This is a genomic window from Enterobacter sp. JBIWA005 (genome assembly GCF_019968805.1).
Classification (GTDB): Bacteria; Pseudomonadota; Gammaproteobacteria; order Enterobacterales; family Enterobacteriaceae; genus Enterobacter; species Enterobacter vonholyi.
In genome coordinates this window covers 2,359,571-2,415,985 of sequence record NZ_CP074159.1, presented here as the reverse complement: position 1 = coordinate 2,415,985, position 56,415 = coordinate 2,359,571, and the positions used below count along the sequence as shown (strand labels likewise).

Genomic DNA, 56,415 nt, shown 5'->3' with positions numbered 1-56,415 from the left:
GGTCGCCGTCTCGATGCTGAACTCCCCGCCGCTGGCGCTGCTGGCCAGCGATAACCGCACGCGGATTGGCAGCGACCCGGATATCGCCCGCCTGCTGGCGGGCAGCCTGGGGCTGAAGCTAAAGCTGGTGCCGACGGCGTGGGAAGACTGGCCGCTGGGGATCGCTTCCGGGCGCTACGACGTGGCGCTGGTGAACATTGCGGTGACCGAACAGCGTAAAGAGAAGTTTGATTTTGCGACCTATCGCGTCGATTCGCTGGCGTTTTCAGTGAAATCCACCAGCGATATTCAGTCAATCAAAAGCGCGGCAGATCTGGCCGGGAAAAGGGTGATTGTTGGCTCTGGCACCAATCAGGAGCGCATCCTGCTGGGCTGGAACGAAGAGAACAAAAAGGCGGGGCGGGCGCCCGCGCTGCCGGTCTATCTCCACGACGATGCCTCGGGCAATCTCTATATCCAGTCCGGCAGGGCAGATGTGTTCTTTGGCCCTCAGTCGGTTTCATCCTGGAAAGCCGCGCTCACCGGCAAAACCCGCGTCGTGGGGTTAGGGCCGAAGAAGGCGTTTGTTGCCACGACCACTAAAAAGGGCAATGAGCTGGTTTACGCGCTGCAGGCCGCGCTGGACGGCGCGATTAAGCGCGGAGAGTACCAGAAGGTGCTGGCGCGCTGGGGCGAGCAGGGCGAAGCGGTGGCGCAATCGGAGGTCAACCCGCCTGGGATAACCTACTAAGGGTACTCTACACTTAGGGTTTTCATTCCCGAGGGGGCAACATGATTAAACTCTATGGCGTACCCGGCTGGGGCTCGGCGATCGGTGAAGTGATGCTGACCCTGGCTGATATCCCTTATCAATTTATCAACGTTGACGGGTTTGACCAGCCCGGTCCGCAGCGTGAATTACTGCAAAAGCTCAACCCGCTGTGTCAGGTACGTACGCTGGAGCTGGAAAATGGCGCCATCATGACCGAAACGGCGGCGATTGCCCTGATGGTGCTCGACAGATGTCCCGATCTCGCGCCGCCCGTGGGGCAGGCCGAACGCCAGCAGTTTCAGCGTTTGCTCATCTGGTTTGTGGCCAACGTCTACCCCACGTTTACGTATGCGGACTATCCCGAACGCTGGGTGCCGGATGCGCCCGAACAGCTGCAGAAAAACTGCATCGAATACCGGAAGTCCCTCTATTTGTGGTTCGAAAGCCAGCTCAAGGCTGCCCCGTTCGCGCTGGGGGAAAGGCTGACGCTGCTGGATGTTTATATTGCGGTGGCGCGCACCTGGGGGCCTCGTCACGCCTGGTTTGCCGAGAACACCCCTAAATTCACGGCGATTGCGGACACCGTATGTCAGCTGCCGGAACTGCACAAGGTGTTAAAGGCAAATAATATTATCTGATAACGTAGAACCCACATTCACAACCGGAAGCCTGCACATGCCACACGTAGATATCAAATGTTTTCCCCGTGATTTGAACGACGAACAAAAAGCTGCCCTGGCCGAGGATATTGCTGAGGTCATTATTCGCCATTTCAACAGCAAAGACAGTTCCGTGTCCGTTGCGTTGAATCAGGTGAACCAGGAGGACTGGAAGGCGCAGGTCTGGGATACCGAAATAGGACCGAAGCTGGACGAACTAATCAAAAAGCCAGGCTATTCAATGTAAGCGCAACTGCCGGGGGGAAACTCTCTCCCCGGTTTTTCCCCTCTCATCTTCCCGCTTTTTCGCAAAAATCGATAAAAATGCGTTTTGTCTTATCCGTTACACTTTACGTTTCTGGCTGACATTTCATACATCCTTAGGAAAGATCTCCAACAGAATCAATTAAGGACAGACACGTTAAAGGATAATTTTCTGATGACAAAATTACCCCGTTTTTCACTCGCCTTTCTTCATCCCCGTTACTGGCTAAGCTGGGCCGGCATTGCGGCACTGTGGCTCATCATGCTGCTCCCTTATCCGCTTCTGTTCAGAATCGGTAATGGCCTGGGTAGACTGGCGATGCGCCTGCTTCCGCGCCGCGTCGAGATTGCACGCCGCAACCTGGAGCTCTGTTTCCCGGAGATGAAAAAGGCGGAGAGAGAGTCATTGCTGCAGCGTAATTTTGAATCGGTAGGAATGGGGGTAATCGAAACCGGGATGGCGTGGTTCTGGCCTGCATGGCGAGTGCGGAAATGCTTTACCGTGACGGGTTATGAGCATATGGAGAAAGCCAGAGCGCAAGGAAAGGGCGTGGTGCTGGTGGGAATGCATTTTCTGACGCTTGAGCTGGGCGCGCGGATATTCGGCATGCTTAACCCCGGTATCGGGGTTTATCGTCCTAATAATAATGCCCTGCTGGACTGGCTTCAGACGCGCGGGCGCCTGCGCTCCAACAAAACCATGCTCGATCGCCATGATTTAAAGGGAATGATCCGTTCGCTGAAGCAGAATGAAATTTTGTGGTACGCCCCGGACCACGACTATGGCAAAACCAACAGCGTGTTTGTGCCGTTCTTCGCGGTGCCGGATGCCGCGACGACGGCGGGCAGCTATATGCTGGTCAAAAGCGCTAACCCTGCCGTCATACCCTTTGTGCCGCGGCGCAGGGCGGATGGCACCGGTTACGAGCTGATCATTCTGGAAGATATCAGTGAGGCGTTGCAGGGCGGCGATAAAGAAGCCGTGGCGACGCAGATGAACAAGGCAATTGAGCAGGCCGTACGCATGGCGCCTGAACAATATATGTGGCTGCACCGTCGCTTCAAAACGCGACCTGAAGGTGTACCTGACCGTTATGCTCGCCAGAAACAGGCGGCAACACGGGGTGATATTCTCTCCGCCAGCGAATTTTCTGACCGCTCAGGCGTACAGCACTAAACCCTCAGCAATGCCCTCACCCTGCGGTGAGGGCATGACCGTCGCTACAGCGCAGACCTGCGATACGGCGCATAGTCCGCCTGCCACCAGGTTTTTTCGATGCGCGCCATCAGGGTTTCATCATCTAAAGACGGCGCCACGCCTTGTTCAATGGCGGCCCGGGCAACGGCGACGGCAATCTGGCGTGAAACCGTTTCAATCTGATCTACCGGCGGCAGCAGTCCGCCTCTTTCCGTGGTCACCAGCGGAGACTGTGCGGCCAGGCTGCGGCTTGCTGCCATCAGCATCTCTTCCGTCACCCGGCGCGCGTTGCAGGCCAGCACGCCAAGCCCCAGACCAGGGAAAATATAGGCGTTGTTACACTGGGCGATCTCGTAGTGCGCATTCTCCCAGAACACCGGAGCGAACGGGCTGCCGGTGGCCACCAGCGCGGCACCCTGTGTCCAGGCGATAAGATCCTGCGGCTGGGCTTCCGCCCGCGAGGTCGGGTTCGAGAGCGGCATGATGATGGGGCGCGGACAATGGCGATGCATCTCTTTGACGATCTCTTCGCTGAACAGCCCAGGCTGGCCTGAAACGCCGATCATCACCGTGGGATGCGCGTTCTTCACCACGTCCAGAAGGGAAATATTCTTCGCGTCCACCTGCCAGCTGCAAACGGCATCGCGCGCGGTAAGCAGGTTTTTCTGGAAATCGAGCAGGTTTGTCATGTCGTCGGTCAGCAGGCCGAAGCGATCGACCATAAAGATCCGGCTGCGGGCTTCGGACTCGGTCAGGCCGTCGTCCACCATCAGCGCCACAATTTTTTCAGCGATCCCGCACCCGGCAGAGCCGCTGCCCAAAAAGACCACGCGCTGATCGCGAATGCGCGTACCCGCGGCATGGGCCGCAGCCATCAGCGTACCGGCGGTGACGGCTGCCGTGCCCTGGATGTCATCATTGAAACAGCACAGCTGGTCGCGGTAGCGCTGGAGAAGTCGCGTGGCGTTTTTCTGCGCAAAGTCTTCAAACTGCAGGAGAACGTTGGGCCAGCGCGCTTTAACGGTGCTGACAAACATATCCATAAACTCAGCGTACTGGTCGTCGCTGATGCGCGGGTGGCGCCAGCCCATGTACATCGGGTCGTCGAGGTGTTGCTGATTATTGGTGCCGACATCCAGCATAATCGGGAGGGTGGAGGCCGGGTGGATCCCTCCGCAGGCGGTATAAAGCGACAGCTTGCCAATTGGAATGCCCATCCCGCCGATACCCTGATCGCCAAGCCCTAAAATACGTTCCCCGTCCGTCACCACAATCACGCGAACGTCGTTGCGCGAAAAGCTTTGCAGCATCTCATCAATACGATGGCGGTTAGGCCATGAAATAAACAGGCCGCGCGCGCGTCGATAAATCGTGGAGAAATGCTCGCAGGCTTCACCGACCGTCGGGGTATAGATAATCGGTAACGTCTCTTTCAGATGCGAACGCAAGAGGTTATAAAAGAGAGTTTCATTGGTGTCCTGAATATTTCGCAGGTAAACATGACGCGAAATATCGCTTTTAAAATGGCAGAACTGCACCCAGGCGCGCTCGGTTTGCTCTTCAATGGTTTCAACGTTATGCGGCAATAACCCATGCAGATTAAAATTATCACGCTCTTCTTTAATAAATGCGAGCCCTTTATTTAGTAGCGGGTTTTCCAGCAATACGGCACCGTTATAGGGGGTGTACAGAACTTCTTTCCGGGACATGGTTAACTCCTGAATTTTTTTAATAAAACAGATTAAGAGATTAAATAAATCATGATGCCTTCGGTCACGACCCCGATGGCAGTGCCAATTAATATGGAAGAGGATGCGGTATCAATATAGGTATCGCTGCGCAACGCAAACATCCCCGCCGCAATCGCGGAAGGTGTTGCGCCAATAATTACTACCTGCTGTAGTAAGGTATGGCTCAGGCCAAAGGCGAGTCCGGCGGCGGCCATCATTGCTGGCTGAATTAAGTTTTTAATACTGATATTGGTAAATGTCTGCACATTCAGTTTTGGACGTTCGCCGTAAAACAGCAGGCCGAGGGCAAACAGGGACAGTCCGCCTGAAACCTTACCAACCATCTCAATAGGCATGCTGAGAATGGCAGGGATTTGCACGCCGGCCAGGCTGAGCAATACGCCGGAAACCGGGATCCAGACGATAGGGTTGCGTGCCGCTTTGATGAGGTTTTGCACGATCATCGCGCCCGGATGCAGCGCCTCCAGGCCAGCATGACCGCTTTTATCACCCATACGAATCAGGACGATAGTCAGGGGGATCATGATAACGCTGGTAATAATATTGCCGATCAGCACGCCGATAAATCCTTCCGGCCCAATCAATACCGCCAGAACCGGTGCGCCAAAGTAGGCCATATCAGGAAAGGCGCAAACCAGAGACTGAATGGCGCTGGTTTTGATATCGTGGCGAAAAACGTAGCGTGAAATAAATAAGGTCAGCAAATACGACCCCATTAAACCGACCACCAAAACGGCCATAAAGGTCAGGTTCTTAATTTTATTGGGATCGGTATGCAATGCACCAATAAAAAGATGAAAAGGAAGGGCGAAACGAATCACCACGGTTGCCATGACGTTTGCATCTTCACGCCGGGAATATCCCAACTTTCCACTTAGCCATCCAAGTAACATAATAAAGACGAGTGGAAACAGTGACTGTAAAAGTAATGAAGGCATAGTATTTCCTGTAGGGTATTTTATGTGTTTTATTGCAGCGCTAATCTATCGCTTAGATAGCAGCACAGGAGTGACATGGGTCACACTCTTTCTGGTTTTATTAATTTCAAAAAGGTTGCATTAGTTGAATAACTAATACTTTCGTCAAATATTGATAAGGCGCAATAAAGCGATGCTGGTCACCATAAATAACTTTAGTTACTTAATAATGAATTAAGTTATTTAAAGTCAAAGGGCCGTATTGTTCACATTTCTCCTGGCAGACTCGTGATAATTTCATATTGAGCCTGGTTTAAGAAAAGGCCATCTAAGTCTTTATTTATATTTAAGAACTTTTATTCGTATCAGGAATAGCTCCAGTTTATTCCTTTCTCTGTATATCCGAACACAATTTTCAGGTGATTATATGAAAGATAATCCTGTACCGACTTCTGAGCTGTCTACCTCGCGTTTTGCCTTTGGGCTCAACAATACCGAGGTGGGCACGGTCCCGTTGATGCTGTTCGTCGGGATTGCTGCCATTGTGGCGACGTCCGCCTGGGCAGGGCTGTTGCCGAAAAATATGATCGGTGGCCTCGCGGTCATCATGACCCTCGGTTTCGCGTTTGCCAAAGTGGGGCGTCAAATCCCGGTACTGAAAGATATCGGCGGCCCGGCGATCCTGTGCCTGATGGTCCCCTCCGTGCTGGTCTATTTTGGCGTATTCGGGAAACATACCCTTGATACCGTGCATCTGCTGATGAAAGAGGCGAATCTGCTCTATTTCGTCATCGCCTGCCTGGTAGTCGGCAGCATTCTGGGGATGAATCGGGTGCTGCTGATCCAGGGGATGATGCGCATGTTTGTTCCGCTGGTGGCGGGAACATGCATGGCCGTGCTGAGCGGCCTCATTGTGGGCTCACTGTTTGGTTATACGCCTTACCACACCTTCTTCTTCATCATTGTGCCCATCATTGGCGGCGGGATCGGCGAGGGGATTTTGCCGCTGTCCCTGGCCTATTCGGCAATACTGGGGCAGACGCCGGACGTCTTCGTTGCGCAGCTTGCACCCGCTGCGGTCGTTGGGAATATCTTCGCCATTATTTGTGCGGGCTCGCTGGCGCGACTCGGCGCGAAACGTCCTGCGCTTTCGGGAAATGGCATGCTCACGCGGAGTAAAGACGACGCCAGCCTGTTTGCCGGGGCGCAAAGCACGCAGCAGACGGATTTTCATCTGATGGGCGGCGGGTTACTGATGGTGTGCGCGTTTTTCATCGTCGGCGGACTGTTTGAAAAACTGGTGCACATTCCCGGCCCGGTGCTGATGATCCTGGTTGCCGTTCTGTGTAAATACTTCAGGGTGATCCCGGCCTCAATGGAGCAGGGCGCGCATAGCTGCTATAAATTCGTCTCGGCTGCGCTGGTCTGGCCGCTGATGATCGGCCTCGGGATGTTATACGTGCCGCTTGAGAGCGTGGTGTCGGTATTCTCGGTGGGATACGTTGTGGTATGCGGTTCAGTTGTGATTGCGATGGCGCTGAGCGGCTACGTTATTGCGTCGCGTCTGAATATGTATCCTGTGGAAGCGGCCATTGTGACCTGCTGCCACAGCGGGCTGGGCGGAACGGGGGACGTGGCCATTTTGTCCGCGTCTAACCGGATGTCGCTCATGCCGTTCGCGCAGATCGCCACCCGCATCGGCGGCGCGTCGACGGTGATTTTCGCCACGCTTCTGATGGGCTGGATTATGGCGCACTGATCAGAAAGCTCAGGATACTGAATCGCAACGATATTTTCTGGATGTCGCTGCGGTTCAGTCCTTTATAAATATCCCCGCGCTGTATAGAATTACCGCATCCACAGCGACGGGATATCACACCATGACCGGAAGAGTTGATTATCAGATTGAAAAATACCTCCTTACCGAAGCCGCCGAACCGGAGCGCCTGACGCGCCAGTGGGCGGAGGTGCTGGAGGAGTGTCGTGAGCAACAGTCCGGTGCAGAGGATCGTCTGCGTCTCGCGCTGCTTAATGTGGATTATGTCACCAGCTTCGAGCTGCCGTTCAGGCTGCTCCTCACCCGCGCGCCCCAGCTGATTGACGCTGTCAGAAAAGAGCTTCAGCTCAGTCAGAAAAATGTTCTGTTTAACGGCAAGCGCTTTGGCTGCGTCTATAGCCTTAAAAGGGATCTGGACGGCATACCTGACGAGTTTACCTATCAGCTGAAAACGCGTATCCATCGCAGTGACGCAACAGGATGTAACGAACTGCCTTACCGGCAAATTGCCCAGCAGGTTAAAGCCCCAAAGGAACGCCTCAAGCTGGCGCTGGAAAACGGGCTGTCTGTAACCGCGCTCGACGGGCTTTTCTGGTTTGGCATTCAGCGCATCGCGGCCGATGTGCAGAGGTTAAGGAAAATGGGCGTGAGAATTGTGACTTCGGAGACTGAGGTCTTTGATACGCTTACGAAGACCAGCCGGCGAATCCCGGCTTATAGTCTTGCTCGCCCGGAATGAGTTTCAGTCTCTGACCAGTCGACAGCATCAAACATGACGAAAAATGGCGGCCAGTTTTTTTACAGCGTCTTCTATTTCACTTTCCGTGTATGCAGCAAATCCCATCAAAAAACCGGTCGAAGCGGGGGGGCCTGCATACAAATCCGTAAGCCCAAGTATATCAACACCCGCGCGTCTGGCGGCGGAGGCCATCTCTTTCTCGGATATTCCATGCTTCAGGTGACAAGGCATTTGCATACCCCCCGCTGGCGTTTCATAGGTAACATACCCGGAAAGATAGGCGTCCATCATGCTTGCCAGCGCGTCTCGACGAGCAACGTAAATACTCCGCATCTTGCGAACATAGGCCCCAAAATGGCCCCCCTCCAGAAATTTACCCAGCGTCAGTTGGGTTATTGAGGCGGTGTGGCCATCCATTAATGTCCTCGCCATGGTGAAGGGCTGTGTCAATTCTGCGGGGACGATCATGTAGGCAATACGCAGCCCGGGGAACAGAGATTTGGTGAACGTGCCGATATAAATTGTCCGGTTGTAACTATCAAGCCCCTGAAGACTGGCCATAGGCTTGCCTTCGTAGTGAAACTCGCTGTCATAGTCATCCTCAACGATCCAGGCCGAGTGACGATTTGCCCAGTCAATGACGGCCAGTCGTCGGTCAAGAGAGAGCGTCACCCCGGTAGGATATTGATGAGAAGGCGTAAGGGAGATAGCCCTGACAGGCTCGGTCAGAGCATTCAGGGCGTCAACCGAGATGCCTTTTTCATCAAGAGGAACCGGAATACAGTGCAGTCCTGCAGCGTTGAACGCTTTCTGTGCCCCTTGATAGCAGGGATCTTCAATGACAATGCCATCCCCGGCGTCCATCAGCACGTGGGAACAAAGCGCAAGCGCCTGTTGAGAACTTGTCAGAACGATGACCTGTTCTGCCCTCGCACGCGTCCCGCGTTCAAGGTTGACATATTCCGCAATTGCCCGCCGCAAGCGCTCTATACCCTGGGGGGGACTTTGCTCTAGCGCCTGGTGTTGAAATTCCTTCAGTACCTGTCGCTGAAGTCGCTCCCAGGTTGAAATGGGAAACATGCGGGTTTCAGGAATTCCGGGTGCCAGCGGGCGGGGTGAGGAAAACTCGCGGATTCCTCCGCTTTCATAGATGACTTTTCCACGGGCGCTGAGTTTTGCTTTTCGTATCTCAGCGGTTGGCTGATGGTGTCGGGGGCGGGGTTTTAAAAAACGCGCGCTGGAGGAGACGAAGCTTCCTCTGCCAGTTTGTCTCTCAATAAAACCTTCAGCATGCAGGCTGGAGTAGGCCGCTTCAATGGTATCCCGGGAAACGCTGAGAGACGCCGCAAGAGCACGTGAAGCCGGAAGGGCCTTGCCATGAGAAAGTATCCCTTCCAGTATCAGCGTCCGTATAGCTCTCTGGATCCTTTCATGAAGCGGTAGGGATCCATGAGCGGGGTCGATAATCCATGCCTTGACCGTTTCAAGCTGCGCGTGCTTAAACATTACGTTGTCCACTTTTCCTCTGCGTCTCTTGATTCTAAAGCAATAGTGCCTGTAGCAGGATGAAAAATTGGTCTGCCTTCATGATGAAAATTGGCGGGGCAAAACATGCCATTCAGCGAATACACTCTTACTGAAACGAATAACGGATAAGCAAAGAGGCACTATGAACGCTATGAGCGTAACAATTGAGGCAGTAAAAGAACGTGATTTTGCAAGCTGGATGCCGCTATGGGGAAAATATCAGGCGTTTTACAATGTCGATCTGTCTGGGGCAATTACTGAACGAACCTGGCAACGATTTTTCAGCCCCGTTGAGCCGCTATTCTGCGTGGTGGCACGATGTAATGGAGACGTCGTGGGCTTTGCGCATTATCTTTTTCATCGCTCGACCTGGGCTGAGAACGATTACTGCTACCTCGAAGACTTATATGTCTGCGATGCTGCCAGGGGCAAACACATCGGTAAACAGTTAATAGAATATGTTCAGAGAGAGGCCAGAAAACATCACGCCAGCCATCTTTACTGGCATACGCATGAAGCTAATTATCGCGCGCAACGATTATACGACTGGATTGCGAAAAAAAGCGGGATGATTGAATATCGTATGCACGTCAGATAATTCCCTTTGCTGACGCTATGCCCCTTAAAATGTTACGGGGCATTATTCAGGGGAAAACAGGCATGTCTTTATGATTTAGCCTGTAAAAGTATCTCCATCAGCCCCGGAAAGCGGGCATCCAGATCCTCTCTTCGCAATGAAATCATGTTCTCCCGCCCCTGAGGACGCTGCCAGATCACGCCGCTGTCGCGCAGAACGCGCCAGTGGTGTGTCATTGTCGATTTCACTACTTCCTCAGGGCGCAGCGCGTTGCAGCTGAGTTCGCTGCCATCGGCCAGCCGGCGAATTATCGCAAGCCGGAGCGGGTTGCCGAGGGCAAACAGCACATTTTCCAGCAGTATTTGTTCAGTTTCAGGGTGGTTAGGGATCATCGTTTTCCTGCGTATGGCGTCAGATTGAGCTATATCAACAATAGGTCAACCATTAAAAAATAGTTCGATAATACTCGTACAATAGGACTATTATAGCAAACGAACGAATGCACGACCATCCTGGTCGTCACAGACAAGTCATAAGACTTAAGGAAATATCATGCCCCGACCCATCCCTCTCGAACGTTATCGCAACATCGGTATCTCCGCGCATATCGATGCCGGTAAAACCACCACCACCGAGCGCATCCTCTTTTATACCGGGATGAGCCACAAGCTGGGTGAAGTACACGATGGCGCGGCAACCACAGACTGGATGGCGCAGGAGCAAGAGCGCGGGATCACGATTACCTCGGCGGCCGTCAGCTGCTTCTGGCCGGGTATGGACAGAGGATATGAACCGCACCGGATCAACATCATCGACACCCCGGGGCACGTGGATTTCACCATTGAGGTGGAACGTTCCATGCGCGTGCTTGACGGCGCCGTGATGGTGTATGACTCCGTGGGCGGCGTGCAGCCGCAGTCGGAAACCGTCTGGCGTCAGGCCAATAAATATCACGTTCCGCGTCTGGCCTTCGTTAACAAAATGGACCGTCCGGGTGCCGATTTCTTCCGCGTCGTGCGGATGATGCAGGAACGCCTGAAGGCCAATCCGGTGCCGATTGTCATCCCGGTAGGTGCAGAAGATCGTTTCACCGGCGTGGTGGATCTCATCAAGATGCGCACTATTCTGTGGGACGATGCGACTCAGGGCATGGTGTTTACCTATGCGCCCGTGCCGGATGATTTAGTCAGCACCGCCCAGGAGTGGCGTGAAAAAATGGTCTCTGCGGCTGCGGAAGCCAGCGATGAACTGATGGACAAATACCTGGAAACGGGCGATCTGTCGGAAGCGGAAATCATCAAAGGGTTGCGTATTCGCACTATCTCGGGCGAAATCCAGCCGATGCTGTGCGGCAGCGCGTTCAAAAACAAAGGCGTGCAGCGCATGCTCGATGCGGTGATTGAGCTTATGCCGTCGCCGCTGGACGTGCCTGCTATTGATGGCGTGGATGAAAAAGGGCAGCACGCGGAGCGTCATCCGAGCGATGATGAGCCGTTCTCGGCCCTGGCATTCAAGCTGATGAGCGACCCGTACGTTGGTCAACTGACCTTTATCCGCGTGTACTCTGGCGTGCTGCGTAAAGGCGACGCGGTGTATAACCCGGTGAAAGGGAAGAAAGAGCGTATCGGGCGTATCGTGCTGATGCATGCCAACGATCGTCACGAGGTGGACGAACTGCGCGCCGGGGATATCGCGGCCTGCGTGGGGCTGAAAGACGTGACCACCGGTGACACACTCACCGATCCGAACGCCGTCATTACGCTTGAGCGCATGGAGTTCCCGGATCCGGTGATTTCGCTGGCGATTGAGCCGAAAACCAAAGGCGATCAGGAGAAAATGGGGATCGCGCTGCAGCGTCTGGCGGCGGAAGATCCATCTTTCCGCCTGCATACTGACGAAGAGTCCGGCCAGACCATTATCTCCGGGATGGGTGAGCTACATCTTGAGATCATCGTCGACCGCATGAAGCGTGAGTTTGGCGTCGAGGCGAACATTGGCCGCCCACAGGTAACCTACCGTGAAACCCTGCGTAAAACGGTGAAGGATATCGAAGGCAAATTTGTCCGTCAGTCCGGCGGCAAAGGGCAGTACGGCCATGTGGTGCTGAGCCTGGAGCCGCTGGAGCCTGGAAGTGGTTTTAAATTTGAAGATGCCACTAAGGGCGGCGTAGTTCCGCGCGAGTTTATTCCGTCCGTTGAGAAAGGGCTGCGGGAAGCGATGAACAGCGGCGTGCTGGCCGGCTATCCGGTTGTAGACGTCAAAGCGACGCTGACGTTTGGCTCGTATCATGACGTTGACTCCTCGGAGATGGCGTTCCGCATGGCGGCGATCCTCGGCTTTAAAGAGGGCGCCCGCAGGGCGGACCCGGTGATCCTTGAGCCGATCATGCATGTGGAGGTGGAAACACCGGAAGAGTACGCCGGCAACATCATGGGCGATCTCTCTTCCCGTCGCGGTATGGTGCAGGGGATGGCGGAGCAGTACGGAAGCCAGATTATTCGCGCTGACGTGCCGCTGGCAGAGATGTTTGGCTATGCCACGACATTGCGCTCGATGTCCCAGGGACGCGCGACGTATACGATGGAGTTCCATCATTTTGCGGAAGCCCCGCGGAATGTTGCGGATGAAATTATTGCGCGTCGTGCGAAGTAATACGGTCACCCTCTCCCAATTGGGGGAGGGTTTTCTCAATCCAGCGCCTTCACCATTTTCCCGCTCGCCACAAACGTCCCGGCCCCAAGATGATGCAGGGTATTCAGCTTATCCCCGTCAAACTGCCAGCGTCCGGTGACAAACGCGCGTTCATCGGCTGCCGCTGAAACCACTTCACCAAACAGCGTATCGTATTTTTCTGCCGCGGAGGTGACGGGTAGTAACCGACACTCCATCCACGCCAGACATTTTTCTTCAATCACCGGCAGGCCGAGCGCAGGGCCGTTCACCACCGGGATCCCATAGCAGTTGAATTTGTCCTCGTCGCGCCCGCTGACGCTACCGACCGCGTATGTCCAGTTTGCCGCCGCCACGCCGGGGATGACGATGCCAAACTTCCCGCTGCGCTCGATCAGCTCGCGTGACCAGGTACTTTTATCCACGACGATCGCGATGCGCGGCGGTTCAAACTCAACGGGCATTGACCATGCGGCGGCCATAACGTTACGTCTGTCGAGGCTTTCATCCCGACTGGTGATAAGCACAGTAGGGCCGTGGTTCAGCAGACGGCTGGCATGACGTAATTCAACAGGGCGAAAGTGGCTCATAGGATCTCCTCATCTACACCGATGATTATGGCGAAAAAGCACGTAAATCAAAGTGAGTGCATAAAATTAGTTTATAAACAGAACATCACAATCAAAGGAAACTGATGCATGTCCCCATTCCTGACCGCCTATTTCGCCCGCATCGGCTGGACGCAGCCGACACGGGTGGATATCGATACCCTGCGCGCGCTGCATTTACTTCACAACTGTGCGATCCCTTTTGAGAATATCGATGTCGTTCTGCCGCGCGAAATCCAGCTTGACGATCGGTGCCTCGTTGACAAGCTGGTCACCGCACGTCGCGGAGGCTACTGCTTTGAGCAAAACGGCCTGTTCGAGCGCGTATTGCGTGAGGTCGGATTTACGGTGCGCAGCGTGCTGGGACGCGTGGTATTAGCGAGTCCGCCGCAAATGCCGCCGCGCACGCATCGCCTGCTGCTGGTTGAGCTTAACGGTGAGCGCTGGATAGCCGATGTCGGGTTTGGCGGCCAGACGCTGACGGCGCCGATTCGCCTGCTCGCTAATGAAGAACAGGAGACGCCGCACGGCCTATACCGTCTGCTGAGCGAGGGCAACGACTGGGTGCTGCAGTTCCGTCACCACGAGCACTGGCAGTCGATGTACCAGTTTGACCTGACTACGCAGTATTTCAGCGATTACGTGATGGGGAATTTCTGGTCGGCGCACTGGCCGCAGTCGCATTTCCGTCATCATCTGTTGATGTGTCGCCATTTGCCGGACGGCGGCAAGATGACGCTGACCAACTTCAACTTTACCCACTGGCAGAACGGCCATGTGGAGGAGCAGATCCATTTGCCGGATGCCGAGGCGCTTTACCAGCTGATGCAGGAACGCTTTGGACTGGGCTTTGACGATGCAAAACACGGATTTTCCCTGGCGGAGCTAACGGCGGTAATGGCGGGCTTTGATACACATCCTCAGGCCGGGAAATAATGCGCAAAGAGGGGGCTGTTGGCCCCCGACAACTTCACTTCTGAGACGGGGGAGTAAATAACTCGAGGGTGATTAATTTATCCAGATGATTGTTAAACGCGGTTTCATCCATTTCGGGCATGTTTAAGATATACATCCCGTCAAGACCGCATACCAGGCCAATCAAGCGCCAGGCGATATTTTCCGCCCGATCGCCAGGACGAAATACTCCGGCCTCTGTTCCCGCACAGATCAGCGCCACCGTTTCCTGATGCCACATCTCCATGGTCATTACATAGGCGCCTTTGATATCGGCATCGCGGCTGGCCAGGATCTGCGCTTCGCGCCACAGGCGAATATAGGGCTCGAACCTGCCGTCATCGCTGCCGAGCATGGCATGAAGCTGCTCCCGCCATCCGGCCTGTTTACCCGCGACATCCGCATCTAACAGCTCGCGAATTAACCGTACGAAGGCCAGCGATTTTAGCTCTCCGCCGGAGGTAAAATGGTGGTGAACCTGTCCGGTCGCAACCCCGGCTTCAGCCGCAACGCGGCGTACCGTCATTGCCGCCAGTCCTTCGGCCAGCGCCACGCGCATGGCGGCCTGTAAGATGGCTTCGCGCCGTTCATCCTTGCTCAGATATCGCATCGTTACTCACTCTCAATGGGAACGAAACGAGTGTAACAAAAAGCTGGACATGCGTTCAACTTTACGTAGGATCGCAATCTGGACATGTGTCCAGGTTTAAAATGAAAAGGAAATTTATGTTTCGTCAGTGGTTAGCGTTAGTGATTATCGTGCTGGTGTATATCCCGGTCGCGATTGACGCGACGGTGCTGCACGTGGCTGCGCCAACATTGAGCATGACGCTGGGCGCCAGCGGTAACGAATTATTGTGGATCATCGATATCTACTCGCTGGTGATGGCGGGTATGGTGCTGCCGATGGGCGCCCTGGGTGACCGGATTGGTTTTAAACGACTGCTCATGATTGGCAGCACGCTGTTTGGCCTGTCGTCGCTGGCGGCAGCGTTTGCCCCTTCAGCAGGATGGCTGATCGCGGCGCGCGCCTCGCTGGCGATCGGTGCTGCAATGATCATTCCTGCCACCCTGGCGGGGATCCGCACGCTGTTTACCGACGCGAAAGATCGCAACATCGCGCTCGGCGTCTGGGCGGCGGTCGGTTCCGGCGGGGCGGCGTTTGGCCCGCTGATCGGCGGTATGCTGCTGGAGCATTTTTACTGGGGATCGGTGTTTTTAATCAACGTGCCGATTGTGCTGGTGGTGGTTTCGCTGGCCGCGCGTTTTGTCCCTCCTCAGCAGGGACGACCGGAGCAGCCGCTGAATATCAGCCATGCCATCATGCTGATCGTGGCGATTTTGCTGCTGGTCTACAGCGCCAAAACCGCGCTAAAAGGCGCGCTGTCGCCGTGGCTGGTGGCTTCCGCGCTGGTGAGCGGCTCGGTGCTGCTGTTTATCTTCGTGCGTATTCAGCTTCGCGCCCGCGTACCGATGATCGACATGCGCCTGTTCTGTCACCGCATCATTCTGAGCGGCGTGGTGATGGCGATGACCGCCATGATTGCCCTGGTCGGGTTTGAGCTGCTGATGGCCCAGGAGCTGCAGTTTGTTCACGGCTTTACGCCGTTTGAAGCGGGCATGTTTATGCTGCCGGTGATGGTCGCCAGCGGGTTCAGCGGGCCGATCGCGGGCGTGCTGGTTGGGCGTTTGGGGCTACGCATCGTCGCGGCCGGCGGCATGGGGCTCAGCGCCGTCAGCTTTATCGGCCTGTCGACGCTCGACTTCAGCACGCAGCAGTGGCAGGCGTGGGGGCTGATGGTGCTGCTCGGCTTCAGTGCCGCCAACGCGCTGCTGGCCTCGACCTCGGCAATTATGGCTGCCGCGCCGAAGGAGAAAGCCGCCGCAGCGGGGGCGATTGAAACCATGTCCTATGAGCTGGGGGCCGGGCTGGGGATCGCCATTTTTGGTCTGCTGTTGACCCGCAGCTTCTCGGCGTCGATTGAGCTGCCGCAGGGGCTGAACGCCTCGCTCGTCGACAAAGCCTCGTCATCGATTGGTGAAGCGATGAAGGTGGCGCAGAACCTGACGCCGCATCTGGCTGAGCCGGTGATTGAGGCGGCGAAAAGCGCGTTTATTACGTCCCACAGCGTGGCGCTGGGCAGCGCGGGCGGAATGCTGCTGTTGCTGGCAGTGGGGATCTGGTTTAGCCTGGCGAAGGTCAATCCGCAGTAAACAGCGCAGTAAAACAGGGCGAGCGGTTGGCGCGGGCGGGGCTGATGGGCTATGTTTTTTACAGGATTATCTGACTCTTGCTGGAAAATATGAGCTCTCGCCACAGCAGTGATGCGTCCCAACCGCTTTCCCGGTTAACCCTGCTTGCGGGGGGCGCGCTGGGCGTCGTTTTTGGTGATATCGGCACCAGCCCGCTCTATACCTTCCGGACGGTGCTTTCGCTCTCAGAGCATGACCCTACGCCAGGCGTCATCCTGGGCCTGCTCTCTCTTATTACCTGGACGCTTATCCTGGTGACCTCCATCAAGTATGCCGCCTTCGCCATGCGAATTGATAATCATGGTGAGGGAGGCATTATGGCCCTGATGTCGCTTCTGGTGGAAAAAGGCAAAGGCGGTCGCTGGGTTATTTTTGCTGCCCTCATCGGCGCCGCGTTAATTTACGGAGATGGCGCGATAACCCCAGCCATCTCCGTGCTTTCCGCTCTGGAAGGGCTGGAGATGGTCATTCCGGAGTCCCAGCCGTACATATTACCCCTGACGGTGGCGGTGTTGCTGGCGCTGTTCCTGATCCAGCCTTTTGGTACCGCCCGCATAGGGAAGATATTTGGCCCGGTGATGGCACTGTGGTTTCTGGCGATTGCGGTCCTGGGCGTGCGGGGGATCGTTCAGCACCCCTCGGTATTGCTGGCCCTCAATCCTGCGTACGGCATCGCGTTTTTGTTTTCGAACGGGTACACCAGTTTCCTGGTCCTGGGCGGCGTATTTCTCTGCGTGACGGGTGCCGAGGCGCTGTATGCAGACATGGGGCATTTTGGTAAAAAGCCCATCTGGCTTGCCTGGTACGGCGTCGTCTTTCCTTCGCTGCTGCTCAACTATGCTGGTCAGTCAGCGCTGATTCTGGCCGGTGCCGACAGCAAACAAAATCTATTCTACACGCTCTGTCCGCCAGCCCTGCAGGTACCGCTCATCATTCTTGCCGCGCTGGCGACGATCATCGCCAGTCAGGCGATTATTACCGGCGCTTTTTCCATGACGCGTCAGGCGATTCAGCTCGGCTGGCTACCACGATTACGCATCAAGCAGACGGCGGCAGAAAGCTACGGTCAGATTTATATCGGGATAATCAACTGGCTGCTGATGGTAGTAACCATCGGGCTGGTGGTGTTCTTTAAATCCTCAGATAAGCTTGCAGCGGCGTACGGCATTGCCGTGTCATTAACCATGCTGATGACTACGGGGCTGTTGTTTGTGGCGATGCGGGAAGTGTGGCGCTGGAGCCTGGCCAGCAGCGCGGTTATTGCCCTCTGTTTTCTGGTAATTGATGCCACATTCTTATTTGCCAATCTGATAAAGGTCCTGGAAGGCGGCTATATACCGCTGCTGATGGCCGCAGCGATTTGTACGGTGATGCTGATTTGGCACCGCGGCGTTAAGGCGGTATCCGCATCGGTGGGCGAGAAGGGCGTCAGCGTGGATGCGTTCTTTGCCCAGCTACAGCAAAAGACGGTGCCCAGAGTGGCGGGATCTGCCGTCTTTTTGACCCGCACGCAGAACAATATCCCGCCGGTAATGCGCTGGCACGTCGCGCGAAACCGGGCGCTACAGCAGGACGTGTTGTCGCTGACCATTGATATTCTCAACGTGCCCTACGTCGGGGAAGAGCAGCGCATCAGGGTAGAGCAGCGCGCGCCGGGCTACTGGCACGGCGTGGCGCAGTATGGCTTTATGGAACACCCGGACATCCCGCGTTTGTTGCAGGGCGTCAGCGAGATTAACGCGCTTTTCGCCACCGATGACGCCACCTGGTATGTCGGGCATGAAACCATTGTGGCAGGCGAAGGCGGGTCCGGTATGGCGGCCTGGCAACGGCACATATTTGCCTTCATGAAGCGCAACTGCACGCACGTCATCAACCACTACCATCTTCCCAGCGATCGGGTGGTTGAAATTAGCCGACGCGTTGCCGTCTAGTGTCGCTCGCGCCGTTCTAGCTCTCCTGGGCCGCGGACAGGACGCTGTGCAACAGCACGTTCGCCCCTTTCTCGGACCACTCAGGGAGGATCCTCTCCGCTTCGTTATGGCTGACGCCTTTCACGCAGGGGATAAAGATCATGCTGGCGGGCGCAATTTTGCTGACATAGCAGGTGTCGTGTCCCGCACCCGAGACCATCGGTTCCGACGAATAGCCCAGTTCCGCCACGGCCTTCTCCGAACGCGCCAGGCATTCGGCATCAAACGCGATGGGCGCGTAGTCAAAAATGCGTTCAACGAGAGCCGACACGCCGCGCAGGCTCAGGCTCAGGCTTTCAGCCACCTTATACAGCGCCGCCTCCATGGCTTCCAGCGCCGCCTGCGCCGGATGGCGAAACTCCACGCTGCATACCACGCGAGACGGCACGACGTTGCGCGAGTTTGGCGTAACCTGCGCCATACCGATCGTCGCACGTCCGTCCGGCGCATGCCGATAGCCGATATCTTCCACCTTCAACGCCAGCTCCGCGAAGGCGGTCAGCGCGTCGCGGCGGCTGTGCATCGGCGTCGTTCCTGCATGGGCGGCAAATCCGTCCAGCGTCAGAGTAAACCAGCGCTGGCCCATGGCCGCGCGGACGAGCCCGATATCCAGACCTTCGTCTTCCAGAATCGGGCCCTGTTCGATGTGCAGCTCGTAGCAGGCGTGAACCGGAAACGCGCGGGCAGGGGCTTCACCCCGGTAGCCGATGTTATCCAGGGCTTCACCTACGGTGATACCGTCGATATCCGCGCGGGCATGGGCGTAGGCTTCGCTAAATTGCCCCGTCCAGACCCCTGATGAGAGCATGGCTGGCGCAAAGCGCGCGCCTTCTTCGTTAGTCCAGTTCACCAGCACAACGTCACGCTCGGTCTCAACGTTATTATCGTTAAGGGTTCGCAGCAGCTCCAGCCCGGCCAGCACGCCGTAAACACCGTCGTAGTTCCCTCCCAGCGGCTGGGTATCCACGTGCGAACCGGTCATGACTGGGGCAAGCTGCGGTTTTTTCCCGGCGCGGCGGATAAACATATTGCCCATGCTGTCGACGTCACAGGTAAAACCGGCATCCAGCGCCCAGTCGCGCAGCAGGTTGCGCGCAATACGATCTTCCTCGCTCAATGCCAGACGGGTGACGCCACCGGCGGGCGTGCCGCCGATCTGCGCCATCATCTCAAGCGTTGACCACAGCCTTTCGGCGTTGACGCGGATCATGTCTTGTCCTTAGTGCTGCGGTAGCGGAAATCACAGCACGCGCCGCCCTGCATAATGGTGGTGGTGCGGGTTAGCTCTACGTCGGGCGCATAGCCAACGATAAATTTTTCATCGCGCGCGCAGGAGAGCAGGTGACCAATCTCGCCCAGCCCCATCTCGTGATACATCTCCGCGTAGCGACAGCGGGTGACGTTGTAGTTGTACTGCTGGTCGTCGGCGTCGATCACCTTGACCTCCAGGGCATTATCTTTCTCCCACAGATACTGCAGGGCGATAAAGCTTTTTACGTCCGCGCCGTTGGGTTCTTTGCTGGCAAACGCTTTGCCTGCGTCAATTGCGGCCTGCTCGATAGCCTCGCCAATCACCGCCTGGGCGCGGGCTTTCCCTATATCGCGCACCAGGATTTCATAAATTGGTTTAATAATTTCGGCTTCAATTTTGCGGCGGGCGAGAATGCCCAGCTCGTTATTATCACTCATCACATTGCCTCGCTGCGTTACTTCGCTTTTGCGCCGCCCAGCACGGTCTGCGGCTGCCATTTGCCGTCGACAACCTTATAGACCGTGAACGACGGCGATTTCAGGTTACCTTCTTTATCAAACGCGATCTGTCCGGTGACGCCGGAATAGCTGATGGCGCGCAGGGCTGGCAGATAGTCGGAGGGCTCAACGGAGTCTGCTTTTTCCATCGCCGCAACCAGCACGCGGGTAGCGTCATAGGCGAACGGGGCGTGCAGTTCGATATGGGTGTGGTAGCGGGACTGATAGGCCTGTTCGAATGCCTTTCCACCCGGCATCAGGTCAACGGGCAGACCCGGCTCCAGTGCCACAACGCCTTCGCCTTCTTTCTGCGCCAGCTTGAGGAACGTCTGGCTGACGAATCCGCCTGCGCCCATCAGCATGGCGTTCATGCCCAGCTGTTTGATGCGACGGGCCAGCGGTGCGGCCTGGCTGTCGACGCCGCCGAAGAAGATCAGATCGGCGTTTTTACTGCGGATGGCGGTCAGCACGGCGCTGAAATCGACCGTTTTGTCATCCACGTACTGACGATCGACAATTTTCACGCCCTGCGCTTCAAGCGATTTTATAAACTGGTCTGCCAGACCCTGACCGAATGCGGTACGGTCGTCGATCACCGCAATGCGTTTGGCTTTCAGGGTATTTACCGCGTACTGGCCGGCGAGCTGGCCGCCGTCATCGTCGTGGCCCATCACGCGGAAGCTGGTGTCAAAACCCTGTTTGGTATAGGCGTGACCGGTCGCGACCGGTGCCACCTGTGCGATGCCCGCATCGTGATAAACGCGGGCCGCTGGAATGCTGGTGCCGGTGTTCCAGTGACCGACCACGCCCGCCACGCCGCTGTCCACCAGACGCTGTGCGACGGCTACGGCGGTGCGCGGGTCGGACTGATCGTCTTCGGACTGCAGCTTGAAGGTCACCGCTTTGCCACCGATGGTCGGGTGCTGCTTGTTAATGTCGTCAATTGCCAGCTGCGCGCCGTTCTCCAGATCTTTACCGATACGGGCAGACGGGCCGGTCAGCGGCCCCGCCAGACCGATGACCACGGTTTCACCGTCGGCGGCCCACGCGGACGTGGAGGCAAAACTACCGAGCAGAATAGCGGCGCTGAGCGCACTGATTTTTACTGTTTTCATGGTATGTCCCTGATGTTGGCTGGTGTTGTTAAACGGGTATTTCACCCAAATAAATCTGTGCAATCTGGTCGTCATCGAGCAGCGCTGTCGATTCGCCATGATGAACAATGCTACCGCTGTCCATCACCCACGCGCTGTCGGTGACTTCCAGCGCGAGACGGGCGTTTTGTTCGATGAGCAGCAGGGCGACTCCGCGCTCGCGCAGCCCGGCGATGACGGCAAAAATGTTCTCGACCATCTTCGGGGCAAGGCCCATCGACGGTTCGTCGAGGATCAGCAGGCGCGGGCAGCTGAGCAGGGCGCGGTTAAGGGCCAGCAGCTGTTGCTCACCGCCGGACAGCAGACCGGCAAGCTGATGCTGGCGTTCGCCCAGGCGCGGGAAGCGCTCGAACACCTCGTTCATCTCACGCTTAACGGTGACAGTGTCACGCCTGAGCCAGGCGCCCATCTGCAGGTTTTCCAGTACCGTCATGCGGGAGAAGATCCCGCGGCCCTCCGGGACCATCACCAGTCCGTCGCGAAGCAGGGTCTCCGGGCTCTGTTTACGCACCGCTTTACCGCTGAATTCAATACTGCCGCTAAAGCTTTCCAGCCCGGTAATGGCGCGCACGGTGGAGCTTTTCCCCGCGCCGTTCGCGCCGATCAGCGTAGCCTGTTCGCCCTCGCGCAGGGTAAAGGAGACATCGCGTACGGCCTGAATTCCGCCGTAATGCACGTCCAGACGTTCCACCTTCAGCAATTCAGACATGCGCGTTGCCTCCAAGCCAGGCGGCGATCACTGCCGGGTCGCGCCGCACGCTTTCCGGCGTGCCGCTGGCGAGCGTTTTGCCGTAATCAAGCACCGTCAGTCGATCGCAGATGCCCATCACCAGCTTGACGTCATGTTCAATCATCAGCAGGGTTTTGCCGTCATCGCGGATGCGGATGAGCAGTTCGCCGAGCGCCACTTTTTCCGCCGCGTTCATCCCGGCGGCGGGCTCGTCCAGCGCCAGCAGCAGCGGATCCGTTGCCAGCGCGCGGGCGATTTCAAGGCGACGCTGATGACCATAGGCCAGATCGCAGGCGCGATAGTGGGCGAACTGCGCAATGCCGGTGTACTCCAGCCAGTGCCAGGCCAGTTCGCGGGTCTGCTTTTCTTCCTCGCGAGCGCGTTTGTGGCGGCTCAGCGCGGCCCACAGACCGTTACGGGTGCGCACGTGGCGGCCCACCATCACGTTTTCCAGCACCGACATCTCGTTGAAGAGGCGAACGTTCTGGAAGGTGCGCGCAATTCCTGCGGCGGTGACTTTCTCAATGTGTTTTGGAAAATAGGGCTTATCGGCAATGGAAAATTCGCCGCTGTCCGCCGGATAAAGCCCGGTGATCAGGTTAAAACAGGTGGTTTTTCCCGCCCCGTTAGGACCAATCAGGCCGTAGATCTCGCCCTTGTTCACGGTAATGGAAACGTCATCCACGGCGGTAAGGCCGCCGAAGCGTTTTGTCATGTTGCGTACGGTTAACAGGCTCATGCTTTCGCCTCCTTGTGGCGTACCGGCCAGATCCCGGACGGGCGCACCAGCATCACCAGCACCAGTGCCAGACCGTAAAACAGCTGACGCAGTACTTCCGGGTCAATCAGCACCGTACCGAACAGCGCCTGCTGAACCGGCGCTGCCTGGCTGCGCAGCAGTTCCGGCAGGGCGGTAAGCAGTACCGCGCCGAGGATCACCCCCGGAATGTGCCCCATACCGCCCAGCACCACCATCGCCAGTACGGCAATGGATTCCTGTAACGTGAAGGATTCCGGCGAGACAAATCCCTGAAACGCGCCGAAAAGCGCACCCGCTACGCCGCCAAAGGAGGCCCCCATCGCAAAGGCGAGCAGCTTATAGTTACGCACGTTGATGCCCATCGCGCGGGCCACATCTTCATCCTCGCGGATGGCGTGCCAGGCGCGGCCAATACGGGAATGCTGCAGGCGCAGGCAGACAAAAATAATCGTCACAATCACCAGCATCAGCAGGTAGTACCACAGCCACAGGGCAGGCACTTTGAAACCAAACCAGTGGTATACGCCGCTAAACTTCAGGCCGAACAGGTTCAGCGTATCCACTCCGGTTATGCCCTTTGCGCCGTTGGTGATGTTCACCGGACGGTCGAGGTTGCGCATCAGGATGCGGATGATTTCGCCAAAGCCGAGGGTCACTATCGCCAGGTAGTCTCCGCGTAGCTTCAGCGTGGGCGCTCCAAGTAAAATGCCGCAGACGGCCGCGACGAGCGCAGCCAAAGGAATAATCAGCAGATATGACGTGTGCAGCCCGTCCGGGAACCAGACGCCAAGAACAGGAAACACCTCCAGCAGGTGTGGGGAGGCCATCAGCGCAGCGAGATAAGCGCCAACCGCGTAAAAGGCGATAAAGCCCATGTCCAGCAGGCCGGTATAGCCCACCACAATATTGAGCCCCAGAGCCAGCATGATGTAGAGCAGGGCGAAGTCGATAACGCGCACCCAGTAGTTGCCGCCAAGCTGCGTGGTCACCACGGGAGCAACCAGCAGCGCGAGGCAGAACAGGCTCATGCCTGACCAGAATTTGCGCGTCGTCGCCGGAGTCTGGAGTTGAAGTGTTGTCATGGTATTCCTTACGCCCTTTGCGCCACGCGCTCGCCCAGCAGGCCAGCCGGACGGAAGACCAGCACCAGAATCAGCACCATAAAGGCAAAGACATCCTGATAGTTGCTGCCAAATACGCCGTGGGTCAGTTCACCCAGGTAGCCCGCGCCCAGCGCTTCGATAATGCCGAGCAGTATCCCGCCGATCATGGCGCCACGAATGTTGCCAATGCCCCCCAGCACGGCGGCGGTAAAGGCCTTGATCCCGGGCAAAAAGCCCATCGAGAAGCTGGCGTTGCCGTAGTTGCTCGCCATCATTACGCCTGCCAGCGCGGCGAACACGCCGCCAATGGCAAACGTCAGGGTGATAATGGCGTTTGGGTTAACCCCCATCAGCGTGGCCACGCGCGGGTTTTCCGCCACGGCGCGCATGCCGCGCCCCAGACGGGTGTATTCCACCAGCAGCCACAGCCCGGTCATCACAGCCAGCGCCAGCGCCACGGTGACAATTCCGGTAACGGTCACGATGGCGGGCGGGTGCGCTTCGCTGCCGGACGTGACGGCGATAGGGTCCATCGGCAGGATCTGCGGGAACATCAGCGGGTTGCGCGTCCAGATAATCATCGCCACGGTTTGCAGCAGGACGGAGACGCCGATACCCGAGATCAGTGGCGCCAGGCGCGGTGCGTTGCGCAGTCGACGGTAGGCAAAACGTTCAACGGCCATTGCCAGCACGGCGCAAACGGCCATGGCAATCACCAGGGCAACGCCAAGCTGCAACAGCAGCGGCATATGTGGAAAGGTGGTATTCAGGGCGTTTATGGCGGAGAGCGTGGTGAGCGCACCGACCATCAGAATATCGCCGTGAGCAAAGTTAATAATGCGCAAGATGCCATACACCATGGTATAGCCCAGCGCGATCAGCGCGTAGATGCTGCCCAGCATCACACCGTTGATCAGTTGTTGTATGAGTGTATCCAACGTCTGTACCCGCAAAGTGCTCGTTCTGCGGCTACCATCCAATAAATGAATTAAATTGTAAAATACGCATCTATTATTTCTTATGATAAATAAATATTGTTTTATCTTTATGATTTATATGAAGATAGTTAATGCCTGTTTTGGGGTGAAAAGCCTAAAGAAATCAACATATGAATAAAACAGAACAATTGGCGAGCCTGACGGCGTATGCAGAAAGCCGACTGGCAAACGATCCGCCGCTTCGGGCCGTACGTGCGTTCGAGGCCATCGCCCGGCTGGGCAGCGTCACGCTGGCCGCGCAGGAGCTGGACATCTCTCCGTCGGCCGTAAGCCATCAGCTCAGGGTGCTTGAAGGGTATCTGCAAATGCCGCTCACGGAGCGTCAGGGGCGCAGGCTGGTGCTGAGCCAGCACGGGCGGGAATATTACCGCTCTATCCGCGCGGCGTTTAACGTGCTGCGCCAGGCGACGGAGCACCTGGCGGAGCAGGCGCAAACGCGTCAGGTCACCATCAGCCTGATCCCACTTTTTGGTATGGGGTGGTTTATCCCACGTTTGCCTGCGTTTATGCGCGCCAATCCGCAAACCGAGATCAACGTGGTGTATGCCAACCATCGTAACTATCTGAGCGACGCGTCGGATATGTCGATTCGTTTTGGCAACGGGCAGTGGGCGGGCTATCAAAGCGAAAAGCTGATTTCCGGTCAGATGGTCCCGGTGTGCAGCCGCGCGTTTTTGCGCATTCACGGCCATATCGACACGCCCGAGCAACTGCTGCAAATGCCGCTGCTGCACGATGAGGAGCGCACCACATGGGCGCAGTGGTTTGTACAACAGGGGGTGAAGCGCCCCGTGCGCCGCAGCGGTCCGATGTTTGAGGATGGTCTGCTGACGCTGGCGGGCGTTCAGGCTGGTCTGGGGTGTGCGTTAATGCGTGAGCCGCTGATTGCGCCTTATCTTGAGAGCGGCGAACTGGTGAAGATATTTGACCTGCCGATTGATGACGGGCGCGACTATTACCTCTGCGTGCGTACTGACTCAGAGATGACTGAAGACGGCAAGCTGCTGCAAAACTGGCTGCGTCGGGCGGCGGGTGGGGAGTCGTCTGGCGGGTAAAAGAGGGAGATAAAAAAGCCAGCTTGTGCAGCTGGCTTTTGTACAGACAAGATTTAGAACTGGTAGGTCAGACCCAGCGCAACGATGTTGTCGGTACCGATGCCTGCCTGGCGAGTGAACTGGTTGTCGTCGAGCAGGTTGATTTTGTAATCCACGTAGGTGGACATGTTTTTGTTAAAATAGTAGGTCGTGCCAACATCGATGTATTTAACCAGATCCTGGTCGCCGAAGTTTTCGATGTCTTTACCTTTAGACTGCAGGTAGGCGATGGATGGACGCAGGCCAAAGTCGAACTGATACTGAGCCACAACTTCGAAGTTTTGCGCCTTGTTTGCAAAGCCGTAGATGTCGCTGCGATTACCGTTAGATGTACCGAAGCGGGTTGCGTTATAGGTCTGAGAGTACTGTGCCGCGAGGTAAATGTTGTTCGCGTCGTATTTCACACCACCGCTGTATACTTCTGCGCGGTCGCCTTCACCGTATACGCCAGCCGCATTCTGGTCAGCGGTACGACGGGAAGAGGACATTGCACCACCTACGCTGAAGCCTTCGCCCAGATCGTAAGTCAGGGACGCGCCGTAGCCGTCACCGTTCTGGTTCAGCAGGCTGCGGCCGCTGGTGTTTTCACCGCTTACGCTGCCGTTTTTGCCCTGGTACTGCAGAGCAAAGTTCAGGCCGTCAACCAGACCAAAGAAGTCCTGGTTACGGTAGGTCGCAACGCCGTTAGCACGAGACTGCAGGAAGTTGTCGGCACCGTAGGTGTCACCGCCGAATTCTGGCAGAACGTCGGTCCAGGAGGTCACGTCGTAAATTACGCCGTAGTTACGACCGTAATCAAAGGAGCCTGCTTCCGCGAACTTCAGACCTGCAAACGCCACACGGGTCCAGGACTGGTTGTCGCCTTCGTCTTTGTTACCCTGAATCTGGTATTCCCACTGGCCGTAGCCGGACAGCTGATCGTTAACCTGGGTTTCGCCCTTGAAGCCGATACGCATGTAGGTTTTATCGCCATCTGCGCCAGCGTCATCAGAGAAATAGTGCAGACCTGTTACTTTACCGTACAGATCCAGCTTGTTACCGTCTTTGTTGTAAATTTCGGCAGCGTTAACAACGCCTGCTGCCAGCATGGAAGTGACTGCCACTGCAACTAATTTAAGTTTCATCTTAAATATTCCTTATAATTTTTTTCAGTATTTCCTGAACCACTGTGAACGATTTCTAAACGAGGCTGTTCGTCAATGGCATGCTATTTTTAAGAATCTCGTAGTCTTATTTCAATAATAAGTTTCAAAATATTAGAGATAATTTCAATTAGTGTGATCTCGATCGTGCGAGAAGGCGATTATTCAAACAATATGGCCGGAATTTATACGATTAATGGTTATTTAGTCAGTGGGATTATTGCTTTTAAGATAATTTCTGATGGTTTTAGTCTATTGCGTTATATTTCGCAATTTCCGAGGGTTTGGCAGGGGGGTATCGCCTGTTTCTCCTTAAAAACAATGGGTTGATTTAATTTTTCAACGTCTATTTCGTATATTTCATTAAAGCTGCCAGCGCTGAATTATTGCATGTAATGCTATGCAGAGCGTTAATGTTTATTACTGACTAATTTCACGGGGTTGTCAGTTTACGTCAACTCGCTTCAGGTGGCTTTACAGAAGGCGCTCAATATAAACCGAACTTAAACAGACGCTCTATTATTATGATAAATATTCTGAGGTGCGATCACATTTTAAATTTATGTTAATTATGTTGCCGGGTTGAAATTAACCCGGCCGCTGGAGAGGCGCTATTGTCTTGTTGCGTACCAGCAGAGCAACGACCCGGCGCAGACCATCAGCGCCCCTTGCCAGAACGAGAATGAAAGGGGAGAGCTTAGCACCGCGGCGGCAAGCGCGGCAGAGAGCACGGGGGTAAAATAGGATACGGCAGCCAGAACCGTGACGTTCCCGTGCAGAATGCCAATATTCCATGCGGCGTAACCAAACCCAAGCGCGATCCCGCACATGACGAGCTTCACCACCACCGGAAGCGTGAACACCATCTCGGGCTGATCGCTCAGAAAATATTTCACCCACAGGCTCAGCGCGGTCAGCAAAACAAACAGGGTAATACCGTTTTGTCCTTTCGCAAATTTGCTGGTTACCGTGCAGTAGGCAGCCCAGATAAAGGCCCCGGCGAACGCCAGCGCGTAGCTCAGGGGGCTGGAAACGACATTGCGGGTTATTTCCTCAAGATGTAACCCTTCTTCACCGCCCAATACCCAGCAGACGCCCAGCAGCGAAATGACCAGGCCGGGGATCACCCACAGGGTAGACTTTTGCCCGTTGAACAAAATCGCAAATACGATCGTCAGGCTTGGCCAAAGGTAATTCACCATACCGACTTCAATCGCCTGAGCGCGCGTCGCGGCATAGCCCAGCGACAGCGCCAGACATATTTCGTAGCTGACAAATAAAACGCTGCCGGCAATAAGATAGCGGAGTGAAAACCGCCTGATATCAGGAAATCCTACCGTCACCAGACACAGTAATCCGCTGAGAGTGTAAATCATCGCCGCACCGCCTACCGGCCCAAGCCCCTCACTCACGCTGCGAATAAGGCCGACCATGGTGCTCCATAACAATATCGCCGCCAGCCCAATAAGCGTTGCTCTCTTTCTGTCCATTACTTCGTCATCGCAATAAAAATCAAAGGAAAAATGTATCGTATTACGCCTGTCGCTGTCGTGAATTATTCTCTTAAACCGTTAATCAAAAAGGGGTAATGAAATGTTCCGGGGGTGACTATTAAGGGGGGGAAGGCAGATGACCTTGATTTGACGCAAAAAAATCAGGGGCTTTGCTGTTAGTTTGCGGCGCGAAATGTTTTCAGATAACGAGGACAACAATGGACGTCAGCCGCAGACAATTTTTTAAAATCTGCGCGGGCGGTATGGCCGGAACAACGGCAGCCATGCTGGGATTTGCCCCCAAAATGGCGCTGGCTCAGGCACGCAACTATAAGCTGCTGCGCGCGAAAGAGATCCGTAACACCTGCACATACTGCTCCGTGGGTTGTGGGCTTTTAATGTATAGCCTGGGCGATGGCGCGAAGAACGCCAGAGAAGCGATTTACCACATTGAAGGGGATCCGGATCATCCGGTGAGCCGCGGGGCGTTATGCCCGAAAGGGGCGGGGCTGCTGGACTACGTTCACAGCGAAAACCGCCTGCGCTACCCGGAATACCGCGCGCCGGGTTCTGATAAATGGCAGCGTATCTCCTGGGATGAGGCCTTCTTCCGTATAGCAGCGTTAATGAAAGCCGACCGCGATGCCAACTTTATTGAAAAGAACGCGCAGGGTGTAACGGTCAACCGCTGGCTTTCCACCGGGATGCTGTGTGCCTCTGCGGCCAGTAATGAAACCGGCATGCTGACGCAAAAGTTTGTGCGCTCTCTCGGCATGCTGGCGGTAGACAACCAGGCGCGCGTCTGACACGGACCAACGGTAGCAAGTCTTGCTCCAACATTTGGTCGCGGTGCGATGACCAACCACTGGGTTGATATCAAAAACGCTAACGTCGTGGTGGTGATGGGCGGTAACGCCGCTGAAGCCCATCCGGTGGGGTTCCGCTGGGCGATGGAAGCGAAAAACAACAACGATGCGACGCTTATCGTCGTCGATCCGCGCTTTACGCGTACGGCATCGGTGGCCGATATCTATGCGCCAATCCGCTCCGGTACGGACATTACGTTCCTGTCCGGTGTGCTGCTGTACCTGATCGAAAACAACAAAATTAACGCGGAATACGTTAAGCACTACACCAACGCGAACCTGCTGGTGCGGGATGATTTTGCCTTCGATGACGGGCTGTTTAGCGGCTATGACGCCGAAAAGCGCCAGTACGATAAAACATCCTGGAACTATCAGTTCGATGAAAACGGCTACGCGATGCGCGATGAAACGCTCACGCATCCGCGCTGCGTGTGGAACCTGCTGAAGCAGCACGTCTCCCGCTATACGCCGGACGTCGTGGAGAACATCTGCGGCACGCCGAAAGCGGACTTCCTTAAGGTGTGTGAGGTACTGGCTTCCACCAGCGCCGCCGACAGAACCACCACGTTCCTGTACGCGCTGGGCTGGACGCAGCACACCGTGGGCGCGCAGAACATCCGTACCATGGCGATGATCCAGCTGCTGCTCGGCAATATGGGGATGGCCGGTGGCGGCGTGAACGCGCTGCGCGGTCACTCCAATATTCAGGGCTTAACCGACCTCGGCCTGCTCTCGACCAGCCTCCCGGGCTACCTGACGCTGCCGTCTGAAAAACAGGCCGATCTGCAAACGTATCTTGAGGCCAATACGCCAAAAGCGACGCTGCCGGACCAGGTGAACTACTGGAGCAACTATCCGAAGTTCTACGTCAGCCTGATGAAATCCTTCTACGGCGATGCGGCGCAGAAAGAGAACGACTGGGGCTTTGAATGGCTGCCGAAGTGGGATCAGGCTTATGACGTCATCAAGTATTTCAACATGATGGATAAGGGCGACGTAACGGGGTATATCTGCCAGGGCTTCAACCCGGTAGCCTCTTTCCCGGACAAAAACAAAGTCGTTCGCAGCCTGAGCAAGCTGAAGTACATGGTGGTTATCGATCCGCTGGTGACCGAGACCTCCACCTTCTGGCAGAACCACGGGGAATCAAACGATGTCGACCCGGCATCGATTCAGACCGAAGTGTTCCGCCTGCCGTCCACCTGTTTTGCCGAAGAGGACGGCTCCATTGCCAACTCCGGCCGCTGGCTGCAGTGGCACTGGAAAGGCCAGGATGCCCCTGGCGAAGCGCGTAACGACGGCGAGATCCTCGCCGGGATTTACCACCGCCTGCGAGAGATGTACCGCACCGAAGGCGGTAAAGGCGCGGAGCCGCTGCTGAAGATGAGCTGGAGCTACAAACAGCCCGATCGTCCTGAGTCAGAGGAAGTCGCCAAAGAGAACAACGGCGTGGCGCTGGCGGATCTGTATGACCCGAGCGGCAACCTGGTGGCGAAAAAGGGCCAGCTGCTGAACAGCTTTGCGCTGCTGCGCGATGACGGCACCACGGCATCGTCGTGCTGGATCTACACCGGCAGCTGGACGGAGCAGGGTAACCAGATGGCCAACCGTGACAACTCTGACCCTTCCGGGCTGGGCAATACGCTGGGCTGGGCATGGGCGTGGCCGCTGAACCGTCGCGTGCTGTACAACCGCGCGTCTGCAGACGTAAACGGCAAGCCGTGGGATCCGAAGCGCATGCTGATCCAGTGGAACGGGGCGATATGGACGGGGAACGACATCCCGGACTACAGCACCGCCGCGCCGGGCAGCAACACCGGGCCGTTTATCATGCAGCCGGAAGGGCTGGGGCGCCTGTTCGCCCTCAACAAGCTGGCGGAAGGGCCGTTCCCGGAGCACTACGAGCCGATGGAAACGCCGCTCGGCACCAACCCGCTGCACCCGAACGTGGTCTCCAGCCCGGTGGTGCGTATCTACGAAGACGACGTCCTGCGCCTTGGCAAAAAGGACAAATTCCCGTACGTGGGAACGACCTACCGCCTGACCGAGCATTTCCATACCTGGACCAAGCACGCGCGGCTTAACGCCATCGCGCAGCCGGAACAGTTTGTGGAGATAAGCGAAACACTGGCGAAGGCGAAAGGCATCGCCAACGGCGACCGCGTGAAGGTGAGCAGCAAGCGCGGCTTTATCCGCGCGGTGGCGGTGGTGACCCGTCGTTTGCAGTCGCTGAACGTGCATGGTCAGCAGGTGGAAACCGTCGGTATCCCGCTTCACTGGGGCTTTGAAGGCGTTGCGCAGAAAGGCTACATCGCCAATACCCTGACGCCAAACGTCGGGGATTCCAATTCGCAAACGCCGGAGTACAAGGCGTTTCTGGTCAACATCGAGAAAGCGTAAGGAGCGATTCAATGGCGATGGAAACACAAGACGTTATCAAACGCTCCGCGACCAACCCGATAACTCCCGCGCCCCGCGCGCGGGACTACAAGGCAGAAGTCGCCAAGCTTATCGACGTCTCCTCCTGCGTGGGCTGTAAGGCCTGCCAGGTGGCCTGCTCTGAGTGGAACGACATCCGCGACGAGGTGGGGCACTGCGTTGGGGTCTACGATAATCCGGCGGATCTGAGCGCTAAATCCTGGACGGTGATGCGTTTTAGCGAAACCGACCAGAACGGCAGGCTGGAGTGGCTCATCCGCAAAGACGGCTGCATGCACTGCGAGGATCCGGGCTGCCTGAAGGCGTGCCCGTCTGCTGGCGCGATTATTCAGTACGCTAACGGGATAGTCGATTTCCAGCAGGACAACTGCATCGGCTGCGGGTACTGCATTGCGGGGTGTCCGTTTAATGTCCCGCGCCTCAATAAAGAGGATAACCGGGTATACAAATGCACCCTGTGCGTGGACCGCGTCAGCGTCGGGCAGGAGCCTGCCTGTGTGAAGACCTGTCCGACCGGGGCAATCCACTTCGGCACCAAAAAAGAGATGCTGGACGTGGCGCAGGCGCGGGTCGACAAGCTGAAAGCACGTGGTTATCAGAATGCGGGCATTTACAACCCGCAGGGCGTGGGCGGCACGCACGTGATGTATGTGCTGCACCATAGCGACCAGCCCGAGCTGTACCACAATCTGCCGAAGGATCCGGCGATCGATACCTCCATTAACCTCTGGAAAGGGGCGCTCAAGCCGCTCTCCGCGGCGGGCTTTATCGCCACCTTCGCTGGGTTGATTTATCACTACATCGGTATCGGGCCAAACAAAGAGGTGGATGACGACGAGGAGGAGCATCATGAGTAAGTCGAAAATGATAGTGCGCACCAAATTTGTCGATCGCGCCTGTCACTGGACGGTGGTGATCTGCTTCTTCCTGGTGGCGGTATCGGGAATTTCGTTCTTCTTCCCGACGCTGCAGTGGCTGACCGAAACTTTCGGTACGCCGCAGATGGGGCGCATTCTGCACCCGTTCTTCGGCGTGCTGATTTTCGTGGTGCTGATGTTTATGTTCGTGCGCTTCGTCCATCATAACATCCCGGACAAGCAGGATATCCCGTGGGTGAAAGGGATCGTCGAAGTCCTGAAGGGCAACGAGCACAAAGTGGCTAAGGTGGGGAAATACAATGCCGGGCAAAAGATGATGTTCTGGACCATCATGAGCATGATTTTTGTGCTGCTGGTGACCGGGGTGATTATCTGGCGTCCGTATTTTGCACACTACTTCCCGATACAGGTGATTCGCTACGCGCTGCTGATCCACGCGACGTCGGCCATCATTCTGATTCACGCCATCCTGATCCATATGTATATGGCGTTCTGGGTGAAAGGATCGGTTAAAGGCATGATTGAAGGGAAGGTGAGTCGCCGCTGGGCGCAGAAACACCATCCGCGCTGGTATCGTGACGTGGAACGGCTGGAAGCGAAACAGGAAAGTACGGAAGGGATCAAGTAAGACCTGCGCCGTCGGCTTTGCCCGGCGGCGCTGCGCTTGCGCGGGCCTACTCTTCAAATCAGAACCGCTCTTCCACATAGCGGAACGGGTATTTTGTGGGTTTGACTTTGCCGATTTTGCGCTTCGGTAAATCCACCTTGTCGACGTGAATTTCTTTATACGGTATCTGCGAAAGCAGATGCGAAATAATATTCAGGCGCACGCGTTTTTTATCTTCAGAGCGTGCCACAAACCACGGCGCCCAGGCGGTATCGGTGGCTTCAAACATGGCGTCGCGCGCAAGGGTATACTCATCCCACAGGTTAAAGGATTTAATATCCATCGGTGACAGCTTCCAGATCTTACGACCATCGTTAATACGGTCGCGCAGGCGCCGCTCCTGCTCTTTCGGGGTCACCTCCAGCCAGTATTTCAGCAGGATAATTCCGGCATCGACCATCGCTTTTTCCATAACCGGCGCGCCGTCCAAAAATTTCTCCGCCTGTTCCTCCGTGCAGAACCCCATCACCCGCTCCACGCCCGCGCGATTATACCAGCTGCGATCGAAGATCACGATTTCACCCGCCGAGGGCAGGTGCGGCACATAGCGCTGGAAGTAGAGCTGGCTTTTTTCCTTTTCCGTCGGGGCAGGGAGCGCAACAACGCGAAACACGCGCGGGCTGACGCGCTCGGTGATCGCTTTAATGGTGCCGCCTTTGCCTGCACCATCGCGTCCTTCAAAAACAATACACACTTTTAACCCTTTGGCGACGACCCACTGCTGGAGCTTAACCAGTTCGACGTGCAGGCGGCGGAGCTCTTTTTCATACTCTTTGGTCTTAAGCGGTGCATTCGATACGACATCAACAGCGACAGGGGCTTTCTTTTTGCTTCCCATAATTGTCATCCTCAGTTTGTCTGGCGTGGAAAAAGCGAGGCCGCACTATGAAGTGTAATCCACCTGATATTAAACGTATTGTTTTTAGGTAATTAATTTCACGACACTTTTTTAAGCAGATAATGAGGTATTCACGAAGGTGCTTAGCACCCGTTCCCCTATTAGAATGCTGAGGATTCAATAAAATCAGCACGTTTAATCCCGTTCTTTATATGTGGTTAATGCGATAATTTCATTCTTATTTACTTAAAGGAACTAAGAATGAGTTGGAATAAAGACGCTGCGGTTTCGTATCTCCGTTCACACGCTCTGGGCGCTCTCATAGTGAATGTGCTAAGTTTACCCGCCTTGCCATTCTGGCTGGCGGTGTTAAGGTAGCGAACACAGATTATGCAAAAGATTATGGGGTTGAATTATTACGTGCTGGATTCAGTGAGCTGCCGCCCGGTTAAACGTTAATTGCTGGTGATGTGGCCGTGATACAGCCATACCCTGGTGGAAATGGCATAGGCCACATGACTATGTATGACGGTACACAATGGATTTCTGATTTCGTTCAAAAAAGTATGTATCCGGGGCCTGGATACCGCAAAATGCAACCATCCTTTAAAATTTACAGGATGCATTGATGAAAAGGATATTGTTATCATTCGTTATGTTGCTGGTGGGATGTAGTTCGGCTGCCAATCAAGAACGTAGCGCACAAGACGCTACTGAATCATTTTATAAATCCTATCTTTCCGTATTCGGCAGCGATGAAACCAGGCCTTATCCTGCCGACGAACTGCGTAAATATGTTTCTGCTGATACGATTGTTCGCATTAATACCATTCAGGAAATCTCTGAACAAGAGTTAATAGAGTCTGACTATTTTACGTATACCCAAGATTATTCTCGCGAATGGATACCTGCGTTACGAGTGGAAAACGCCAGACCATTTTTAAACGGTGAAGCAGTCCAGGTTATTGAAGGGGCGGGTAACGGGAGAAGCATTCACCTTGAGGTATTTCTTCGTCGTGAAGATGATGCATGGAAAATTTACCGCGTTCGTGACGTAACGAACAATCACGAGCACCCAATTTTCAATGCTGGCGCGATTACACGCGCTAAAGCAGCGGCAGAAAGCACACCGTAAAAGCCAGACCTTAAACCCTTTAAAGCCCTGACGCCTGCCGGGGCTTTTTGTTTTCCATTGCCCCGTGTCGCGGTTGGAGAAAACTCCTGAATTAATGGATTAACCTGTCAGCCATCTGATTTGAACTGGCTCACCATACAAGATTATTCAATAATGCCCGCTGCGAGTGATTAACCCGTGGTTGAGGCATGAAAAAGACAATATTTTCGCTGGCGCTTGGCACATTTGGCCTTGGCATGGCTGAATTTGGCATTATGGGCGTGTTAACCGAGCTGGCGCATGACAGCGGTATTTCGATTCCCTCCGCCGGGAATATGATCTCGTTTTACGCCTTCGGCGTGGTGATTGGCGCCCCGATTGTGGCGCTTTTCTCAGGCAGGTTCTCCTTAAAAACTACGCTGCTGTTTCTGGTTGCCATGTGCGCGGTTGGGAACGCTCTGTTTACGTTTTCTACGTCATATTTCTGGCTGGCGACCGGGCGCCTGATTTCCGGTTTCCCGCACGGCGCCATTTTCGGCGTCGGGGCGATTATTCTTTCTAAAATCGCGCCGCCGGGTAAGGTGACGGTCGCGGTGGCCGGGATGATCGCCGGAATGACCGTCGCCAACCTGGTGGGTGTGCCGCTCGGCACCTGGCTGGGGCATCAGTTCAGCTGGCGTTATACCTTTTTCCTGATAGCCCTGTTCGATGCGCTGGTGATCCTCTCGGTGCTGATCTGGGTGCCGAACATCCGCGACACATCGGAAATTAAATTAACCGAGCAGTTCCACTTTCTGAAAAAACCAGAACCCTGGCTGATTTTTGCCGCCACCATGTTTGGCAATGCCGGTGTGTTCGCGTGGTTCAGCTTCGTTAAGCCGTTTATGGTCAACGTCTCCGGTTTTTCAGAAGGGGTGATGACGGCCATCATGATGCTAATGGGGCTTGGCATGGTGTTGGGCAACCTGTTGAGCGGCAAGCTCTCGGGACGCTTTAGCCCGCTGCGCATTGCGGCGACCACCGACATGGTGATTGTCGCCTCGCTGCTGCTGCTTTTCGCCTGTGGCGAACTGAAAACGGCCTCGCTGGTCATGGGTTTTATCTGTTGTGCCGGGCTGTTTGCGCTCTCTGCGCCGCTACAAATTCTGCTTCTGCAAAATGCGAAGGGCGGTGAGATGCTGGGTGCCGCGGGCGGGCAGATGGCGTTTAATCTCGGCAGCGCGATCGGTGCATATTTTGGCGGGATGATGATTACCCTCGGCTTTAGCTGGCGCTACGTCACGCTGCCTGCGGCGATACTCTCGTTCTCGGCCATGAGCGCGCTGTTGATCTACGGTTACCTGCGGGCCAGACGGGCTCAGGCTAACGCTCGCGCGCTAGCCTGATCGAATTCAGGCAAGCCAGGGCTCGCCCAGGGTCAGCATCAGTCGGTTCGCCCATGCGAAGAACGCGGCGGACTGCACCAGGTCAAGCTGGGCTAAGGTGTCCAGCCCCTCTTTTTCAAGCGCGGCAAGGTGCAGCGGCGTGGCGGCAGGCGGAGTAACCGATAGCGCCGCCGCAAAATTTATCTCCGCCTGCCAGCGCGCAGATTGTCCCTCGCTCAGGGATTGTCCTGGACGCACGGCCAGCAGGGCCTCTACCGCAGCGTCATCCTTTGACAGCTGGCTCGCTTTCCGCGCATGGACAGATGCGCAGTAGATGCAGCCGTTAATTTTACTGGCGACCGTTGCGGCCAGCTCGCGCTCGGCGCGCGGCAATCCCCCCGGCGTATAAAAAATCCCTTTATCCGTTAGCGTGCGCTGTTCAAGCACCGGCAGGTTGCGGCCCAGCAGGCGGAAATAGTCGGAATCGGTGTGGCCAAACTTCGCCAGGATCGCAACCTCGTCATCACGAAAATCCGCCAGAGGTTTGGCGGCGATCCACGGTTCCCAGCCCAGTTCCTGCTGGGTGAAGGCGACGGGAGCCGCCTTGCCGGTGGCCGTGGTTGCGGTCGTGTGCCAGATGCCTGCCGCCACCGGGGCATCGCTTGTGGCGACTGGCCTGTCGTTCAGCAGCCGCAGCCCGGCAATCAGTCGGCTCTGGAAGCTGACAAAGGCGATCAGCTGCGCCAGGGTCACGATACCTTCTTTGCTCCATCCCGCCTGGGTCAGCGCCTTTAACGATGCGGGCGTGGCTTCGACGGGAGAGAAGGTCAGCAGACGCGCGAAGTTCAGCGCCGGGGTCAGACGGTCGGAGGTCGGGTCTGCCAGGCCAAACCCCGCATAGTGTGCGGCCAGCGCCTCCGCATTGTGCCACCTCGCGACTTTTGCCGCGACGGCGAAGCGTTCGTCCAGCGCAAAATCGCTGTCCTGCTGGGTAAATAAGATTTCGTAGCTGCCCTGCGCGTGTCTTGTGGCGGCGTCCCGCGTGGCACGCGCCTCTGCCAGAGGGGAACCGGGTTTAATTTCCGCCAGCTCGGCGAGAATGTCGTGACTTAATGACATAGGTGTCTCCTCAAAGGATGTGGGGGGCAATATGTTCGGCGATCAGTTCGATAGAGCGCAGCGTGTCGCGATGGGTGGGCTCGACCGAATGGACCTGGAATGAGATGTCCGTGGCGCGCCGGAGAACGGAATCGGCCTGCAGCGAACGCAGCACCGTCTCGGGCGAACCGATGTGGGCGTCGAACTGCCGACGAAAATCTGTGACGGTGTCACCTTTAACCGCGTATCCGGCAGCGCGATGCTGCTTTGCCTGTTTCGTGAGGCCCGGCGTCGCAACCTTCAGCGCATAGTCATCGCTGTCGGCGACGAACGCGGTACGTGAGGCAAGAATGCGCGGTGCGATGCCCGCAGGCAGCGCCTCAAGGTAGGCATCCACAATCGGGTTCTGGATCGCGTCTAGCGTTAAATCCAACTGGTCTGCCGGGCGCGGCTGCGTGCGGGAGAGCATCAAACCGTGTCCGGCCCGCGCGGCGCGAACGGCACCGTCGACGGAAAAGGTGGCAATCCAGATCCGGTCAGCCAGCTGTGGCGCAGGCGGGTAAAGGTGGTTATCCGGATGGGTGAGCGAATCCCCGCGCCAGGCGCTCTGGATCACATGTAGATGGTCAGCAAAGGCCGCGCCGCGCTGTTCGAACGTCAGTCCGAACGGCAGGAAAGAGGTCGGCGTGCCGCCCGAACCAAAACCGACTTCGAGACGTCCATCGGCGAGTAAATCCAGCACCGCGGCATCTTCTGCGACGCGCAGCGGGTTTTCCATCGGCAGGGTAATGATGGCCGTGCCGAGTCGAATGGTTTCGGTATGTGCGGCTACGTGTGCCAGAAATAGCAGCGGCGACGGCAGGCCGCCTTCACTTTCATGGAAGTGGTGCTGAGCAATCCAGGCGCTGTCAAAACCGTGGCGTTCGGCGTGGCGGATCTGTTCGGTTGCCAGACGATAGCGCTCCTTCGGCGTGGCGTCGTCAAGCAGGCGGGTGAAAAATCCCAGGCGTTTTCGCGTCATGCGAACTCCTCCGTAGCGGGTGAAAAATGGGGAATGGCAGCAATCAGCTCGCGGGTATAGTCGTTTTGTGGCGACGTGAATAAGGTTTCGACGTCACCGTGTTCGACCACCTGACCGCTGCGCAGCACCGTGACGCTGTGGGCGATCCGGCGAACGGTGGAGAGATCGTGCGTGATGAACAGGTAGGTTAATCCCAGCTGCTGCTGTAACTGCTGAAGCAGTGCCAGGATCTGCGCCTGCACGGTGACGTCCAGCGCGGAGGTGGCTTCGTCCAGCACCAGAATAGTCGGCTCCAGAATCAGCGCCCGGGCGATGGCCACGCGCTGGCGCTGACCGCCTGATAGCTCCCTGGCGGTGCGGGTCAGGAGTTCGACGGGCAGCGCAACCCGCTGCGCCACGGTTTCCACTAGCACCTTTCGCTCAGCCTTCGCGAGGCGGGAAAAGTTCTTCAGGGGCTCTTCGATGATGTCAAACAGCGTCTGACGCGGGTCGAGAGAGGCGAACGGGTTCTGGTAAACAAACTGGATCTTCTGGCGCAGCTGACGACGGGCCTCGCGGCTGAGCGCGGTGGCATCAATGTCATCAATAATGACCTGTCCGCTGTCGGCCTGTTCAAAACCCAGCAAAATACGGGCGAGGGTGGTCTTCCCGGAGCCGGATTCACCGACCAGCGCATGGGTGCTGCCGCGTCTGACGTCAAACGTCACCCGATCCAGCGCCTGAAGCTGATGACCTTTACCCAGCGAGAACCGTTTGCTGATGGCGCGGGCGCGAATGGCCGGTGACGCGAGCGGCAGGCCGGCTACCGGGGCGATGGTCAGGCGCTGGCCCTGGAGATCGCTCAGCAGCTGGCGGGTATAGGCGTGCTGCGGCGTGCGAACGATGTCGGCGGTGTCGCCGTGCTCCTGAACCTCACCATGGCGAAAAACCAGCAGCCTGTCCGCGCGCTGAGCGGCCAGCGCCAGATCGTGGGTGACAAACAGAACGGCAGTACCCGATTCCCTGCGCAGGATATCCAGCAGATCAAGAATACGTTTTTGCACCGTCACGTCCAGCGCGCTGGTGGGCTCATCGGCAATGATGACGTCCGGACGCAGCGCTATCGCGATGGCAATCAACACGCGCTGTTTCATTCCGCCGGAGAGCTGGTGCGGATACTGCTTCATGCGCTGTTCGGGGTGGCTCAGGCCGACCTTTGTCAACAGGGCAAGCACCAGCTCGTCGCGTTGGGCGCGAGTCACCTTCTGGTGCAGCTGAATAATTTCCCCGACCTGACCACCGATCGTCTTCACCGGGTTGAGTGAATTACCCGGATCCTGCGGAACCAGGCTGATTCGCGCCCCGCGCAGGGTATCGAGACGCTTCGCTGACCACCGGCTAATCTCCTCGCCGTTGAGCACGATTTTCCCCGCATCGCGACGGGCGTTATCCGCCAGCAGGCCAATGATCGCCTGTGCCGTGGTCGTTTTGCCGGATCCGGATTCGCCGACAAACGCCAGCATTTCCCCTCGCCTGAGGGTAAAGCTGACGTAATGCACCACCTCGCGCCACTGGCGCGCGGTACGGTAGCTGATGGTCAGGTTTTCTACCGAGAGTACGGTCATTTCAGGCCTCCGCTGAACTGCTGGCTGATACGGTTGGTGGCAAGCACGACGGCGATGACGACCACGCCGGGGAAGGTGGTTAACCACCAGGCGGTAGAGAGATAGTTACGGCCTTCGGCGATCAATAAGCCCCATTCCGGCACGGGCGGCGGGGTGCCGTAGCCGAGAAAGCTCAGCGTTGAAAGGGCCAGGATAGCCTGACCAAACTGCAGCGTGGCAAAGGCAAGAACGGCGGTTAACGCGTTGGGCAGGATGTGTCGCCACAGCACGGCGAAAAACGTCCCGCCGCTGCCAAACGCCGCTTCGACGTAATCCGTATGGCGGATGCGCACCACTTCACCGCGCGCGAGGCGGGCGAAGCTGGCGATAGAGGCCACGCCGACGGCAATGGCGGCGTTAACGGTGCCAAACCCGAGCAGAATAATAACCGTCAGGGAAAGCAGCAGAGACGGAATGGACAAAAGTACGTCGACAAAACGCATCAGGAAAGACTCGACGCGTCCGGCGAACGCCCCGGCGACAACCCCCAGACCTGTGCCGACCACCAGCCCCATCGTGACGGCAGCGAGCGCCGCGCTAAGGGAGTGGGACGCACCGTACACAATACGGGTGTAAACATCGCGGCCAAGCTGATCGGTGCCGAGCCAGTGTCCCGCCTGCGGCGCCAGACGTTGCGCTCCGGCGATGCCCTCAATCGGGCTGTAGTGGGTTAACAGGCCGGGCGCCACGGCGGCGAAAATCGCAATGATAATTACCGCCCATGCCAGCCACAGTCCGGGCTGCCACGCGACGCCCTGCCAGCCGGGAACGCGTTTTCGCGCGGCGGCAGCGTAATCGACCAGGCTCATGATGCACCTCCGGTAACAGTTTGCAGACGGGGATCCAGCAGCGGCATAAGCAGGTCCACCAGCAGGTTGATCAGGACAAAGCCGAGGGCGGAAATCATCACTACCGCCTGAAGTACGGCAATATCCTGGTTATTCACCGCCTGCTGGGTCAGCTGCCCGAGCCCGCTGCGGCCAAAAACGGTTTCGGTGATCAGCGCCCCGGCAATCAGCTCGCCCAGCAGCAGCCCGGCAATGTTCAGGACAGGCAGCAGGGCGTTGCGGGTCACGTGACGCCACAGCACGGCGGTTTCACTCAGCCCTTTGGCCCGGGCTACGGCAACAAACGGATGCGTCGCCACCTGGTCGAGGCTGCGCATCAGGATTTGCGCCAGCGGGGCGGAGATCGGGATCGCGACGGTCACGATCGGCAGGATCAGCCCCTGCAGCGGCGTCGGGTTAATCACCGGGATCAGCCGCAGCTGGAAAGAAAAGAGCTGGATGAGGGCAATCCCCAGCCAGAACGTCGGTAAGGAGATAAACAGGACCGGCAGAGACTGGAGGGTATTGCTCAGCCAGCGCAGACCCGGCAGACGCGACGCAAAGGCCAGCGCAAACGCCAGCAGAACCGCGAGTAAAAAGGCGGGCAGGGCGAGGCTCAGGGTATCCGGCAGATTGCTGGCAATCAGCTCGCTGACCGGCACCCCGGCCTGTAACGAATAGCCGAAATCCCCGTGCAGCATCGCCAGCAGCGTATGGCCGTATTGCTGCCACAGCGGGCTGTCCGCGCCGTAGGCCACGCGCATCTCCTCAATTTGCGCCGGGCTTAAGCCCAGGTCCGGGTTCTGAAATTTAATCAGCACCGCGTCGCCCGGCAGCACCTGGAGCAACACGAACGAGAGGGTAAAGGCGGCCCATAGTACCAGCAGCCCGTGCCCAAAGCGTTGAAGAAGTGCGTGGCGCATCGTCAGCTCCTCAGTGTTTCTCAATCCACGCGCCGTAGAACGACGGGCGGCCAACCGCTTCAAAATTGACGCCTTTTAGCCACGGCGCACCGGCAAAGACCTGCGGCTCCTCGAAAATTGGAATGACGTAGGCGTTATCCAGCAGGTAGCGCTGGGCGTCCCCCGTCAGCTGCAGGCGTTTTTGCGGATCGACCTCTGAGGAGATATTTACCAGCAGCGCATTCAGCTTGTCGTCACGGAAGCTTTTGACCTTGTCGCTGGAGCCGCCTTTTTGCAGCAGCGCGTCGCGGTTAGCGGGGTAAAACATGCTTTTCACCACGTCAGGATCGGCGCGGCCCACTTCTGAGACGGTTAACGGGGTTTTCAGCGGATCAAGGTTATCCAGCGTGCGGCTGCCAGCGTCGCCGGCCTTCACGCTCAGCGCCACGCCCACCTGACGCCACTGCTGGGCAACCAGCTGCAGCACCTCTTTGTTTTGCGGCTGCGGCAGGGATTCATATACCGTCAGCGCCAGCCGCTGGCCGTCTTTGGCGCGGATCCCGTCGCTGCCCGCTTTCCAGCCCGCCTCGTCCAGCAGCTGGTTGGCTTTTGCCGGGTCAAAGGTCAATTTGTCGCTGAGATCGACAAAACCGGCGGCAGAATCGGCAATTACCGACTTCGCCTGCGGATAGTTGGCCGAGAAGAGGGTCTCGACCACCTGTTTTGCGTTGGTGGCATGCAGCAGCGCCTGGCGGACGCGAATATCGGAGACCAGCGGGTTATCCGGGCGGAAGCTGATGCTGTCGTTCACCCCGCGCGTTGGGGCGGCGTAGATTTTATAGCCCTGGTCTGTCGCCTGCTTTTCGTCATACGCCTGTACCTGGCGAATAAAGTCGGCCTGACCGGCCAGCAGGGCGCCGACGCGCACGCTGTCTTCCTGGGTCACGATAAACTTGATGCCGTCCAGATTGGCCGGCCCCTGCTGCGCCAGGTTTTTCGGTCCCCACTGGTAGTCTTTACGCGCTTCCAGCGTCACTTCGCGACCCAGCTTCTCGTCTTTCACCACAAACGGGCCCGAGCCAATGATATGCCGGGCGTCACCCAGCTCTTCAAAGTTGCGCTTCAGCGTGCTGAGCGAAACCAGGCCCGAGCCAATCGTGGCGGTGCCCTGCAGGAACCCCGGCGACGGTTTTTTGAAGTAGAACTTCACGGTCAGCGGGTCGACCACTTCGCTGCGATCGTAGTTATTGATTACTTCTGACACCGGAAGACGCTGCGCTTTGTTGCCTAAGCCGTAGGTATCAAAGTTCTTCGCTACGGCGTTGGCGTCCAGCGGCGTGCCGTCGGAGAAGGTGATGCCGGGACGCAGCTTAAAGGTGTATTCGGTTTTATCGGCGTTGGTGGTCCAGCTTTCGGCTACCCAGGGCTCCACCTGTAGCGTTTTCGGGTTCTGCCACGTCAGTTTGTCGGTGATCTGGTTCAGAATGCCGCCGTTCGGGTAGAAGCCGCCGGCAGGCGGGTAAAGGTTGGTATGCGCCTGTTGCTCCAGATAAATCAGCGTGCCGCCTTTGACGGGCGCATCTGCTGCCCACGCTGCGGTGGTCGTCAGAATCAGCGCCGTCAGCAGCGGCAGACGAAATGGGGTTTGCATGGTGAATTCCTTTGTTATCTTCTTGTTAGCGTCGGATTCATCATCGGGCGCGGGGGAAAACAAGGGAACAAAGGAATTAAGATAAGGATTGCCGGAAAATGGCTATAAAAACCGCCCCTGTCAGGAGCGGTAATTGAACGGTGGGTGATTATGAACGCAGGTCAATCACCATACGGCCACGGATCTGGCCCTGTTCCATCTCTTTAAAGATGGCGTTGATGTCCTCGATAGGACGCATCGTGACTTTCGGCACGACCTTGCCTTCAGCGGCGAACTGGAACGCTTCCTGCAGATCCTGACGGGTGCCAACCAGCGAACCCACCACCTGAATACCGTCCAGCACCAGACGCGGAATATCCAGGCTCATCGCTTCCGGCGGCAGGCCAACCGCGACCACGCGGCCACCGGCACGTACGGCATCTACCGCCGAGTTGAAGGCGGCTTTTGCGACGGCAGTGACGACTGCAGCATGCGCGCCGCCGGTTTTCTCCTGCACAATTTTAGCGGCATCTTCGCTGCGGGAGTTGATGGTGAGATCCGCACCCATGCTGGCCGCCAGCTTCAGCTGTTCGTCGTTAACGTCAAGCGCGATGACTTTGGCGTTAAAGACGTTTTTGGCGTACTGCAGCGCGAGGTTGCCCAGACCGCCCAGACCGTAAATCGCAATCCACTGGCCTGGTTTGATTTCGGACACCTTCACCGCTTTGTAGGTGGTGACCCCGGCGCAGGTAATGCTGCTGGCCGCCGCCGAATCCAGACCGTCCGGCACTTTTACCGCATAATCCGCGGTGACGATGCACTCTTCCGCCATGCCGCCGTCAACGGAGTAACCGGCGTTTTTCACGTCACGGCACAGGGTTTCGTTGCCGGTATTACAATATTCGCAGTGCCCGCAGCCTTCAAAGAACCAGGCCACGCTTGCGCGGTCGCCGACTTTCAGAGATTTCACGCCTGGGCCGACTTCTTTTACGATACCAATCCCTTCATGGCCCAGGATAACCCCGGTTTTATCGCCAAAATCACCGTTCTTCACGTGGAGGTCGGTATGGCATACGCCACAGCACTCCATCTTCAGCAGAGCTTCCCCGTGCTTTAGCGGGCGCAAGGTTTTTTCGGTGACATTAACCTGATGATCCTGAGTGACAACAGCAGCCTTCATGTGTATCTCCTTGTTCATGATGAGTATCTGCATAGCAGGTGTAATACTCCTCAAGGATTAGTGGTTTGGCGCTGTAATGCAAGGCAACGGCAACATAATGTCATTATTTAATCCATTTTCAGAATAAGAATACGGCGTTCCTCTAATAATTTAGGGGGAAAATACTGGCCCGGCGAGAGAGACTCGCCGGACGCAGACTTACAGCTGTGCTTCTATCTCCTTAATCTCTTTACGCCATTGAGCCTGCAGCTGCGGCTTTTGATGCTTAGGCTTACGCGCCAGATCGTCTTCCAGCAGCGTTTCCAGTGCGACCAGCCGTTCGAGCAGATCGTCATACGGCGAGGATTGAACCGCCGAAGCGGTGATAGCAGGTGGGGTGGATGTCACCAGCCCCGCGCTTTCACGCAGACGCTCAAAGACCGCTTCTGCATCGTGCCACTCGCTCAGCTTTTCCTCTTCAATCAGCCAGAAACGGTTGCAGCTTTGGCTAATTAACTGTCGGTCATGGCTGACCAGCAGAACGCCGCCTTCAAACTGCTGAAGGGTTTGCGCCAGCGCCTCTTTGCCTTCCATGTCAAGGTGGTTAGTTGGCTCATCCAGCATCAGCAGGCTATAGCGGGCAAGCGTCAGGCCCACGAACAGCAGGCGCGAACGCTCGCCGCCGCTGAGCGTGCTGACTTTCTGCCCGTGGCGGGACCACGGGAACCCGGCGCTTATCAGGGCCATTTTGCGATTCTGCGGATCCGATGCGAAAGGCTCCAGCGCGTCGAGAAGCGTGGCGTTGTCTGCAAGCTGATGAAGCGTCTGGTCGTAGTAGCCAGGCGACACGCGCGGATGGATTTTCAGCCCGCTTTCCGCCGGTTCATCCGTAAAATGTCGCCAGATAAGCTTCATCAGTGACGATTTGCCGCAGCCGTTACGACCAACAATCGCCACGCGATCGCCGCTTTTCAGCCGCGCCGTTTCGATGTTAAACAGCGGCGGTAGCCCAGGCGCGGGCGGGACGCCGAGGTTTTCCATCTCCAGTAGACGGTCCGCCCGCAGCGCGTCGCCGCGCAGAGTTAACGTCCACGGGCTGCCCGCCGTGAGCGCGGTCTGGCTCTCTTTGAGCCGTTCGACCTGTTTTTCCATCTGTTTGGCTTTGCGGGCCAGGTCTTCGTTGTCGTAAACCTTGCCCCAGGTCGCCAGGCGTTTGGCGCTTGCGGTTACGCGGTCGATCTCCTTTTGCTCCGCCTTATGGCGCTGCGCGTCGCTTTCATCTTTGGCGTCAAGCGCCTGCCGTGCTGCCGTACAGGGAAGGGCAAAGTAGTGCAGCGTTTTATCGCGCAGGATCCAGCTACCGTTGGTGACGGCATCCAGCAGCTGTCTGTCATGCGAGACCAGCACAAAGCTACCCGACCAGTTCTGTAGAAAGTATTCCAGCCAGAGCATCGTCGGCAAATCAAGGTGGTTGCTGGGTTCATCGAGCAGAAGCAGGTCTGGCTCGTGAATCAACGCCCGCGCCAGCAGCAGGCGGGTGTGCTGTCCGCCGCTCAGCGTGGAGGATTGCAGCAACATATCCTGCGGCGTGAAGCCCATGCTTGCCAGCAGCGTTTCGGCTTTCCAGCGCAGGCTGTCCCGTTCAGTTGAGGGCAACTGGGCCAGGACGGCATCCAGCATGGTCAGCGGAAAAATAGCGTCCGGGAGATGTTGCTCCACCCGCGCCATCAGGCAGTGCCCGGCCAACGCTACCGTTCCGGCCGCAGGGGAATCCGTGCCGTCCAGCACCTTCAGCAGCGTACTTTTGCCGCAGCCGTTGTCGCCCAGCAGACCAATGCGGTCGCCTTTTTTCAGCGTAAAGGAGAGTGAGTCGAAGAGCGTGCCAAACGCCGTATCAACGCGTAAAGATTGTGCAGTGAGTAAAGTGCTCATTGTTGCTTACCCAAGAGTTACAGGCATGTTTATGCCTCGTCAAACATCGCTGACGATAACTCAGTAAGCCCGAGAGAAGGGATTTCAGGGGTTGGTGTCTTCGCTCAAGCAGAAGTTATCGCAGCACGATACCGATAACGCTTGAGCTGGTGCGATCACCAAATGTATGTGAAACATTGAAAATTTCACGATACAGCATAATTGGCCTCCTTATATATTCAGTGGGTTAATGGATGAATGGAGTGTAGCGGGGGAAAAGGGGTTTGGCTAGTGGGTATTCGATGGTGCGGTCTGTTGCCCTCACCCTGACCCTCTCCCACAGGGAGAGGGAAAACACCCGGCCCGTAGGCCCGGTAAGCGAAGCGCCACCGGGCGGAGCGGATTAAATCGACGTACGGCGATAGCTGCGGTATTCAGGCTTCCAGAAGTTGTCGTCGATGGCCTGCTGCAGCGCGTCGGCAGAGGTTTTCACCGCCACGCCCTGCTGCTGCGCCATTTTACCTACCGCGAAGGCGATTGCACGCGACACCTTATGTATGTCCTTCAGCTCCGGCAGCACCAGCCCTTCACCGTTGTTGACCAGCGGAGAGTAGCCCGCGAGGGTTTCGCTCGCCGACATCAGCATCTCATCGGTAATGCGGGACGCGCCGGAGGCGATCACGCCCAGTCCAATGCCCGGGAAGATATAGGAGTTGTTGCACTGCGCAATCGGATAGGTTTTATCCTTCCACACCACCGGGTCGAATGGACTGCCGGTCGCAACCAGCGCGTTACCTTCGGTCCAGGCAATGATGTCCTGCGGCGTTGCCTCCACGCGCGAGGTCGGGTTAGACAGCGGCATCACGATAGGGCGCTCGCAGTGCTTGTGCATCTCGCGAATAATCTCTTCGGTGAAGAGACCGGTTTGCCCGGAAACGCCGATCAGAATATCCGGCTTCACGTTGCGCACCACGTCCAGCAGGGAAAGGACTTCGTTGTCGGTATCCCAGTTTTTCAGGTTTTCGCGTTTCTGCACCAGCTTCGTCTGGAACGGCAGCAGGTTCGGCATGCCGTCGGTCAGCAGGCCGAAACGGTCAACCATAAAGACGCGGGAGCGGGCCAGCTCTTCGCTTAAGCCTTCGCGCTGGGTCTGGGCGATAATCTGCTCGGCAATACCGCAGCCCGCAGAGCCTGCGCCCAGGAAGACGATTTTCTGGTAGCTCAGCTGGCTGCCGGCTGCGCGGCTGGCGGCGATAAGCGTACCCACCGTCACGGCTGCGGTGCCCTGGATATCGTCGTTAAAGGAGCAGATCTCATCGCGATAGCGGTTCAGCAGCGGCATCGCGTTTTTCTGCGCGAAGTCTTCAAACTGCAGCAGAACGTCCGGCCAGCGGTGCTTCACTGCCTGGATGAAGTCGTCGACAAACTGATAGTACTCGTCGTCGGTAATACGCGGATGGCGCCAGCCCATATAGAGCGGGTCGTTTAGCAACTGCTGGTTGTTGGTGCCGACGTCCAGCACGACCGGCAGGGTATAAGCCGGGCTGATGCCGCCGCAGGCAGTATAGAGAGAGAGTTTACCGATTGGGATCCCCATCCCGCCAATGCCCTGGTCGCCGAGGCCGAGAATACGTTCGCCGTCGGTCACCACAATGACTTTGATATTGTGGTTCGGCACGTTCTGCAGAATATCGTCCATGTTGTGACGGTTCTGATAGGAGATGAATACCCCGCGGGAGCGACGGTAGATCTCTGAGAAGCGCTCGCAGGCCGCACCCACCGTAGGGGTGTAGATCACCGGCATCATCTCTTCGAGATGGTTCTGCACCAGGCGATAGAAGAGGGTTTCGTTGGTGTCCTGAATGTTGCGCAGGTAAATGTGTTTGTCGATTTCAGTTTTGAAACCCTGGTACTGGATCCACGCGCGCTCTGCCTGTTCTTCGATGGTTTCAACCACTTCTGGCAGTAAACCCAGCAGGTTAAAGCTGCTGCGCTCTTCCATACTGAAGGCGCTGCCTTTGTTGAGCAGGGGGAATTCGAGTAAAACCGGTCCGGCGTATGGGATGTATAAGGAACGATGTTTTTTCAGTTTGTTGTCCATGTCACTCACTCTTTTTATGAAGATCCGTCCCTGACACTGCTGTTTGTCATCTTTCTGGCCTGTGCGATGGGGTGCGGTCCGACGGTATTATAAAGGAGCTAAATATTAATTACCGCAACACATAAACAAAAACACCACCGGGATTACCGATGGTGTTCTGGATCTCAGTCTGGAACTTACTTGCCGGCGTGGCGTTTTCTGCCGGTGGCGTGCGTGACTTGCGTTTCGTGGTCGCCTTCAATCACCACTTTACGCTGATTCGAAAGCTTGTAGTTCAGTCCCAGAATATGGCGTGCCTGACGGTTCGATTTCATGTTAACTCCTCAATCCTGTTGATAGTTTTAAGGACCAGTTTGCTTACGCAAACGAAATGTAACCCCTTAGGTTGCAGATCCAGCTTAGCAGGTTTTTACAAGGGTGCGTTTTGCCCGCTGACGACGTAGTTAATGGTCTGCTGGTAGATGTCACTGAGGATGTCATTATCTGTGGATTCCACCCACTTGGTCAGTTCCATCAAAATGTCATCTTCAGTCACAGCACCGTGCTCGGCGTGAAGACCCTGCGCAATCGCGTTAACGAGTTCAGGTTGTGCTGCTGCGGTATTGGCCGGGTAATAAGTAAACATGCTGCCTCCGTGTCGTTTTCTGTTTAATGGTACGGCTCGCAAAAAATTTAATTCATAAACAGAATGGCAAATATTTTCCCGGTTGTGGTTCAGATTCATCTTAGAAATAAAAATGACATAAGTGCATGCTTTTATGCGGTTTTGAAATGTGGGGGTTAATCGAAGTGCTGTTGAGAGGATATTATAACGGTGCTCCTGCTATCACGAAAATATAGCAGGAGCAGAATTTAAATTACCACTTCATTTCGCCGGTATTCACCTTAGCGCTTAATTCCAGCGAGCTCTCTTCGGCCAGGTTTGGATACTGTTTTTTCAGGGTGCTGATGACGCCCGCAGAATCTTTATGTGCCGATAACGCCTGTTCAAAATGCTGCAGATAGTCGCGGGTAAAATCAATCGCCCCTGTCCCGGCTGGCGGGGTACCCAGATAGTGACCCGGAATCACGCGCTCGGGTTTATGCGCCGCCATGTTCACCAGCGTTTCCTGCCACTGCTTACGGCTTTCCGCCGTCTGGGTGTCTGCCGTCCAGACGTGAATCCCCCAGGCTACCCCGGTGCCGCCGAGGATGGTTTTCGCTGACGGGATCCACACATAGGCCGCGTAGCAGTCAGGCTGTTCGATGTCGATTTTCTCACCGTCAACCATAAACGTGGTGGAGGCGAGCACCTGTGGGACGACCAGCTCGGTCGGTGCGCCGTCTTTCATTTGTGGACCCCAGAAGGCGAGCTTGGCGTCTTTGGTGGCCTTGATGTGGTCAACCACGTGCTGCGTGGCCACGACTTTGGCGTTCGGGAAGGCTTTAACCAGCGGCTGCAGGCCAAAATAGAAATCCGGATCGCCGGAGGTGATCACAATCTTATTCAGGGTTTTACCGCTGCGGCGAATTTTCTCTACCAGCGCTTCGCCATCCTTCACGCTGAACTGCGCGTCAAACAGTACGGCTTCTTTCGGGCCGGAAACCAGGGTGGAGGAGACAGCGAAAATGCCTTTCTCCTGCGGGTTATAGGTGTCAATGGTCAACGGCGCGGCAAAAACAGCGGGTGTGAAAAGGGTGGAAAGCAGGGCAAGGTGAGTTAATTTCATGCTGTTGTCTCTGTTGTTCAGGAATGTCTCTATTGTACGGAAATTCGCATTTGCCAGAATTCCTGAAACAAGACATGCTTAGTTTCATAAATCGAGCAAATGGAGCTTATATGGATCGCGTTATTGCCGCTCAGGTTTACAACCGGATATGCGAGCTGGGGAGTTTGAGCGCTGCAGCCCGCGCGCTGGGTATTTCCCGACCGATGGTCAGCCGGTACCTTGAACAAATGGAGAAGTGGGCGGGCACGCGGCTGGTAAACCGCTCCACGCGCAAGCTGACGCTGACCGCAGCAGGCGAAAAGGTGCTGCAAAAAACGCGGACCCTCTCGCAGATCTCTCAGGAAATTGAAGGCCAGTCTGAAAAAGATCTGCCGTCCGGCACCCTGCGGGTGGCATGCGCGCACTTTACCGCCATGCATCTGATTGCGCCGGTGCTGCCCGGTCTGCTCGCGCGCTACCCGCAGCTGCGCATCGAGCTGGACGTGAATAACCACCCGGTTAGCCTGGTGGGAGAGCGCATTGATGTCGCCGTACGTATTACCGATAACCCTGAACCCGGCATGATTGCCCGCCGGCTGGGGGAGTGCCGCTCGGTGCTTTGCGCCTCGCCGGAGTATCTGACACAACACGGTATCCCCGTCAGCCCCGAAGAATTAGCCCGGCATAACTGCCTGCATTACAGCTTTTTTGCCGGGCAGTCCTGGCACTTCCTGACGCCGGAAGGAGAAAGCCTGAGCGTGGCAGTCAGCGGCAACCTGAGCGCCAGCATCTCTTCGCTGTTGATGGACGCGGCTATCAAGCACTGTGGTATTGCCATGCTGCCGGAGCGCGAGGCGCGTGCCGCGCTGGATCAGGGATTGCTGGTGTCGGTACTGGAGGCTCTGGAGCCGAAACCGCTTGCCATCCATGGCATTTATCAGTCACGGGAATACCAGCCTGCCGCGCTGCGCGTGTTCCTCGACGAACTGGCCCGCTACCTGGCTTAAGAGCAGGGTTGACGGGTGATTATTTTGCCTTTAGCCAGGGAGAGGATGTGCTCCAGAAAATAATATCCGCCCCGAGATAATTTTCCGCGAACCGATCAAATTCTGCTTTGGTGAAGGGCTTGCCGGTCTCAGGATTTTTATAGGTCAGGGTCGGTTCCTGAACCGCCATGGCGATGAGCGGCAGCGTCTGTTTATTTTTATGGAAGAAGGGATAGGCATTCTTCATGTGTGCCTTGCGATTGGGGACAATATCCGGCCCACCCAGACCGACATTATTGGCGCTGGCATACGTAAACAGACGCCCCATGTAGTTGTGGTCATTATCCCACTCGCACGGCCAGAAGTTCACGTATTGCACCACGTGTGATTTCTTAAAAGCCTTTCGCGCAAAGGCCAGATTTTCCATTTCTCCAGCGAAATAGCTGTCGCAGGTAAACCCGGCGGGCGGATTTTTTTCGTCGAGATCGATGGCGGTTTCGGGCAGGTTTACGCCATACACCTCGCCATCAAAGCGTTTCGCGAGGGCGGCCAGCAAAGCCTGGTAGCGCAGGCGCACGGCGGGATCCCACTGACGCGCCACCCATCCTGAACCGACAGGCTTGCCTTCTCCGGGGTTATCGAACTGCGGCGCAATCCCGCCTCCGTATTGCTTATCGTGCATCAGATAGTCCGGCACGTAGCGGGCGTCCGCCTCAAAGAAACGATCCTGGATTTGAATAAAGAGTTTTTTTCCGGCGGCCTTAACGCGCGCCAGATCCTGCTCTATCCGCGAGAAGTCATAGTTGTCTTTGCCGGGCTCCAGCAAGCGCCAGTTGTAAACGATCTGCACCCCGCCGACATCGCTTCGCGCAACGAGCGGAAACACCGCGTCGAGCTCGCCGGAGCTGGTGTAGATAAAATTCTCCGGCGTTTTCGCCAGTGAAGACAGCGATACCGCCAGTGTGGTCAGGGCAACGGCCATGCTGATTTTTAGCGCCATATCATTATCCTTTTTGTCGGTTCAGCAGGTGAAAGTCCTGGAATTGTCTGTGTTCCAGAGTGGGTCAGATGCGTAGTCTATACTTAACCCTTTGTAAGCCAAAAGGAGAGCAAGAATGACTATTCATAAGCACGGTTCGGCACACTGGTCTGGCGACATTAAGCGCGGTAAAGGGACGGTTTCCACCGAGAGCGGCGTTCTCAATCAGCAGCCTTATGGTTTCAATACCCGCTTTGAGGGTGAAAAGGGGACCAACCCCGAAGAGCTGATTGGCGCGGCACATGCGGCCTGTTTTTCGATGGCGCTGTCGCTGATGCTCGGTGAAGCGGGCTATACCGCTGACTCTATTGATACCACGGCGGACGTCTCTCTGGATAAAACCGACGGCGGCTTTGCCATCACAAAGGTTGCCCTGAAAAGCAAGGTCACCGTTCCAGGCATCGCCCCCAAGCAGTTCGATGGCATTATTCAGAAAGCAAAAGCGGGCTGTCCGGTATCGCAGCTCCTGAAAGCCGAGATTACCCTGGACTATAAGCTTAACTAAGCCCCAGCCGGGTTCGCGCCCGGCTACCCCTTCAGCGCGGCGGGGAACACCTCCGCCAGCCACGCAATAAACACCTTAAGACGGTGCGTCAGATGCCGGTTCTGCGGGTAAACCACATGAAACGGATAGGCGGCAGGGCGCCAGTCGCCCAGGATCGCCGTCAGCGTTCCCGCCTGCAAATACGACTTTGCCGAATACTCAAAGGTTTGAACGATCCCCAATCCCGCTGCGGCAGCCGCCAGATGGGCATTACTTTCATTGACGCCGAGATAGTGCGGAACATTGATTTCCAGCGCCTCGCCGTTCTTTCTGAAGCGAAACGGAAATGCCCGCCGGGTGACGGGCGAAAGGTAGCTGATCAGCTTGTGGCCGTTGCACAGCTCCTGCGGATAGGCCGGAACGCCATGGTTTTTCAGGTAACCCGGCGTCGCGCAGGTGACCATTTCGGCGTTGCCAATATGGCGGGCGATGAGGGTAGAGTCGTTCAGCGGCCCGCCGCGGATGACGCAGTCAACGTTACCGCTGATGAGATCCACCGGACGATCGGCTACCCCAAGGTCGATGCGGATTTCCGGGTAGCGCCGCATAAAATCCGGCAGCAGGGGGATAAGCACGTCCCGAGCGGTGGAGCCGCCCACGTCAACCCGCAAATGCCCTTTGGGCGTCGCGCGGGAAACGCGAAACGCGGTGTCGATATCTTCGATATCTATCAAGACCCTGAGCGCTTTTTCATAGTATTCCATCCCTTCCGGCGTCGCGACCACCCGTCGAGTGGTGCGGTGCAGAAGGCGTATATCCAGGTGCGCCTCAAGCGATTTGACCAGCTTGCTCAGGGTGGCGATCGGCATATTCAGCGAGTCCGCCGCGCGGGTAAAGCTGCCGGTTTCCACCACCCGGGTAAAAGCGCGCATCGCCATTAGCTGGTCCATTAGGCTCCCCTGATTATTTCTGTTTGTGAATAGTCATTTTCATTTTTGCCGGTTTTTCACTAATCCTGCAAGGGCTAAAGTTTGTCCAACGCAAACCCAATAAAAGGTAAATGACATGAACACGACTCTTTCAGGAAAAATTGCACTGGTCACCGGCGGCAGCACCGGCATCGGTCTTGCCGCGGCCCAGGAGCTGGCGGCACAGGGCGCGAAGGTGTACATCACCGGACGTCGTCAGGCCGAGCTTGACGCGGCGGTCGCAGAAATTGCTTCAACGGCAGTGGGCATTCGCGCGGACGTGTCAAAACTGGCGGATCTGGACGAGGTCTATGCACGGATAGCCAAAGAAGAGGGCCGCCTCGATATTCTGTTCGCCAATGCCGGTGGCGGCGATATGCTGCCGCTGGGCGCGATCACCGAAGAGCAGTTTGACCGGATTTTTGGCACCAACGTCCGCGGGGTGCTGTTTACGGTGCAGAAGGCGTTGCCTCTGCTCTCCGCCGGATCGTCGATTATTCTGACCGGTTCGACGGTGTCCATTAAGGGGACGGCAAACTTTAGCGTCTACAGCGCCAGCAAGGCCGCCGTGCGCAACTTTGCCCGCTCCTGGGCGCTGGATTTGCAGGGCCGTGGGATCCGGGTCAACGTGGTCAGCCCGGGCCCGATCAAAACCCCTGGCCTCGGCGATCTGGTGCCGGAAGAACACCGTCAGGGGCTGTACGACGCGCTGGCCGCTCAGGTGCCGCTGGGCCGTTTAGGCGCGCCGGGCGAGGTGGGGAAAGCGGTGGCGTTTCTGGCCTCCGACGCGGCCAGCTTTATTAACGCCACCGAGCTGTTCGTGGACGGTGGGATGGCGCAAATTTAACCCAGACTGCGCCAGCAGCGGACGTCACGGCCCTCGCGAGAGGGCTGTAACGGCTGAGGACGTTCGCACCCCTGCGCGGCCATCGGGCATCGGTCACGGAAAAAACAGCCTTCGGGCAGATGACGGTTGCCGGGAAGCTCCGTTTTGCGTAAGGCCAGCGTTTCATCCAGCGGTTCACCGGTGCGGGGAACCGAATCGAGCAGCAGACGGGTGTAAGGATGGCGCGGCTCCCCAAGCACCTGAGCGGCGCTGCCCAGCTCCACAATCTGCCCAAGGTACATCACCGCCACGCGGTCGCTCATGTGCCGGACCACCGAGACGTTATGCGAGATCAACACGTAGGTCAGATTACGCTGCTGCTGCAGGGTCACCAGCAGGTTGAGGATCTGCGCCTGCACGGAGATGTCCAGCGCGCTGGTGGGTTCATCAAGCACGATGATATCCGGATCGGACGAGAGCGCCCGGGCGATGGCAATGCGCTGACGCTGCCCGCCGGAGAAGGCGTGCGGAAGCCGGTCGAGATACTCCGGGCGAATGCCCACCTGCAGCGCCAGGTTTTCAGCCAGCTGACGGCGGTCGCGCTCGCTGCTGCGCTTTTGTACCCAAACCGGCTCGGTGATGATGCGCCAGACCGGCAGGCGCGGGTCGAGCGAGGAGAGCGGATCCTGAAACACCATCTGCATGCCGCCCGCATGGTGCGACCGCTGGCAGGCGCCGGTGCTGGGCTTAAGCATGCCCATCAGCAGCTGGGCCAGCGTGCTTTTCCCGCAGCCCGATTCCCCGACGATACCGAGCGTTTCTCCCCGACGGATCTCAAGGTCGAGCCCGTTAAGCGCATGGACCTTTTCCGTCACGCGGCCCAGCCAGTTTTTACGCGCTGCAAAATTGACGTGCACGCTATCCAGTTCCAGCAGTACATCAGACATGGTGTTTCTCCCGTTGTGGATACCAGCAGGCGGCCTGTTGGCCTTCTGCCCCATTGGGCTGTAAGCGCGGCGTTTCGCTGCATTTCGCCCCGGCGGCAAAGCAGCGCTCGCGGAACGCGCATCCCGGCGGAAGCTGGCTGAGGTTGGGGACCGTGCCGGGGATGGCGGGAAGCGGGGC

At 56.8% G+C, this 56,415-nt stretch carries 52 protein-coding genes and 1 pseudogene (2 of these 53 only partly in view); 21 read left to right on the top strand and 32 right to left on the bottom strand.

The genetic code is table 11. From position 1 onward, the window contains the following. The 4 genes from KGP22_RS11435 to KGP22_RS11420 all read left to right on the top strand — a co-directional run. A protein-coding gene (locus tag KGP22_RS11435) for a transporter substrate-binding domain-containing protein (protein WP_111963653.1) crosses the window boundary here: on the top strand, positions 1 to 730 show its 3' portion. It extends 158 nt beyond the left edge of the window; 730 of the gene's 888 nt are visible here — the last part of the coding sequence; the start codon falls outside the window, past its left edge; its stop codon occupies positions 728 to 730. A gap of 41 nt (positions 731 to 771) precedes the next feature. Next, positions 772 to 1,389 carry a glutathione S-transferase family protein gene (locus KGP22_RS11430; RefSeq protein ID WP_223578921.1) on the top strand — a complete coding sequence of 206 codons (618 nt, stop codon included), beginning with the start codon at positions 772 to 774 and terminating at the stop codon, positions 1,387 to 1,389. Positions 1,390 to 1,426: 37 nt separating this feature from the next. Further along, positions 1,427 to 1,657, top strand: coding sequence for a tautomerase PptA (gene pptA / locus KGP22_RS11425; protein ID WP_023311964.1), 231 nt, complete (start codon positions 1,427 to 1,429; stop codon positions 1,655 to 1,657). A gap of 192 nt (positions 1,658 to 1,849) precedes the next feature. Next, the gene (locus KGP22_RS11420; RefSeq protein WP_223578918.1) at positions 1,850 to 2,851 is read left to right on the top strand and encodes a Kdo(2)-lipid IV(A) acyltransferase; all 1,002 of its coding nucleotides are present in this window, start codon (positions 1,850 to 1,852) and stop codon (positions 2,849 to 2,851) included. Positions 2,852 to 2,895: 44 nt separating this feature from the next. Here KGP22_RS11420 and KGP22_RS11415 read toward each other — a convergent pair whose 3' ends face one another. Continuing rightward, positions 2,896 to 4,581, bottom strand: a complete 1,686-nt coding sequence (locus KGP22_RS11415) for an NAD-dependent malic enzyme (RefSeq protein ID WP_111963650.1) — start codon at positions 4,579 to 4,581, stop codon at positions 2,896 to 2,898. 32 nt (positions 4,582 to 4,613) lie between these two features. Continuing rightward, the gene (locus KGP22_RS11410; RefSeq protein WP_111963649.1) at positions 4,614 to 5,561 is read right to left on the bottom strand and encodes an AEC family transporter; all 948 of its coding nucleotides are present in this window, start codon (positions 5,559 to 5,561) and stop codon (positions 4,614 to 4,616) included. Positions 5,562 to 5,967: 406 nt separating this feature from the next. Between KGP22_RS11410 and KGP22_RS11405 the strand changes: the two genes are divergently transcribed. Together KGP22_RS11405 and KGP22_RS11400 are read left to right on the top strand one after the other, a co-directional pair. Continuing rightward, the gene (locus tag KGP22_RS11405; RefSeq protein ID WP_149366982.1) at positions 5,968 to 7,299 is read left to right on the top strand and encodes a 2-hydroxycarboxylate transporter family protein; all 1,332 of its coding nucleotides are present in this window, start codon (positions 5,968 to 5,970) and stop codon (positions 7,297 to 7,299) included. Positions 7,300 to 7,420: 121 nt separating this feature from the next. After that, positions 7,421 to 8,056 (top strand): helix-turn-helix domain-containing protein, encoded by a 636-nt coding sequence (locus KGP22_RS11400; protein ID WP_223578915.1) that lies wholly within the window; start codon positions 7,421 to 7,423, stop codon positions 8,054 to 8,056. Between the two features lie 27 nt (positions 8,057 to 8,083). Here the strand turns inward: KGP22_RS11400 and KGP22_RS11395 are convergent, their stop codons facing one another. Beyond that, positions 8,084 to 9,562 (bottom strand): PLP-dependent aminotransferase family protein, encoded by a 1,479-nt coding sequence (locus KGP22_RS11395; protein WP_223578912.1) that lies wholly within the window; start codon positions 9,560 to 9,562, stop codon positions 8,084 to 8,086. Positions 9,563 to 9,725: 163 nt separating this feature from the next. On the opposite strand from KGP22_RS11395, the gene KGP22_RS11390 reads away from it, so the two are divergent. Then, a complete protein-coding gene (locus KGP22_RS11390) occupies positions 9,726 to 10,181 on the top strand; it encodes a GNAT family N-acetyltransferase (RefSeq protein WP_111963645.1) in 456 nt (151 codons plus the stop codon). A 68-nt stretch (positions 10,182 to 10,249) separates the two neighbouring features. On the opposite strand, the gene KGP22_RS11385 is transcribed toward KGP22_RS11390, so the two are convergent. Beyond that, a complete protein-coding gene (locus KGP22_RS11385) occupies positions 10,250 to 10,552 on the bottom strand; it encodes a helix-turn-helix domain-containing protein (RefSeq protein WP_223578908.1) in 303 nt (100 codons plus the stop codon). A 160-nt stretch (positions 10,553 to 10,712) separates the two neighbouring features. On the opposite strand from KGP22_RS11385, the gene fusA reads away from it, so the two are divergent. After that, complete coding sequence (gene fusA / locus KGP22_RS11380; RefSeq protein ID WP_115875223.1) at positions 10,713 to 12,812, top strand: elongation factor G; 2,100 nt, start codon at positions 10,713 to 10,715, stop codon at positions 12,810 to 12,812. Between the two features lie 35 nt (positions 12,813 to 12,847). On the opposite strand, the gene KGP22_RS11375 is transcribed toward fusA, so the two are convergent. Next, entirely contained in the window at positions 12,848 to 13,420 is a 573-nt protein-coding gene (locus KGP22_RS11375) for a flavin reductase family protein (RefSeq protein ID WP_223578905.1), read from the bottom strand. Positions 13,421 to 13,528: 108 nt separating this feature from the next. Between KGP22_RS11375 and nhoA the strand changes: the two genes are divergently transcribed. Then, entirely contained in the window at positions 13,529 to 14,374 is an 846-nt protein-coding gene (gene nhoA, locus KGP22_RS11370; protein ID WP_223578901.1) for an N-hydroxyarylamine O-acetyltransferase, read from the top strand. A gap of 34 nt (positions 14,375 to 14,408) precedes the next feature. On the opposite strand, the gene KGP22_RS11365 is transcribed toward nhoA, so the two are convergent. Further along, a complete protein-coding gene (locus KGP22_RS11365; protein ID WP_127731041.1) occupies positions 14,409 to 15,002 on the bottom strand; it encodes a TetR family transcriptional regulator in 594 nt (197 codons plus the stop codon). 116 nt (positions 15,003 to 15,118) lie between these two features. On the opposite strand from KGP22_RS11365, the gene KGP22_RS11360 reads away from it, so the two are divergent. Beyond that, a complete protein-coding gene (locus KGP22_RS11360; RefSeq protein ID WP_223582433.1) occupies positions 15,119 to 16,606 on the top strand; it encodes an MFS transporter in 1,488 nt (495 codons plus the stop codon). Between the two features lie 89 nt (positions 16,607 to 16,695). After that, positions 16,696 to 18,579: a KUP/HAK/KT family potassium transporter gene (locus tag KGP22_RS11355; RefSeq protein ID WP_223578899.1), complete on the top strand. Its 1,884-nt coding sequence runs from the start codon at positions 16,696 to 16,698 to the stop codon at positions 18,577 to 18,579. A 16-nt stretch (positions 18,580 to 18,595) separates the two neighbouring features. Here KGP22_RS11355 and KGP22_RS11350 read toward each other — a convergent pair whose 3' ends face one another. From KGP22_RS11350 to KGP22_RS11320, 7 genes are read right to left on the bottom strand one after another with little or no spacing between them, the layout of a single operon-like run. Further along, positions 18,596 to 19,828 (bottom strand): Zn-dependent hydrolase, encoded by a 1,233-nt coding sequence (locus tag KGP22_RS11350; protein WP_223578897.1) that lies wholly within the window; start codon positions 19,826 to 19,828, stop codon positions 18,596 to 18,598. Next, positions 19,825 to 20,307: an L-2-amino-thiazoline-4-carboxylic acid hydrolase gene (locus KGP22_RS11345; RefSeq protein ID WP_111963637.1), complete on the bottom strand. Its 483-nt coding sequence runs from the start codon at positions 20,305 to 20,307 to the stop codon at positions 19,825 to 19,827. Before KGP22_RS11345 ends, KGP22_RS11350 begins: the two co-directional genes overlap by 4 nt. A gap of 17 nt (positions 20,308 to 20,324) precedes the next feature. Further along, the gene (locus KGP22_RS11340) at positions 20,325 to 21,482 is read right to left on the bottom strand and encodes a branched-chain amino acid ABC transporter substrate-binding protein (protein WP_223578895.1); all 1,158 of its coding nucleotides are present in this window, start codon (positions 21,480 to 21,482) and stop codon (positions 20,325 to 20,327) included. Between the two features lie 28 nt (positions 21,483 to 21,510). After that, entirely contained in the window at positions 21,511 to 22,230 is a 720-nt protein-coding gene (locus KGP22_RS11335) for an ABC transporter ATP-binding protein (RefSeq protein ID WP_223578893.1), read from the bottom strand. Then, positions 22,223 to 22,990 carry an ABC transporter ATP-binding protein gene (locus KGP22_RS11330; protein ID WP_111963634.1) on the bottom strand — a complete coding sequence of 256 codons (768 nt, stop codon included), beginning with the start codon at positions 22,988 to 22,990 and terminating at the stop codon, positions 22,223 to 22,225. Before KGP22_RS11330 ends, KGP22_RS11335 begins: the two co-directional genes overlap by 8 nt. Next, a complete protein-coding gene (locus KGP22_RS11325) occupies positions 22,987 to 24,093 on the bottom strand; it encodes an ABC transporter ATP-binding protein (protein WP_223578891.1) in 1,107 nt (368 codons plus the stop codon). Before KGP22_RS11325 ends, KGP22_RS11330 begins: the two co-directional genes overlap by 4 nt. 8 nt (positions 24,094 to 24,101) lie before the next feature. Further along, the gene (locus KGP22_RS11320) at positions 24,102 to 25,052 is read right to left on the bottom strand and encodes a branched-chain amino acid ABC transporter permease (RefSeq protein WP_111963632.1); all 951 of its coding nucleotides are present in this window, start codon (positions 25,050 to 25,052) and stop codon (positions 24,102 to 24,104) included. 170 nt (positions 25,053 to 25,222) lie between these two features. Here KGP22_RS11320 and KGP22_RS11315 point away from each other — a divergent pair, with 170 nt between their 5' ends. Then, positions 25,223 to 26,167, top strand: coding sequence for a LysR substrate-binding domain-containing protein (locus KGP22_RS11315; RefSeq protein ID WP_127731023.1), 945 nt, complete (start codon positions 25,223 to 25,225; stop codon positions 26,165 to 26,167). Between the two features lie 53 nt (positions 26,168 to 26,220). Here the strand turns inward: KGP22_RS11315 and KGP22_RS11310 are convergent, their stop codons facing one another. Both KGP22_RS11310 and yddG read right to left on the bottom strand, forming a co-directional pair. Beyond that, on the bottom strand, positions 26,221 to 27,330 hold the full coding sequence (locus tag KGP22_RS11310; protein WP_033145646.1) for a porin OmpC: 1,110 nt from the start codon (positions 27,328 to 27,330) through the stop codon (positions 26,221 to 26,223). 629 nt (positions 27,331 to 27,959) lie between these two features. Next, positions 27,960 to 28,838, bottom strand: a complete 879-nt coding sequence (yddG, locus tag KGP22_RS11305; RefSeq protein WP_223578888.1) for an aromatic amino acid DMT transporter YddG — start codon at positions 28,836 to 28,838, stop codon at positions 27,960 to 27,962. Positions 28,839 to 29,059: 221 nt separating this feature from the next. Between yddG and fdnG the strand changes: the two genes are divergently transcribed. Genes fdnG through fdnI form a run of 3 tightly spaced genes read left to right on the top strand, consistent with a single transcriptional unit; the run spans position 29,060 to position 33,652 of the window. Further along, a complete protein-coding gene (gene fdnG / locus KGP22_RS11300; protein WP_223578883.1) occupies positions 29,060 to 32,107 on the top strand; it encodes a formate dehydrogenase-N subunit alpha in 3,048 nt (1,015 codons plus the stop codon). A gap of 11 nt (positions 32,108 to 32,118) precedes the next feature. Further along, entirely contained in the window at positions 32,119 to 33,003 is an 885-nt protein-coding gene (gene fdxH, locus KGP22_RS11295; protein WP_111963628.1) for a formate dehydrogenase subunit beta, read from the top strand. After that, on the top strand, positions 32,996 to 33,652 hold the full coding sequence (fdnI, locus tag KGP22_RS11290) for a formate dehydrogenase-N subunit gamma (RefSeq protein WP_223578878.1): 657 nt from the start codon (positions 32,996 to 32,998) through the stop codon (positions 33,650 to 33,652). Before fdxH ends, fdnI begins: the two co-directional genes overlap by 8 nt. 58 nt (positions 33,653 to 33,710) lie before the next feature. Here fdnI and ppk2 read toward each other — a convergent pair whose 3' ends face one another. Beyond that, positions 33,711 to 34,529: a polyphosphate kinase 2 gene (gene ppk2, locus KGP22_RS11285; RefSeq protein WP_111963626.1), complete on the bottom strand. Its 819-nt coding sequence runs from the start codon at positions 34,527 to 34,529 to the stop codon at positions 33,711 to 33,713. Positions 34,530 to 34,790: 261 nt separating this feature from the next. Between ppk2 and KGP22_RS11280 the strand changes: the two are divergent. The 3 genes and pseudogenes from KGP22_RS11280 (at position 34,791) to araJ (ending at position 37,028) form a co-directional block, all read left to right on the top strand. Next, positions 34,791 to 35,158 (top strand): annotated as a pseudogene (locus KGP22_RS11280) (hypothetical protein). Continuing rightward, positions 35,158 to 35,664 carry a YbjP/YqhG family protein gene (locus KGP22_RS11275; protein ID WP_127731015.1) on the top strand — a complete coding sequence of 169 codons (507 nt, stop codon included), beginning with the start codon at positions 35,158 to 35,160 and terminating at the stop codon, positions 35,662 to 35,664. The pseudogene KGP22_RS11280 and the gene KGP22_RS11275 overlap by 1 nt, the downstream one beginning before the upstream one ends. A 188-nt stretch (positions 35,665 to 35,852) precedes the next feature. Further along, a complete protein-coding gene (araJ, locus tag KGP22_RS11270) occupies positions 35,853 to 37,028 on the top strand; it encodes an MFS transporter AraJ (protein WP_223578874.1) in 1,176 nt (391 codons plus the stop codon). A 6-nt stretch (positions 37,029 to 37,034) separates the two neighbouring features. Here the strand turns inward: araJ and KGP22_RS11265 are convergent, their stop codons facing one another. The 12 genes from KGP22_RS11265 to KGP22_RS11210 all read right to left on the bottom strand — a co-directional run bounded on the left by KGP22_RS11265 (position 37,035) and on the right by KGP22_RS11210 (position 51,008). After that, positions 37,035 to 38,126 (bottom strand): alkylhydroperoxidase domain protein, encoded by a 1,092-nt coding sequence (locus KGP22_RS11265; RefSeq protein ID WP_223578870.1) that lies wholly within the window; start codon positions 38,124 to 38,126, stop codon positions 37,035 to 37,037. A 10-nt stretch (positions 38,127 to 38,136) separates the two neighbouring features. Beyond that, the gene (locus KGP22_RS11260; protein ID WP_223578868.1) at positions 38,137 to 39,126 is read right to left on the bottom strand and encodes a putative FMN-dependent luciferase-like monooxygenase; all 990 of its coding nucleotides are present in this window, start codon (positions 39,124 to 39,126) and stop codon (positions 38,137 to 38,139) included. After that, entirely contained in the window at positions 39,123 to 40,730 is a 1,608-nt protein-coding gene (locus tag KGP22_RS11255) for an ABC transporter ATP-binding protein (RefSeq protein ID WP_223578866.1), read from the bottom strand. The genes KGP22_RS11260 and KGP22_RS11255 overlap by 4 nt, the downstream gene beginning before the upstream one ends. Beyond that, positions 40,727 to 41,578, bottom strand: a complete 852-nt coding sequence (locus tag KGP22_RS11250; protein ID WP_223578863.1) for an ABC transporter permease — start codon at positions 41,576 to 41,578, stop codon at positions 40,727 to 40,729. The genes KGP22_RS11255 and KGP22_RS11250 overlap by 4 nt, the downstream gene beginning before the upstream one ends. Further along, positions 41,575 to 42,519: an ABC transporter permease gene (locus KGP22_RS11245; RefSeq protein WP_115875174.1), complete on the bottom strand. Its 945-nt coding sequence runs from the start codon at positions 42,517 to 42,519 to the stop codon at positions 41,575 to 41,577. Before KGP22_RS11245 ends, KGP22_RS11250 begins: the two co-directional genes overlap by 4 nt. Positions 42,520 to 42,529: 10 nt before the next feature. Next, the gene (locus KGP22_RS11240; RefSeq protein WP_133294478.1) at positions 42,530 to 44,149 is read right to left on the bottom strand and encodes a TIGR04028 family ABC transporter substrate-binding protein; all 1,620 of its coding nucleotides are present in this window, start codon (positions 44,147 to 44,149) and stop codon (positions 42,530 to 42,532) included. A 148-nt stretch (positions 44,150 to 44,297) separates the two neighbouring features. Further along, complete coding sequence (gene adhP / locus KGP22_RS11235; RefSeq protein ID WP_115875167.1) at positions 44,298 to 45,308, bottom strand: alcohol dehydrogenase AdhP; 1,011 nt, start codon at positions 45,306 to 45,308, stop codon at positions 44,298 to 44,300. 198 nt (positions 45,309 to 45,506) lie between these two features. Next, entirely contained in the window at positions 45,507 to 47,219 is a 1,713-nt protein-coding gene (locus KGP22_RS11230) for an ABC-F family ATP-binding cassette domain-containing protein (protein WP_223578860.1), read from the bottom strand. A gap of 382 nt (positions 47,220 to 47,601) precedes the next feature. Further along, positions 47,602 to 49,299, bottom strand: a complete 1,698-nt coding sequence (locus KGP22_RS11225; protein ID WP_023335794.1) for an NAD-dependent malic enzyme — start codon at positions 49,297 to 49,299, stop codon at positions 47,602 to 47,604. Between the two features lie 176 nt (positions 49,300 to 49,475). After that, a complete protein-coding gene (sra, locus tag KGP22_RS11220) occupies positions 49,476 to 49,613 on the bottom strand; it encodes a stationary-phase-induced ribosome-associated protein (protein WP_008501714.1) in 138 nt (45 codons plus the stop codon). A 95-nt stretch (positions 49,614 to 49,708) separates the two neighbouring features. Beyond that, a complete protein-coding gene (bdm, locus tag KGP22_RS11215; RefSeq protein ID WP_013096534.1) occupies positions 49,709 to 49,924 on the bottom strand; it encodes a biofilm-dependent modulation protein in 216 nt (71 codons plus the stop codon). A gap of 232 nt (positions 49,925 to 50,156) precedes the next feature. Beyond that, positions 50,157 to 51,008 (bottom strand): Vmh family MBL fold metallo-hydrolase, encoded by an 852-nt coding sequence (locus KGP22_RS11210; RefSeq protein ID WP_149366961.1) that lies wholly within the window; start codon positions 51,006 to 51,008, stop codon positions 50,157 to 50,159. A 110-nt stretch (positions 51,009 to 51,118) separates the two neighbouring features. Here KGP22_RS11210 and KGP22_RS11205 point away from each other — a divergent pair, with 110 nt between their 5' ends. After that, the gene (locus KGP22_RS11205; RefSeq protein WP_223578857.1) at positions 51,119 to 51,994 is read left to right on the top strand and encodes a LysR family transcriptional regulator; all 876 of its coding nucleotides are present in this window, start codon (positions 51,119 to 51,121) and stop codon (positions 51,992 to 51,994) included. 19 nt (positions 51,995 to 52,013) lie between these two features. Here KGP22_RS11205 and KGP22_RS11200 read toward each other — a convergent pair whose 3' ends face one another. Then, on the bottom strand, positions 52,014 to 52,973 hold the full coding sequence (locus KGP22_RS11200; protein ID WP_111963613.1) for a hypothetical protein: 960 nt from the start codon (positions 52,971 to 52,973) through the stop codon (positions 52,014 to 52,016). A 115-nt stretch (positions 52,974 to 53,088) separates the two neighbouring features. Here KGP22_RS11200 and KGP22_RS11195 point away from each other — a divergent pair, with 115 nt between their 5' ends. Next, the gene (locus KGP22_RS11195; RefSeq protein ID WP_223578854.1) at positions 53,089 to 53,517 is read left to right on the top strand and encodes an OsmC family protein; all 429 of its coding nucleotides are present in this window, start codon (positions 53,089 to 53,091) and stop codon (positions 53,515 to 53,517) included. A 23-nt stretch (positions 53,518 to 53,540) separates the two neighbouring features. Here KGP22_RS11195 and KGP22_RS11190 read toward each other — a convergent pair whose 3' ends face one another. Continuing rightward, the gene (locus KGP22_RS11190; protein WP_223578851.1) at positions 53,541 to 54,446 is read right to left on the bottom strand and encodes a LysR family transcriptional regulator; all 906 of its coding nucleotides are present in this window, start codon (positions 54,444 to 54,446) and stop codon (positions 53,541 to 53,543) included. A 115-nt stretch (positions 54,447 to 54,561) separates the two neighbouring features. Between KGP22_RS11190 and KGP22_RS11185 the strand changes: the two genes are divergently transcribed. After that, on the top strand, positions 54,562 to 55,311 hold the full coding sequence (locus tag KGP22_RS11185; protein WP_111963611.1) for an SDR family oxidoreductase: 750 nt from the start codon (positions 54,562 to 54,564) through the stop codon (positions 55,309 to 55,311). On the opposite strand, the gene KGP22_RS11180 is transcribed toward KGP22_RS11185, so the two are convergent. Together KGP22_RS11180 and KGP22_RS11175 are read right to left on the bottom strand one after the other, a co-directional pair. Further along, positions 55,308 to 56,237, bottom strand: coding sequence for an ABC transporter ATP-binding protein (locus KGP22_RS11180; protein WP_111963610.1), 930 nt, complete (start codon positions 56,235 to 56,237; stop codon positions 55,308 to 55,310). The genes KGP22_RS11185 and KGP22_RS11180 overlap by 4 nt on opposite strands. Further along, positions 56,230 to 56,415: the end of an ABC transporter ATP-binding protein gene (locus KGP22_RS11175; RefSeq protein ID WP_111963609.1), read on the bottom strand. Its footprint extends 801 nt past the window's final position; 186 of the gene's 987 nt are visible here — the last part of the coding sequence; its start codon lies beyond the right edge, outside the window; it ends in the stop codon at positions 56,230 to 56,232. Before KGP22_RS11175 ends, KGP22_RS11180 begins: the two co-directional genes overlap by 8 nt.

Bases quoted from the DNA above. Each gene is read 5' to 3' on its own strand.
- KGP22_RS11430 (WP_223578921.1), top strand. From the start codon at position 772: ATGATTAAACTCTATGGCGTACCCGGCTGGGGCTCGGCGATCGGTGAA.
- pptA (WP_023311964.1), top strand. From the start codon at position 1,427: ATGCCACACGTAGATATCAAATGTTTTCCCCGTGATTTGAACGACGAA.
- KGP22_RS11420 (WP_223578918.1), top strand. From the start codon at position 1,850: ATGACAAAATTACCCCGTTTTTCACTCGCCTTTCTTCATCCCCGTTAC.
- KGP22_RS11415 (WP_111963650.1), bottom strand. From the start codon at position 4,581: ATGTCCCGGAAAGAAGTTCTGTACACCCCCTATAACGGTGCCGTATTG.
- KGP22_RS11410 (WP_111963649.1), bottom strand. From the start codon at position 5,561: ATGCCTTCATTACTTTTACAGTCACTGTTTCCACTCGTCTTTATTATG.
- KGP22_RS11405 (WP_149366982.1), top strand. From the start codon at position 5,968: ATGAAAGATAATCCTGTACCGACTTCTGAGCTGTCTACCTCGCGTTTT.
- KGP22_RS11400 (WP_223578915.1), top strand. From the start codon at position 7,421: ATGACCGGAAGAGTTGATTATCAGATTGAAAAATACCTCCTTACCGAA.
- KGP22_RS11395 (WP_223578912.1), bottom strand. From the start codon at position 9,562: ATGTTTAAGCACGCGCAGCTTGAAACGGTCAAGGCATGGATTATCGAC.
- KGP22_RS11390 (WP_111963645.1), top strand. From the start codon at position 9,726: ATGAACGCTATGAGCGTAACAATTGAGGCAGTAAAAGAACGTGATTTT.
- KGP22_RS11385 (WP_223578908.1), bottom strand. From the start codon at position 10,552: ATGATCCCTAACCACCCTGAAACTGAACAAATACTGCTGGAAAATGTG.
- fusA (WP_115875223.1), top strand. From the start codon at position 10,713: ATGCCCCGACCCATCCCTCTCGAACGTTATCGCAACATCGGTATCTCC.
- KGP22_RS11375 (WP_223578905.1), bottom strand. From the start codon at position 13,420: ATGAGCCACTTTCGCCCTGTTGAATTACGTCATGCCAGCCGTCTGCTG.
- nhoA (WP_223578901.1), top strand. From the start codon at position 13,529: ATGTCCCCATTCCTGACCGCCTATTTCGCCCGCATCGGCTGGACGCAG.
- KGP22_RS11365 (WP_127731041.1), bottom strand. From the start codon at position 15,002: ATGCGATATCTGAGCAAGGATGAACGGCGCGAAGCCATCTTACAGGCC.
- KGP22_RS11360 (WP_223582433.1), top strand. From the start codon at position 15,119: ATGTTTCGTCAGTGGTTAGCGTTAGTGATTATCGTGCTGGTGTATATC.
- KGP22_RS11355 (WP_223578899.1), top strand. From the start codon at position 16,696: ATGAGCTCTCGCCACAGCAGTGATGCGTCCCAACCGCTTTCCCGGTTA.
- KGP22_RS11350 (WP_223578897.1), bottom strand. From the start codon at position 19,828: ATGATCCGCGTCAACGCCGAAAGGCTGTGGTCAACGCTTGAGATGATG.
- KGP22_RS11345 (WP_111963637.1), bottom strand. From the start codon at position 20,307: ATGAGTGATAATAACGAGCTGGGCATTCTCGCCCGCCGCAAAATTGAA.
- KGP22_RS11340 (WP_223578895.1), bottom strand. From the start codon at position 21,482: ATGAAAACAGTAAAAATCAGTGCGCTCAGCGCCGCTATTCTGCTCGGT.
- KGP22_RS11335 (WP_223578893.1), bottom strand. From the start codon at position 22,230: ATGTCTGAATTGCTGAAGGTGGAACGTCTGGACGTGCATTACGGCGGA.
- KGP22_RS11330 (WP_111963634.1), bottom strand. From the start codon at position 22,990: ATGAGCCTGTTAACCGTACGCAACATGACAAAACGCTTCGGCGGCCTT.
- KGP22_RS11325 (WP_223578891.1), bottom strand. From the start codon at position 24,093: ATGACAACACTTCAACTCCAGACTCCGGCGACGACGCGCAAATTCTGG.
- KGP22_RS11315 (WP_127731023.1), top strand. From the start codon at position 25,223: ATGAATAAAACAGAACAATTGGCGAGCCTGACGGCGTATGCAGAAAGC.
- KGP22_RS11310 (WP_033145646.1), bottom strand. From the start codon at position 27,330: ATGAAACTTAAATTAGTTGCAGTGGCAGTCACTTCCATGCTGGCAGCA.
- yddG (WP_223578888.1), bottom strand. From the start codon at position 28,838: ATGGACAGAAAGAGAGCAACGCTTATTGGGCTGGCGGCGATATTGTTA.
- fdxH (WP_111963628.1), top strand. From the start codon at position 32,119: ATGGCGATGGAAACACAAGACGTTATCAAACGCTCCGCGACCAACCCG.
- fdnI (WP_223578878.1), top strand. From the start codon at position 32,996: ATGAGTAAGTCGAAAATGATAGTGCGCACCAAATTTGTCGATCGCGCC.
- ppk2 (WP_111963626.1), bottom strand. From the start codon at position 34,529: ATGGGAAGCAAAAAGAAAGCCCCTGTCGCTGTTGATGTCGTATCGAAT.
- KGP22_RS11275 (WP_127731015.1), top strand. From the start codon at position 35,158: ATGAAAAGGATATTGTTATCATTCGTTATGTTGCTGGTGGGATGTAGT.
- araJ (WP_223578874.1), top strand. From the start codon at position 35,853: ATGAAAAAGACAATATTTTCGCTGGCGCTTGGCACATTTGGCCTTGGC.
- KGP22_RS11265 (WP_223578870.1), bottom strand. From the start codon at position 38,126: ATGTCATTAAGTCACGACATTCTCGCCGAGCTGGCGGAAATTAAACCC.
- KGP22_RS11260 (WP_223578868.1), bottom strand. From the start codon at position 39,126: ATGACGCGAAAACGCCTGGGATTTTTCACCCGCCTGCTTGACGACGCC.
- KGP22_RS11255 (WP_223578866.1), bottom strand. From the start codon at position 40,730: ATGACCGTACTCTCGGTAGAAAACCTGACCATCAGCTACCGTACCGCG.
- KGP22_RS11250 (WP_223578863.1), bottom strand. From the start codon at position 41,578: ATGAGCCTGGTCGATTACGCTGCCGCCGCGCGAAAACGCGTTCCCGGC.
- KGP22_RS11245 (WP_115875174.1), bottom strand. From the start codon at position 42,519: ATGCGCCACGCACTTCTTCAACGCTTTGGGCACGGGCTGCTGGTACTA.
- KGP22_RS11240 (WP_133294478.1), bottom strand. From the start codon at position 44,149: ATGCAAACCCCATTTCGTCTGCCGCTGCTGACGGCGCTGATTCTGACG.
- adhP (WP_115875167.1), bottom strand. From the start codon at position 45,308: ATGAAGGCTGCTGTTGTCACTCAGGATCATCAGGTTAATGTCACCGAA.
- KGP22_RS11230 (WP_223578860.1), bottom strand. From the start codon at position 47,219: ATGAGCACTTTACTCACTGCACAATCTTTACGCGTTGATACGGCGTTT.
- KGP22_RS11225 (WP_023335794.1), bottom strand. From the start codon at position 49,299: ATGGACAACAAACTGAAAAAACATCGTTCCTTATACATCCCATACGCC.
- sra (WP_008501714.1), bottom strand. From the start codon at position 49,613: ATGAAATCGAACCGTCAGGCACGCCATATTCTGGGACTGAACTACAAG.
- bdm (WP_013096534.1), bottom strand. From the start codon at position 49,924: ATGTTTACTTATTACCCGGCCAATACCGCAGCAGCACAACCTGAACTC.
- KGP22_RS11210 (WP_149366961.1), bottom strand. From the start codon at position 51,008: ATGAAATTAACTCACCTTGCCCTGCTTTCCACCCTTTTCACACCCGCT.
- KGP22_RS11205 (WP_223578857.1), top strand. From the start codon at position 51,119: ATGGATCGCGTTATTGCCGCTCAGGTTTACAACCGGATATGCGAGCTG.
- KGP22_RS11200 (WP_111963613.1), bottom strand. From the start codon at position 52,973: ATGGCGCTAAAAATCAGCATGGCCGTTGCCCTGACCACACTGGCGGTA.
- KGP22_RS11195 (WP_223578854.1), top strand. From the start codon at position 53,089: ATGACTATTCATAAGCACGGTTCGGCACACTGGTCTGGCGACATTAAG.
- KGP22_RS11190 (WP_223578851.1), bottom strand. From the start codon at position 54,446: ATGGACCAGCTAATGGCGATGCGCGCTTTTACCCGGGTGGTGGAAACC.
- KGP22_RS11185 (WP_111963611.1), top strand. From the start codon at position 54,562: ATGAACACGACTCTTTCAGGAAAAATTGCACTGGTCACCGGCGGCAGC.
- KGP22_RS11180 (WP_111963610.1), bottom strand. From the start codon at position 56,237: ATGTCTGATGTACTGCTGGAACTGGATAGCGTGCACGTCAATTTTGCA.